Annotated in this window: 49 protein-coding genes (1 of these 49 running past the window's edge); 10 read left to right on the plus strand and 39 right to left on the minus strand. The window is 62.3% G+C overall.

All coding sequences use genetic code 11. The features are described 5' to 3' along the window. Positions 1–48: 48 nt before the first annotated feature. A complete protein-coding gene (locus tag H7B90_RS15590) occupies positions 49–897 on the plus strand; it encodes a CAP domain-containing protein (protein WP_246578397.1) in 849 nt (282 codons plus the stop codon). A 175-nt stretch (positions 898–1,072) separates the two neighbouring features. Here H7B90_RS15590 and H7B90_RS15595 read toward each other — a convergent pair whose 3' ends face one another. Both H7B90_RS15595 and H7B90_RS15600 read right to left on the minus strand, forming a co-directional pair. After that, on the minus strand, positions 1,073–1,309 hold the full coding sequence (locus H7B90_RS15595) for a hypothetical protein (RefSeq protein ID WP_185136822.1): 237 nt from the start codon (positions 1,307–1,309) through the stop codon (positions 1,073–1,075). A 284-nt stretch (positions 1,310–1,593) separates the two neighbouring features. Further along, the gene (locus H7B90_RS15600; protein ID WP_185136823.1) at positions 1,594–2,547 is read right to left on the minus strand and encodes an ATP-dependent DNA ligase; all 954 of its coding nucleotides are present in this window, start codon (positions 2,545–2,547) and stop codon (positions 1,594–1,596) included. Between the two features lie 143 nt (positions 2,548–2,690). On the opposite strand from H7B90_RS15600, the gene ligD reads away from it, so the two are divergent. Continuing rightward, positions 2,691–3,584 (plus strand): non-homologous end-joining DNA ligase, encoded by an 894-nt coding sequence (ligD, locus tag H7B90_RS15605; protein ID WP_185136824.1) that lies wholly within the window; start codon positions 2,691–2,693, stop codon positions 3,582–3,584. Between the two features lie 35 nt (positions 3,585–3,619). On the opposite strand, the gene cls is transcribed toward ligD, so the two are convergent. The 24 genes from cls to pseB form a co-directional block, all read right to left on the minus strand. Beyond that, the gene (gene cls / locus H7B90_RS15610) at positions 3,620–5,050 is read right to left on the minus strand and encodes a cardiolipin synthase (protein ID WP_185136825.1); all 1,431 of its coding nucleotides are present in this window, start codon (positions 5,048–5,050) and stop codon (positions 3,620–3,622) included. Positions 5,051–5,246: 196 nt separating this feature from the next. Beyond that, the gene (locus H7B90_RS15615; protein WP_185136826.1) at positions 5,247–5,951 is read right to left on the minus strand and encodes a sugar transferase; all 705 of its coding nucleotides are present in this window, start codon (positions 5,949–5,951) and stop codon (positions 5,247–5,249) included. Between the two features lie 314 nt (positions 5,952–6,265). Beyond that, positions 6,266–7,072, minus strand: coding sequence for an ABC transporter permease (locus tag H7B90_RS15620; protein WP_185136827.1), 807 nt, complete (start codon positions 7,070–7,072; stop codon positions 6,266–6,268). Beyond that, on the minus strand, positions 7,065–7,988 hold the full coding sequence (locus H7B90_RS15625; protein WP_185136828.1) for an ABC transporter ATP-binding protein: 924 nt from the start codon (positions 7,986–7,988) through the stop codon (positions 7,065–7,067). The genes H7B90_RS15620 and H7B90_RS15625 overlap by 8 nt, the downstream gene beginning before the upstream one ends. A gap of 258 nt (positions 7,989–8,246) precedes the next feature. Next, positions 8,247–9,809, minus strand: coding sequence for a murein biosynthesis integral membrane protein MurJ (gene murJ / locus H7B90_RS15630; RefSeq protein ID WP_185136829.1), 1,563 nt, complete (start codon positions 9,807–9,809; stop codon positions 8,247–8,249). 43 nt (positions 9,810–9,852) lie between these two features. Continuing rightward, complete coding sequence (locus H7B90_RS15635) at positions 9,853–11,043, minus strand: glycosyltransferase (RefSeq protein WP_185136830.1); 1,191 nt, start codon at positions 11,041–11,043, stop codon at positions 9,853–9,855. Between the two features lie 57 nt (positions 11,044–11,100). Beyond that, positions 11,101–12,135 carry a hypothetical protein gene (locus H7B90_RS15640; protein WP_185136831.1) on the minus strand — a complete coding sequence of 345 codons (1,035 nt, stop codon included), beginning with the start codon at positions 12,133–12,135 and terminating at the stop codon, positions 11,101–11,103. An 88-nt stretch (positions 12,136–12,223) separates the two neighbouring features. Beyond that, positions 12,224–13,264: a UDP-glucose 4-epimerase GalE gene (galE, locus tag H7B90_RS15645; protein ID WP_185136832.1), complete on the minus strand. Its 1,041-nt coding sequence runs from the start codon at positions 13,262–13,264 to the stop codon at positions 12,224–12,226. Between the two features lie 4 nt (positions 13,265–13,268). Beyond that, positions 13,269–14,990, minus strand: coding sequence for a glucosamine inositolphosphorylceramide transferase family protein (locus H7B90_RS15650; protein ID WP_185136833.1), 1,722 nt, complete (start codon positions 14,988–14,990; stop codon positions 13,269–13,271). Between the two features lie 34 nt (positions 14,991–15,024). Then, entirely contained in the window at positions 15,025–15,933 is a 909-nt protein-coding gene (locus tag H7B90_RS15655; protein WP_185136834.1) for a glycosyltransferase family 8 protein, read from the minus strand. After that, complete coding sequence (locus H7B90_RS15660; RefSeq protein WP_185136835.1) at positions 15,930–17,087, minus strand: glycosyltransferase; 1,158 nt, start codon at positions 17,085–17,087, stop codon at positions 15,930–15,932. The genes H7B90_RS15655 and H7B90_RS15660 overlap by 4 nt, the downstream gene beginning before the upstream one ends. A 180-nt stretch (positions 17,088–17,267) precedes the next feature. Continuing rightward, on the minus strand, positions 17,268–18,461 hold the full coding sequence (locus tag H7B90_RS15665) for a glycosyl hydrolase family 28-related protein (protein ID WP_185136836.1): 1,194 nt from the start codon (positions 18,459–18,461) through the stop codon (positions 17,268–17,270). A 69-nt stretch (positions 18,462–18,530) separates the two neighbouring features. Beyond that, on the minus strand, positions 18,531–19,943 hold the full coding sequence (locus H7B90_RS15670) for an O-antigen ligase family protein (protein ID WP_185136837.1): 1,413 nt from the start codon (positions 19,941–19,943) through the stop codon (positions 18,531–18,533). 25 nt (positions 19,944–19,968) lie between these two features. Then, a complete protein-coding gene (locus H7B90_RS15675) occupies positions 19,969–20,730 on the minus strand; it encodes a YveK family protein (RefSeq protein WP_185136838.1) in 762 nt (253 codons plus the stop codon). Positions 20,731–20,855: 125 nt separating this feature from the next. Next, the gene (locus H7B90_RS15680) at positions 20,856–21,992 is read right to left on the minus strand and encodes a hypothetical protein (RefSeq protein WP_185136839.1); all 1,137 of its coding nucleotides are present in this window, start codon (positions 21,990–21,992) and stop codon (positions 20,856–20,858) included. An 18-nt stretch (positions 21,993–22,010) separates the two neighbouring features. Further along, complete coding sequence (locus H7B90_RS15685; protein ID WP_185136840.1) at positions 22,011–23,222, minus strand: GNAT family N-acetyltransferase; 1,212 nt, start codon at positions 23,220–23,222, stop codon at positions 22,011–22,013. A 16-nt stretch (positions 23,223–23,238) separates the two neighbouring features. Beyond that, positions 23,239–24,636, minus strand: a complete 1,398-nt coding sequence (locus tag H7B90_RS15690; protein WP_185136841.1) for an oligosaccharide flippase family protein — start codon at positions 24,634–24,636, stop codon at positions 23,239–23,241. A 166-nt stretch (positions 24,637–24,802) separates the two neighbouring features. Continuing rightward, positions 24,803–25,912: a glycosyltransferase family 4 protein gene (locus H7B90_RS15695; RefSeq protein WP_185136842.1), complete on the minus strand. Its 1,110-nt coding sequence runs from the start codon at positions 25,910–25,912 to the stop codon at positions 24,803–24,805. Beyond that, a complete protein-coding gene (locus tag H7B90_RS15700) occupies positions 25,909–26,490 on the minus strand; it encodes a VanZ family protein (protein ID WP_185136843.1) in 582 nt (193 codons plus the stop codon). The genes H7B90_RS15695 and H7B90_RS15700 overlap by 4 nt, the downstream gene beginning before the upstream one ends. Continuing rightward, a complete protein-coding gene (gene pseI / locus H7B90_RS15705) occupies positions 26,487–27,536 on the minus strand; it encodes a pseudaminic acid synthase (RefSeq protein ID WP_185136844.1) in 1,050 nt (349 codons plus the stop codon). The genes H7B90_RS15700 and pseI overlap by 4 nt, the downstream gene beginning before the upstream one ends. Before the next feature lie 5 nt (positions 27,537–27,541). Next, complete coding sequence (locus H7B90_RS15710) at positions 27,542–28,189, minus strand: formyltransferase family protein (protein WP_185136845.1); 648 nt, start codon at positions 28,187–28,189, stop codon at positions 27,542–27,544. Beyond that, a complete protein-coding gene (gene pseG, locus H7B90_RS15715; RefSeq protein ID WP_185136846.1) occupies positions 28,183–29,235 on the minus strand; it encodes a UDP-2,4-diacetamido-2,4,6-trideoxy-beta-L-altropyranose hydrolase in 1,053 nt (350 codons plus the stop codon). The genes H7B90_RS15710 and pseG overlap by 7 nt, the downstream gene beginning before the upstream one ends. Next, positions 29,232–30,407 (minus strand): UDP-4-amino-4,6-dideoxy-N-acetyl-beta-L-altrosamine transaminase, encoded by a 1,176-nt coding sequence (gene pseC, locus H7B90_RS15720; RefSeq protein ID WP_185136847.1) that lies wholly within the window; start codon positions 30,405–30,407, stop codon positions 29,232–29,234. Before pseC ends, pseG begins: the two co-directional genes overlap by 4 nt. After that, the gene (gene pseB, locus H7B90_RS15725) at positions 30,404–31,378 is read right to left on the minus strand and encodes a UDP-N-acetylglucosamine 4,6-dehydratase (inverting) (protein WP_185136848.1); all 975 of its coding nucleotides are present in this window, start codon (positions 31,376–31,378) and stop codon (positions 30,404–30,406) included. Before pseB ends, pseC begins: the two co-directional genes overlap by 4 nt. Before the next feature lie 224 nt (positions 31,379–31,602). Here pseB and H7B90_RS15730 point away from each other — a divergent pair, with 224 nt between their 5' ends. From H7B90_RS15730 to H7B90_RS15750, 5 genes are read left to right on the plus strand one after another with little or no spacing between them, the layout of a single operon-like run. After that, positions 31,603–32,922: a DUF4910 domain-containing protein gene (locus tag H7B90_RS15730; protein ID WP_185136849.1), complete on the plus strand. Its 1,320-nt coding sequence runs from the start codon at positions 31,603–31,605 to the stop codon at positions 32,920–32,922. A gap of 27 nt (positions 32,923–32,949) precedes the next feature. Beyond that, positions 32,950–34,305 carry a hypothetical protein gene (locus H7B90_RS15735; RefSeq protein ID WP_185136850.1) on the plus strand — a complete coding sequence of 452 codons (1,356 nt, stop codon included), beginning with the start codon at positions 32,950–32,952 and terminating at the stop codon, positions 34,303–34,305. Positions 34,306–34,322: 17 nt separating this feature from the next. Continuing rightward, complete coding sequence (locus H7B90_RS15740) at positions 34,323–35,201, plus strand: aldo/keto reductase (protein ID WP_185136851.1); 879 nt, start codon at positions 34,323–34,325, stop codon at positions 35,199–35,201. Positions 35,202–35,206: 5 nt separating this feature from the next. Further along, positions 35,207–36,364 carry a Gfo/Idh/MocA family protein gene (locus H7B90_RS15745; protein WP_185136852.1) on the plus strand — a complete coding sequence of 386 codons (1,158 nt, stop codon included), beginning with the start codon at positions 35,207–35,209 and terminating at the stop codon, positions 36,362–36,364. Further along, on the plus strand, positions 36,361–37,071 hold the full coding sequence (locus H7B90_RS15750) for an acylneuraminate cytidylyltransferase family protein (protein WP_185136853.1): 711 nt from the start codon (positions 36,361–36,363) through the stop codon (positions 37,069–37,071). The genes H7B90_RS15745 and H7B90_RS15750 overlap by 4 nt, the downstream gene beginning before the upstream one ends. Positions 37,072–37,566: 495 nt before the next feature. On the opposite strand, the gene H7B90_RS15755 is transcribed toward H7B90_RS15750, so the two are convergent. The 9 genes from H7B90_RS15755 to H7B90_RS15795 all read right to left on the minus strand — a co-directional run bounded on the left by H7B90_RS15755 (position 37,567) and on the right by H7B90_RS15795 (position 46,049). Continuing rightward, positions 37,567–38,949 carry a sugar phosphate nucleotidyltransferase gene (locus H7B90_RS15755; RefSeq protein ID WP_185136854.1) on the minus strand — a complete coding sequence of 461 codons (1,383 nt, stop codon included), beginning with the start codon at positions 38,947–38,949 and terminating at the stop codon, positions 37,567–37,569. 107 nt (positions 38,950–39,056) lie between these two features. Then, entirely contained in the window at positions 39,057–40,379 is a 1,323-nt protein-coding gene (locus H7B90_RS15760; RefSeq protein WP_185136855.1) for a glycosyltransferase WbuB, read from the minus strand. Positions 40,380–40,429: 50 nt separating this feature from the next. Further along, positions 40,430–41,425: a GDP-mannose 4,6-dehydratase gene (gene gmd, locus H7B90_RS15765; RefSeq protein WP_185136856.1), complete on the minus strand. Its 996-nt coding sequence runs from the start codon at positions 41,423–41,425 to the stop codon at positions 40,430–40,432. Continuing rightward, a complete protein-coding gene (fcl, locus tag H7B90_RS15770) occupies positions 41,422–42,369 on the minus strand; it encodes a GDP-L-fucose synthase (protein ID WP_185136857.1) in 948 nt (315 codons plus the stop codon). Before fcl ends, gmd begins: the two co-directional genes overlap by 4 nt. Positions 42,370–42,469: 100 nt before the next feature. Further along, the gene (locus H7B90_RS15775; RefSeq protein WP_185136874.1) at positions 42,470–43,153 is read right to left on the minus strand and encodes a sugar transferase; all 684 of its coding nucleotides are present in this window, start codon (positions 43,151–43,153) and stop codon (positions 42,470–42,472) included. A 26-nt stretch (positions 43,154–43,179) separates the two neighbouring features. After that, entirely contained in the window at positions 43,180–44,064 is an 885-nt protein-coding gene (galU, locus tag H7B90_RS15780) for a UTP--glucose-1-phosphate uridylyltransferase GalU (RefSeq protein ID WP_185136858.1), read from the minus strand. A 26-nt stretch (positions 44,065–44,090) separates the two neighbouring features. Beyond that, positions 44,091–44,771, minus strand: coding sequence for a CpsD/CapB family tyrosine-protein kinase (locus H7B90_RS15785; RefSeq protein ID WP_185136859.1), 681 nt, complete (start codon positions 44,769–44,771; stop codon positions 44,091–44,093). A 52-nt stretch (positions 44,772–44,823) separates the two neighbouring features. Then, the gene (locus H7B90_RS15790; RefSeq protein ID WP_185136860.1) at positions 44,824–45,582 is read right to left on the minus strand and encodes a tyrosine-protein phosphatase; all 759 of its coding nucleotides are present in this window, start codon (positions 45,580–45,582) and stop codon (positions 44,824–44,826) included. Beyond that, a complete protein-coding gene (locus H7B90_RS15795) occupies positions 45,579–46,049 on the minus strand; it encodes a PilZ domain-containing protein (RefSeq protein ID WP_185136861.1) in 471 nt (156 codons plus the stop codon). The genes H7B90_RS15790 and H7B90_RS15795 overlap by 4 nt, the downstream gene beginning before the upstream one ends. 315 nt (positions 46,050–46,364) lie before the next feature. Here H7B90_RS15795 and H7B90_RS15800 point away from each other — a divergent pair, with 315 nt between their 5' ends. Beyond that, complete coding sequence (locus H7B90_RS15800) at positions 46,365–46,733, plus strand: helix-turn-helix domain-containing protein (protein ID WP_185136862.1); 369 nt, start codon at positions 46,365–46,367, stop codon at positions 46,731–46,733. Positions 46,734–46,803: 70 nt separating this feature from the next. Here the strand turns inward: H7B90_RS15800 and H7B90_RS15805 are convergent, their stop codons facing one another. Further along, positions 46,804–46,968 (minus strand): hypothetical protein, encoded by a 165-nt coding sequence (locus tag H7B90_RS15805; RefSeq protein ID WP_185136863.1) that lies wholly within the window; start codon positions 46,966–46,968, stop codon positions 46,804–46,806. A 393-nt stretch (positions 46,969–47,361) separates the two neighbouring features. Then, positions 47,362–51,966 (minus strand): glutamate synthase large subunit, encoded by a 4,605-nt coding sequence (gltB, locus tag H7B90_RS15810; RefSeq protein ID WP_185136864.1) that lies wholly within the window; start codon positions 51,964–51,966, stop codon positions 47,362–47,364. Between the two features lie 237 nt (positions 51,967–52,203). Here gltB and H7B90_RS15815 point away from each other — a divergent pair, with 237 nt between their 5' ends. Beyond that, positions 52,204–52,476 (plus strand): hypothetical protein, encoded by a 273-nt coding sequence (locus H7B90_RS15815; protein WP_185136865.1) that lies wholly within the window; start codon positions 52,204–52,206, stop codon positions 52,474–52,476. Continuing rightward, positions 52,422–53,741 carry a stalk domain-containing protein gene (locus H7B90_RS15820; RefSeq protein ID WP_185136866.1) on the plus strand — a complete coding sequence of 440 codons (1,320 nt, stop codon included), beginning with the start codon at positions 52,422–52,424 and terminating at the stop codon, positions 53,739–53,741. Before H7B90_RS15815 ends, H7B90_RS15820 begins: the two co-directional genes overlap by 55 nt. A gap of 128 nt (positions 53,742–53,869) precedes the next feature. Here H7B90_RS15820 and H7B90_RS15825 read toward each other — a convergent pair whose 3' ends face one another. Both H7B90_RS15825 and H7B90_RS33430 read right to left on the minus strand, forming a co-directional pair. After that, positions 53,870–56,116 (minus strand): Ig-like domain-containing protein, encoded by a 2,247-nt coding sequence (locus H7B90_RS15825; protein WP_185136867.1) that lies wholly within the window; start codon positions 56,114–56,116, stop codon positions 53,870–53,872. A 258-nt stretch (positions 56,117–56,374) separates the two neighbouring features. After that, positions 56,375–57,671: the 3' portion of a YhgE/Pip domain-containing protein gene (locus tag H7B90_RS33430; RefSeq protein WP_185136868.1), read on the minus strand. 842 nt of this gene lie beyond the right edge of the window; only the last 1,297 of its 2,139 coding nucleotides appear in the window; the start codon falls outside the window, past its right edge; it ends in the stop codon at positions 56,375–56,377.

Here is a 57,671-nt window from a genome sequence, read left to right on the forward strand (position 1 = left end):
CGAACCCGTCAGCTAACCTCGCAGGCCGAACAAAGGGAGGAATCTTCATTGTTCAAACGCAACCGTCTCGGCAAAGTCATTCTGTCCGGCTCTCTGGTACTGGCCTTGTCCGTACCGGCGGCGGGCGTCGCTTCCGCGGCGACGACCGGAACGTCTTCGAAGGGCAATGCCGTAACTTATACGTATAACTATCAAGCATGGGCGCCGCTGTCGAGCCAATACGTCTTCGACTGGAATTCCCTGCTGCAACAAATTCAGAAGGACCTCGCGAACGGCGGCGCGGGCTGGAACTTCGGCTCCGGCTCCAACGCGGGCTCCGGCGCGACGGGCGGCTCCGGTTCCACCGGCGGCTCCGGCACGACCGGCGGTTCCGGCTCCAACGCCGGTTCCGGTTATACGGGCGGCTCCGGCTCCGCGGGTGCCGGCACGGGTTCGACGGGCAGCAACTCCGGAGCAGGCACCGGCACCGGCTCCACTGGCGGTAAGGGATCGACCGGGACGGGCTCCGGTTCCGGCTCCAACGCGACCCAATCCGACTTCGCGTCCCAGGTCGTCACGTTGGTTAACCAGGAACGCGCCAAAGCCGGCCTGAAGGCGTTGAAGTCGGACGCGAAGCTGACGACGGTCGCCCTGGCCAAGGCCAAGGACATGTACGCGAACAACTACTTCGACCACAACTCCCCGACGTACGGCTCGCCGTTCGACATGATGAAGCAATTCGGCGTCAGCTACAGCTACGCGGGCGAGAACATCGCCAAGGGCCAGCAAAATCCGCAAGCCGTCATGACGGCCTGGATGAACAGCTCCGGCCACCGCGCCAACATCCTCAACGCGAACTACACCTCCATCGGCGTCGCCTACTACAACGGCGAGTGGGTGCAAGAGTTCACGGGCTAATTCCAAGCAAATAAGCTGTCAAAAACGGACGGGAGATTAATCTCTCGTCCGTTTTTTTACGCTGTCGAGGAACGGGCTTGGCCAGATCGCGCTCCGAGGCGGCGTTCCGGACAAACTGCTCCCTTACGATCCGGCGGCCAACAGCGGGATAGGTTTTGGACCCTTTGTTTTTCCCTTACTTCAGAAATTGCGGAAGCGCCAACAGGAGAAGGCCCGCAGCCCCGTAGAGAAAGCCGATGACGCTCCAGACGGCGGGAGAAGGCGATGGCGTGCCCGGCTTGGCGCCGATGCCGATGGACCGGAACCAACGACGGGCGAGCCGCGGATGGATGGCGGCGAACCAGGCCGAGCCGGTCCAGAAGACGAGGAACAGCGACATCAAGGAAGAAGCGGCCGATAGCGGTATGCCCATGGATTTGACGTTCCCTCCACATGAATGATGGCGAGATACCCTGCTCTTGTTATCGTATTCAGAAGCGGCCCGCTTCGACCATCCGTATGGGCATATCTTTTTTGGCGGCGATGCGATGCTCGAATCCGTCGGCTCCCGCGATTGCCGAAGCCGCGGCCACCCCACGCACGCTTGCGATTCCACCCGCACCACACCCGCTATCGCACCCGCTATAGCACCCGCACCGCACCCGCTATCGCATCTGCTACCGCACCCGCTATCGTATCGCTACCGCTCTCCGCCGGTTAACGCCCTGCCTGATCCGTCGTGCAGTCGGCCGGCGGCATCCCGTCCATAACCGCCTGAATGCTCGGCTGCCTCATCGTGCCGCCCGGCGTCCATTCCAGGTATTGGACCCGAACGACCAGCTTCGGCGTCGTCCACATCGCGTCCCGGTGCCGTTCCGGCTCGTTGACGAAAGGGCGCGTCGACGTCCGCAGCACCGCCGCGATACGCGTGAGCTCCCTCCAATCGGCGTACGTGAGCCGGCCCGTGCCCGCATGCCCGACGTAGACGAAGCGGCCGTCGGGAGCGTACAGACCGAGCAGCAACGCATTGACGACACCGTCGCGGTGCGTCACTCCCCCGACCGCCGCGTACAGGTCGCGGGTAATTTTCCTTTTGCGCCATCTCCCGTCCTTCCCGTCCGGCACGTACAGGCTGTCCAGATCCTTGTAGACGATGCCCTCCATGCCCTTCTCCTTCATCGCTCCGAACAGGGCGTCGCCATCGGGGAAGTTGCCGGTCAACTGAACGCGGCTGCCCGGCTTGACGACCTCCGCCAGCAACCGCTGCCGCTCCGAGAGCGGCTTGTCCGTCACCCACTCGCCTTCGACGTATACGATGTCGAAAATCATGTACACGACGGGGACCGTGCGCACCGCCGCTTCGATAGCCGCCGTCCGGCGCAGGCCGTCCCTTCTCATGATCTCGTGGAAGGATGGCTTGCTCTCGTCGAACGAGATCATCTCCCCGTCGAGGATGAAGGACGAAGCGGAGCAGTACGAAGCCGTATCCTGGAACTCCGGGTATTGCGCCGTCCGGTCGTTCCGCTTCCGGTTGACGAGCCTCGTCTCCCTTCCGTCATGGTAGGCGAGCATGCGGACGCCGTCCCACTTGATCTGGGCGGTCCACTGCGGACCGGACGGCCCCCGTTCGCACAGGATGGGCTCGAACGGAACGATCGGCTTCAAGTTCATGCGCAGCGTTCTCTCCTTTGGTTGGTGATAAATCCGCGTTCCGGGGAACTCTAAGGCGCGAACAAGCCAAACGGGACGACCGCGGCCGGGAACCTTACCATCGGATTCCCGCGGGCGCGGCGCCGAAGGAGGACTGTGAACCGATGGCCGCCACCCAGACCCCGACGATGCTGAAGCTTGGAGACGAGCAGCTTGCGATTACCCATCCCGACAAGCTGCTGTGGCCGGATATGGGCATCACGAAGCTCGATTACGTCCAGAAGCTGGCCGCTCTCGCTCCTTATCTTCTGCCGCACGCCGAGAACCGCTATCTGACGACGATCCGCTGGCCGGAAGGAATCGGCGGCATCTCCTTCTACCAGAAGAACTGCCCGAAGCCCGTTCCCCCCTACGTGCGAACCGCCATGGGAGGAACGATCAACTACGTCGTGCTCGACTCGCTGCCGACGCTTCTCTGGCTGGGCAGCCTGTACAGCCTGGAGTTCCACGTCTCCTGCGAGAGCCTCTCCGATCCTCTCCCGGACCGCTGGATTCTCGACATCGACCCGTCGCTCGAAGTGGAGCCCCGCATCATGGAGGCGGCTTCGGCCGTCAGCGACCTGCTCGCGACGCTCGGGCTGGACGCCGTCCCGAAGACGTCGGGAGCGACCGGCGTCCAGGTCGTCATGCCGATCGAACGTGGCCCGACCTACGACGATCTCCGAGCCTTCGGCAAGTTCGTCAGCGAATATCTGGCGGCCAAGTTCCCCCGGATGTTCACCGTCGAGCGGCTGAAGAAAAACCGGGGCACCCTTATTTATCTCGATTATCTGCAGTATTATCCCGGCCGCACGCTGGCCGCGCCGTATACGCCGCGAGCCCGTCCCGGGGCGCCGGTCTCGACCCCGCTCACGTGGGAGGAGGTCCGCCGCGACCCGAAGCCGGCCGACTATCATCTGCTCAACATCGAGGAGAGGCTGCGGCAGAGGGGCGACCTCATCTCGCGGCTTCCGAAGCAGAGGCTCGATCGGGTGCTGCAGACGATCGCTTCGCTGTAGCCGGCCCAGCGGCTGGGCGCGGAGGCTTCGGCTTTTTACAACAGGGGGGCCAGCATGCGCGCCATCGCTTCCATCGCGCGTCGGGAACGGGGACGGCCGAGGAACGTCGTCAGGTTCATCTCCCGGCTGTTCTCCAGATCCTGCAGGAAGTCTTCCTCCAGCCGCGCGATCGTCTTCGGGTGGAACAGATAGGCGTTCGTCTCGAAGTTGCTGAAGAAGCTGCGCAGGTCGACGTTGGCGGTTCCGACGGAGGCGAGCAGCTCGTCCACGATCAGCACCTTGGCGTGAATGAAGCCTTTCTCGTATTGCCAGATGCGCACGCCGGCGCTCAGCATATCTTCCACGTAGGACAAGGTCGCGGCGTGAACGAGGCGGGTGTCGGGCACGAGCGGAATGACGATCCGCACGTCCAGGCCGCCGAGCGCCGCCGTCTTGAGCGCCATCGCCACGCTAGGGCTGGGAATGAAGTAGGGAGTCGTCAGCCAGATCCGCTTCCTCGCGGCCGCCATGGCGGCGAACATCGTCTCGTGGATCGCGTCCGCCCGGCGGTTCGGCCCTCCCGCGACGATCTGCACCTGCTCGTCCCCTCCGCACCGGTGCTCGGGCAGGAACAGCGGGTCCGAAGGCCGTTCCCCGCCCGTGGCGAGCTCCCAGTCCTTCAGGAACACCTCTTGAAGGCCGTACACGGCGTCTCCTTCCAGCATAAGGTGCGTATCTCTCCAGAAGCCGAGCCGCGGGTGCCTGCCCAAGTATTCGTCGCCGACGTTGATCCCTCCGACGAATCCCTTCGTTCCGTCCACGACCAGAATTTTGCGATGGTTGCGATAGTTGATTCTTTTGTTCATAAAAGAAGGACGAAGCGGGAAGAAGCACGCGCACTGCGCTCCCGCGTCCAGAAGCGGGCGGAAGTAGCCGTCCCGCAGCTTGTAGCTGCCGATTCCGTCGTACAGAAGGCGCACTTGCACGCCTTGGCTCGCCTTGCGGACGAGCGCTTGCCGGAACGCCCTCCCCGTCTCGTCGTCCCGGACGATGTAGGACGCGAAGTGGACATGGTGCTTCGCTTCGCGGATCGCGTCCAACATCGCCTCGTAGGCGGACTCCGCGTTCGTCAGCACGCGCGAGCGGTTGCAGCCCGTGATCGGAGCCGCCCCGGACTTGCGGAACAGCCGGAACAGCCGTTCCTGGGCGGCGAACTCCGGGCTCTGCATCTCCTCGGCGCGCTCGACGACCCGGCTCCGTCCGACGATCTCGGCTCGCATCCGCTCGTCCGGGCCGGAGCGGCGTCTCGTCTTCCGTCTTCTGCGATATTCCCGGGCTAGGAAGTAATAGAGCGCGAAGCCGACGATCGGCACGACGAACAGAATGAACAGCCAAGCCACCGCATGGGCCGGCCGCCGGTGCTCCAGCGCCAGAATGGTAGCCGCCTGAAAAACGAAGATAAGCAAAAGAATAACGATCCACGACATAGAGGCACCTCGCTCGGCCGGCATCGCGGCAGGGTCCCGCTTCCGCCGTATGTAGCTTGTTCGGCGGGAGCCGCCCTCATACGCGTCGGAAGTTCTTTACCCGCGCCGGCCGCGGCCGTAACCCGCCCCGATAACGGGGAAGGCGTCCCCCCGGCCCGAAGGCCGAAGGAACGCCCGTATCCGTATGTCGGATGGATTAATACGCGCCCCTGCGGAGCAGCACGACGAGAACGGTTCGCAGCAGGATGGAGAGGTCGAACCGGAGCGACTTGCGGGAGACGTAATGCAGTTCCAGATCCGCGCGTTCCGGATAGCCGACGTTGCTCCGCCCGCTCACTTGCCAATAGCCGGTCACTCCCGGCTGGACCGACAGCAGCTCGGAAGCGCGGTCGCCGTAGTTGTCCAGCTCCTCCCGCACGACGGGCCGGGGGCCGACGAGGCTCATGGAGCCGGCCAGCACGTTGAACAGCTGGGGAATCTCGTCCAGGCTCGTCTTCCTCAGAATGCGGCCGATGGCCGTGATGCGGGGATCCTCGTCCGGGTCCAGCTTGTAATTGTTGAGGATGTACTTCGCGTGCAGCTTCGGATCCCGCTTCAGAACCTCTTCCGCGTTGTGGACCATCGAGCGGAACTTGTAGATCCGGAACGTCTTGTAATCCTTGCCGATCCGATTCTGCCGGAACAGGATCGGACCTCCGGGATCGGACAGCTTGACCGCCAGCGCGATGAGCAGGATCGCCGGGCTGAGCACGATCAAGCCGGCGAGCGCCCCGGCGACGTCGAGCAGACGTTTGCCCCACAGATCGTAGAGCCGCGGCTTCGCCCGGCTGCGGTACAATTCGCCGTAGGGACCCGCCCGGGACACGGCCGCTTCCGCTTCGTTGCCGTAAGGGGACGTCATCCGGAGACCCCCTCTCTTCCGGCGGCCCGCGTGTGAGAACGGTACGCTTCCATCTTCCTCACCTATCCTTCTCTTTTTTTGTCTCTCGACCTGGGCGTCGGGCAACCGAATAAGTGACAGATAATGCTACGAATAGGCATTAATACAACTAATTTAAGATACATTATGTATCATTGTCAAGACATTGGCCCGTTTTTGATCGCTTCGAGGTCGTGCGCTCCGTTCCTCTTCCTTGTCGAAAAAAAGAAAAAGCCCCTTCGGCGGTTAAGCCGAAGGAGCGTCCGACGGGCAGGCGGAAGGCGCCCGCAAGCGGTCTAGGCGGCCACGTCCCGCTTCCGGAACACGGTCCAGGAGACGAGGTTGAACACGATAAAATACGCGGCCAGCACGGCGAGCGAGAAGCCGAGCGTCATGCCGCGGCCCGGCAGCGGGGCGCCGCCGCTCAAATAAGAGGTCAGGTCGAGGTTCGAGAACAGGACGTACTTGACCCAAGGCTTGTCCATCGACCCCAGGATGCCGGTAATGAGGCTTCCGGACAGCAGGATGAAGATGGACAGCCCGATCGCGAGCCCCCCGCTGCGGAACGCCGCGGAGAGCATGAACGCGAACGACACGATGACGACGAGCACGATCCACTCGTACAGGTAGTACGTCAGCATGTAAGCCCAAGGCGACCCTCCCGCCATCGGCGACGTCGGCGGAATGAGCCCTCCCGGGTTCGCTTCGTACCCGAGGAGCAAGGCGTTGACTCCCCATGACACGACGAAGCAGATCGCCGAGAGCAGAAGCGCGAACAGGAGCAGCGCGAGGAACTTGGACAGCAGAATCGTCGAACGGCTCCACGGACGGATGAGCAGCAGCTTGATCGTCCCGGACGAGAATTCCCCCGCCACCGAATCCGCCGACTTCACGACGGTGAAGATCGTGATCAGGATGAACACGATCATCGTCTGCAGCTGCATCATCTCCCACATGTTGACATCGGCGCCGTCCGACAGCAGGACGAAGCCGACCGTCACCAGGATGGGGATGAAGACGACGAAGCCGAGCATGATGAGCGTGGCGGCGCGGCGGTAGATCTTCATGTTCTCGTTCTGGACGAGCTTCCAGAAGTTAGTCATTGGTCTCACTCCCCGTCACTTCGAGGAATTGGTCTTCGAGCGATTTGGTCTTGGCGCGGATGCCGTAGACGCGGATGCCGGCTTCGACGAGACGGCGGTTCGCTTCCGCGATCGCGTTCCGGTCGGCCGACAGCACGAGACGGCCGTCGGCGACGTAGCCGCTCCACTCTCCCTGCAGCGCGCCGAGCGCCGCTTCCGGGCGATCGACGTCGAACAGCGCCTCCTCCGTCTGCTGGACGGCTTCCCCGGCTTGTCCGCGAATGGAGCGGATGTCGATGATCTGCCCCTTCTGCAGGATCGCCACGCGGTCGCACATCAGCTCCATCTCCGACAGCAGGTGGCTGGAGACGAAGACCGAGATGCCCTCTTCCCGCGCCAGCTGGCGCAGGTAATCGCGAAGCTCGCGAATGCCGGCGGGATCGAGGCCGTTCGTCGGCTCGTCCAGGATGAGCAGCTTCGGACGGTGCATGACCGCCTGGGCGACCCCGAGCCGTTGGCGCATGCCGAGCGAATATTTCTTCACTTTGTCGTGGATGCGGCCGGACAGGCCGACCAGCTTGACCACTTCGTCGATCCGTTCCTTCGTGACGGACGAATTCATCCTCGCGAAGTGAACGAGGTTCTGATACCCGGTCAGGAACTTGTACATCTCCGGGTTCTCCACGATGGCGCCTACTTGCTCGGCCGCCCGCGGATACTCGGTGCGGACGCTGTGTCCGCCGATGCTGATATCGCCCGAGGTGAGCGACATCAATCCGACCATCATCCGGATGGTCGTCGTCTTGCCCGAACCGTTCGGTCCGAGGAATCCGAACACCTCTCCCGGATAGACGTCCAAGGAGACGCGGTCGATGATCGTGCGGCCGCCGATCCGCTTGGTGACGTTCTGCAGCCGCGCGACAGGAGCCTGAGACATGGGCTTCCCTCCGGTCATGTAATGGGATTACGGCTTCCATTATAGCAGTTCATGTCGCAGTTTCCGTTTTTTTAACTAAATTTAACCTCGCGCACGAACTGCATAAACCCAAGGGATATTCGATCCGGTAATAGCCCGTCCGGAACAATTGCTTCGCCCTGTCGACGACCAGCAGCTTCGAGCACTTCACGCAGTAGAACTGTCCTGGCCCGATCATCCCGCCGCCCCCCTTCGACGCCGCGGCCAGCGGCCTTAGTCTCATGCCGACGCTTCTCTTCTCTTGCCAGGGCGGAATCTGGCCGTCAGCTTGTCGTAGACGAAGGCGATCTCTTCGACCTTCATCAGCTTGGCGAGCAGGGCGTAAAGACCCATCCCCAGCGCCAGGGTCAGAATCGTCGCCACCGTATCCGGAACGTAGGCGGCCGCCCACGGCAGGCACTCCCGCCGGAAGACAAGCGCTCCGATCGCCGACAGGCCCGTCGACGCTCCCACCTTGAGCAAGAAGGAGAGGGGCACCTTGAGGGGGATGTCCCGGCCCTGCCGCCCGAACGCGATCAGAAGATAGACCAGCGAGGCGACCAACGCCGCGATGTTGGCTACGGCAATCGCTTTGTATTGAATGAGCGGCACCAGGGCGAAGCAGCCCGCCACGAACACGGCTCCGTACAGCGCCGTCGACACAATCGGCGCCCGGTTGTTGCCGCGGCTGATCAGCAGCTTGACGAAGAAGTCGCGGACCGGGAACATCGGAATCCCGATGGCCACGATCGCGAAGGCGGTTGCCGTCATCGCCGTCGCCTTCGTATCGAAGGCCCCCCTCTCCAGCATGGCCCGGATAATGTCCGGGGATAACGAGGCGCACAGCACGGCGACGGGCGCCAGCAGCAGAATCATGCTCTTGACGGTCGCGGACAGGACGCTGCCGTATTCCCTCAGCTTGTTCTCGGCTTGCATCTGCACCGCAGACGGGAACGCCGAGCTGATGATGGCCGTTCCGAACAGCGTCACCGGGAGCATGACGAGGCGGCTCGCGTAATTGATCGCCGAGGCGCTGCCCGGCTCCAGGCTCGACGCGAAGAAGCGGGAGGCGAGAACGGTGCATTGGTCGATCAGGACGAGGCCGGCGATCGGGATCGAGATTCGCGCCAGCCGGCGGACGGACTCGTCCTTGAAGCTTAGATAGAAGCGGTACTTCAGCTTGTATCTGCGCATGACGGGGAGCTGGACGGCGAACTGAAGGGCGGTTCCGAGCACGTAGCCGATCGCCGCGGAATAGATGCCGAGCGACCGATGCAGCGCGAGCATGAAGCCGATGACGACGATGTTGTTCAGGACGGTGAGCAGAGCCGGCATCGTAAAATGGTTGACGCTGTTCAGAACCATGGATTGGGCGTACGACAACGTAAAAAAAAACATGCTGGGGAGCAAAATCCACAGCAGTCGCATGATCTTGTCCTGCGCGGCGGCGTCGATCGCGAAGGCGCCGGCCAAATATTCGCTTCCCAGGTAACAGCCGGCCGTGACGACGGCCAGGAGGAGCAGCGACAGGTTGATCGAATTGCTGTAGAGCAGAGACGCCTTCTCCTCGCCGGAGTCGACCTTCTCCTTGATGTAGAGCGGGATGAAGCCCGACGAGTAGATGCCGCTCGCGAACGTGAGCAGGAACCCGGGGATCGTCAGCGCGAACAGATAGGCGTCCATGTCGATGCCCGTTCCGTAATGGGCGGCCATCAGCATCTCCCGGACGAGGCCGAGCAAGCTGCTCAGGACGTTGCCGACGAGCAGAATGAGGGCTCCCGACACGATTGCCTTGGAATTCATGTTGCCTTAGTCCCTCCTTCTTCGGAATGCGGCGCCGTCCCGTTCATCGGTCCGCGCGGGCGAGCACGGCCGGCCGGTTCGCCTTCCCGGACAGCACCTCTTCGTACAGCTTCGTCGTCTTCGCCACGTGCTCGTCCCTCGTGAACTCCCTCAGGAACAGAGCCTGCCCCGCGCGTCCCATCGACCGGTAATCCTCGCGGAACATCCGCAGGAACGCGTCCTTCAGCGCCCGCGCGTCGCGGGAAGGCACGATGATGCCGCTATCCGGCCGGACCATCTCCGGCACGCCCCCGACGTCGGTCGCGACGACCGGCAGGCCCGCGCTCATCGCTTCCAGCACGGCGGTCGGGAACGTGTCCGAGACGGACGTGAGCGCGAAGACGTCGCTCTGGCGCAGCAGGTCCGGCACGTCGCGGCGAAGTCCGAGCATGTGCACCGTGTCCTCCAGGCCGAGCCGGCGAATCCGGGCCGCCAGACTCTCTTTGTAGGCCTGCTCGTGGCCGAACGTCACGTCTCCGACGATGGCGAACTTGACGTCGGCCCGCTCGGTCTTGACGAGGGCGGCGGCGTCGATGAGGTACTCGAGCCCCTTCTCGGGAGACAGTCTCGCCACCGCGATCACGATCCGGTCCCCGTCGGACGCGCCGAGCCGCTCCCGGAGCGACGAGGCTTGGGACGACGTCTCGAAGCCCGTCGGGGCGCCGATGCCGTTGTAGATTTTGACGAGCTTGCCGGATTCCCGCCCGAACCAGCGGAACATCGGCTTGCTCCGCTCGCAGAGGACGATGATCCGGTCGTTGAACAGATGGTTCAGCCAGCCGATGAACCGGTAGCCGGCCAGGGGACGGCGGGGCAGCTCGTGCACCGTCTGGATCGTCGGGATGCCGAGCCGCTTGCCGACGATGTTCGGCCCGAGCACTTCCATCTTGTGCGTATGGATGAGGTCGATGCGGTGCTCGCGGACGATCCGGCGGATCGCCCCGAGCGACCGGACAAGCTTCGCTCCGTTGCGGAAGTAGTACCAAGGATCGGTCGGCTTGCCGAAGACAGCGACCGGGCCGAACAGCACCTTGCAGCCCAGCTTCTCGTACTTCTCCACGTATACCGTCGGAGCCGTCATCAGCACGAAGGGCCGGTACCGGGTACGGTCCAGCCCCCCGACCAGCTGCAGCAGCACCGAATCCACCCCTCCGAGATTGCTCGCGTAAGGCTGAATGAACAGGATGTTGATCATGAATCTCCCTCCGATCTCGTCGTTCCTCTAGGCGATTCGCCGTTAAGCCTGCCGGGGTCAGGTATAGAGCCGGAACATCTTCTGGAAGACCAGCTTCTGGGCGTCGAGCAGCAGCTTCGCCCCGCTGCGCCGCGGGATGCCCAGCTTGCGGGCGAGATAGGCGGCGTAGTCGGAATCGGACCGGCTCTTCCAGAAGGGCGAATCCGGACGGACGACGTGGGCGAACATGCGAGACAGCCCGAGCTTCTTCTCGGAGGGGAGATGCCAGATCGCCAGCTCCAGGTCCCGGACGCTGGCGTTGCTTATGCCGCCGAGCGGGGTCCATATTCTGCGGATGTACGGATTGGCGGTCCTCGCCGGATAGCCGAGCTTGTAATAGACGAAGCTGAGCATCTGGGCTTCTTCGTTGAACTTATCTCTCCCCTCTGCGAATCGCTTCATCGAATCCTCCCAGACGAGGTCGATCTCGCGGATGACCCGCCGGACCTCCCGGGCCGCGGCCGCGAACCACTCCCCGCCGTAGTACGGCGGAGGCTCTTCGACCCGGACGCCGAGCATCTCCTCGTAGATGCGGCCCATCTGATAGCGGCTCAGCCCGTTCATCACGTATTCGGGCTCGTCGTCGACGTCCGCGGTCATCGTCAGCAGCCCGTGCCTCTCCAGCAGCCTCTCGATCGGATCGGCGGACTTCAGCCACACGCAATCGGAATCCATGACGATGTACTTCTCGTGGTCGTCCGCGCCCGAGGCGGCGATATCCTTCAGGATGTCGAACAAGTAAAATTGGTTTTTCCAGGAACCGTAATAGCCGTTAGGGACGCGATACGTCAGCGGCAGGGTCCGCACCTCGACGTCAAGCCGGTTCCTCAGGAAGCTCTCCAGGTCGAACCCTCCGACGCTCGGAATCCGCGCGACGTTCGTGAACAGCACGTGCTTCGCGCCCGGATTCATCCGGCGGCTGGTGGCGAAGAAGGTCGTCACGCACTTCCAATAGACTTCCTGGAACTTCCTGCTCGACGACTTGTCGCCGACCTGAGGATAACGGCTCTCTTCGTGTTCTTCGTCGCAATGGATCCATGTGCTAATTAGCATGATCTCGCATCCTCTCCATCCGTTCGCTGTCTCTCGCGTCTCTCTCGGCTTCCCGGCAGCTTCGATTGGTTCAGAAGCTTCCCTTGCTTCAGGAGCTTCGCCGCCCGGCGTCCGGCTCGGCGTCGTAGCCGTTCGGGTTGGCCGCCTGCCATCTCCAGGAGTCCTCGCACATCTCCTCGATGCCGCGGGCCGCCTCCCAGCCGAGCTCCCTCTTCGCTTTGGAAGGATCGGCGTAGCATTCGGCCACGTCTCCCGGCCGGCGGCGGGTCACGACGAAGGGAACGGGCCGGCCGGAGGCTTGCTCGAACGCCCGGATGATCTCAAAGACGCTGTAGCCCTTGCCCGTGCCCAGATTGTACGCCTCGGCGCCGGCGGCCGACCGGATTCGGTCCAGCGCCTTCAAGTGGCCGGCGGCCAGGTCCTCCACGTGCAGGTAATCCCGAACGCCCGTGCCGTCGCGGGTCTCGTAATCGCCGCCGTACACCATCAGCTGCGGCAGCTTCCCGACGGCCACCTGGGCGATATACGGGATGAGGTTGTTCGGGATGCCGTTCGGATCTTCGCCGATCCGTCCGCTCTTGTGGGCTCCGATCGGGTTGAAGTAGCGCAGCAGCGCGATGCTCCATTCCGGGTCGGATGCGGCCAGGTCCCGAAGAATCTCCTCGATCATCAGCTTCGACCGGCCGTACGGGTTGGTAGCCGAGAGCGGGAACGTCTCGTCGATCGGGCAGCTCCGGGGCAGCCCGTAGACGGTCGCCGAAGAGCTGAACACGAGCTTCTTGACGCCGAACCGCCTCATCGTGTCGAACAACACGAGCGAGCCGTACACATTGTTGAAGTAATAGTCAAGCGGAGCCCGCACCGACTCTCCCACCGACTTGGAGCCGGCGAAGTGGATGACCGCGTCGAACGCATGGTCCGCGAACGTCCGCTCGAGAACGGCCCGGTCCTTCAGATCGGCTTGAAGGAAGCGAAGCGGCTTCCCGGCCAGTTCCTCGACCCGCTTGATCGTCTCCCTCTTGCTGTTGGACAGATCGTCGAGCACGACGACGTCATGCCCGGCCTCCAGCAGCTGCACGCACGTATGGCTGCCGATGTACCCGGCGCCTCCCGTAACCAAGATTTCCATGCTCTCACCCCGCGTCTATTCGTAGCTTTCCTTTTAATATAGATACGACACGTATCATGAAAACTTTAAAATAAATCGATTCCCGTTTGGAATCGATTAACGTGAGGCCGCCGGCCGCGGAGAGAGTGTGCAGCCCGTCCCGGTAAGGTCCCCGCGGATCGGGCGCGAGCCGCCTGACCGGCTCTTCGGCGAACTCCCTGGGCGTGAGCGTCCGGATCCGGTTCAGCACGACCGCCCCGCCATAGGTTCGGGAGCAGTCCTGCGCCGGCCGGAACAGCTCTCCCCGGCTATAGAACGGGGTGCCCGCGGGACGGGCGGAACGCACGTCCATTTTCACCGGATTCATCTCGTGCGGCCGCCAAGGCCCGAGCAGATCGTCCGCGTGCCAGATATAGAGATGGCTGTTCCAGCCCGTCTGCTCGTCCGTACACAGGAGCCACCAGCGGCCATCGTGCCGGAACGGCGTCGCGTCCACCGCCTGGAAGCCCTCGATCAGCGTCGCGGCCTTCTCCCATTCGTTCGGGAATCGAATCGCCTTGTAGAGGGCGACTTCCTTCGCCTGGTACGTCTCCGGGATGCAGTAGATCTCTCCTTCATGCCGGAGCAAGTAAGGATACGACATATGGAAGGGTAGGTTCAGGACGGTCCGCTCCGGGCCGAAGACCGGCTCGTCCCCGCGCCGGATCGAGGAGATGACTCCTTTGCCGCTCGCGTAGTCGTATTCCTCCACGAGAAGATGGAGCCTCCCGTCGATCTGAACGCCGAACGGGTCGGCCATGAATTGCGGGCGCTTGGGCAGCCAGTCGACTTCCGGCATTCCGGATTCGGAGCCGGGTTCGTCCAGGAAGCTCTCGATCGGACGGTCGACGATTCCCACGTTCCAATGCTCGGCGACGAACCAGCGCGTCAGGAATCGCTTCGCCTTGTCCCGCGCCAGAAGGACGAGCGCCCGGACGACGGCGGCTCCTCCGGCGGCATGGACAGACGAGGAAGCACGGCCGGGCTTAGGGGTCATGCTCGGCACCGGATCGGTTCGTCCGTCCTCGACGATCTCCGCGGACGCCTGGTCCAGATAGACGGCGTTGCCGCGGACGATATCCCGGCAGGCGTATGCCGGCCATTCGCTGGCGAAGCGGTGAATCTGGTCCATCCGGCTCGCGAAGGAATGCTGGCTCGCCGCGAAGGTGCCCTGCTTGAGGACGACGTCCGCTTGTTGGCCGCGCCGGGCCCGGATCAGCCTGATCGTCGCGGTCTCCCGCTTCCGCAGCAACCCGGCCAACAGCATCTCGAAGCCCGTCCGGAATCCTCCTTCCGGGCCGTAGTCGAACCGCCATATCCCGTAACGGAGCTCCGGGAGGGAAGCCTCTCCGAGGAAGTCCGGCGCGAGATTCAAGAGAACGTCCGGTTTGCGGTCCGCGATGAACCTCTTGGCGGCTTCGCCGTCGCCTCGGGTCTCCGGGACGGGAACCCCGGGCGCGGCCTCGGCGACGTCCGTCCGTCGCATTGCCGGGCAGCGGCGGCTTATTCTCCGCTCGAGCCAGCGATACCCGAATGGCCCGCTCTTGCCCTTGCTCTTGCCCCCGCCCTTGCCGTCGCCGGCTTCGGCGCTCTCTCCGGCGATGAGGACGCCAGCCAGTTCCACACCGTCTTGCAGCTTGAGCTTGCGGACGCAATCGGCGATCCACTGTTGTACGAAGCGGTTCTCGACCGCTATCGCCACGCGCATCTCCCGTCCCCTCCTTATCCGCCCCCGCCCATGATCATAACGACCGGAGCGAATTGGACGCTTTGGCCAGCATCGTTTGAACCGGCACCGGCAAGTGAGTCTTGATCCACCTTTTGACGAGCCTTCTCGCGTTGGCGGCGGGAGAGAAGCCCGTCCACTCCGTCATGGCCAAATATTCGTAATACTTGTCCTTGAACGGATGATCGTTGTCGTACTCCCAAGGCTTGGAGGAGCCCGTGAAGTGGATGACGCGGGGAAGCGGAAGCTCCGCCGGTCGCTTCCGCGGAAGCATGTTCGTCTGGAAGTTCCACTCGGGGTCCAGCTTCAACCAATCCTGGTGCAGCACCGCGTTCAACCCGTCCTGGTCGTGGAACTTGAGGCGCTCGGGATGCTTGGATACGTACTCCAGCACCCGGGACGAGAGCCGCTCCTCCCGCCATATCGGCAGATTAAGCACGAGAACTCCGGCGTTGAAGTAGTTCTCTTCCCGCGGAATGCCAAGCTCCTTGCACCTGCGGCTCCCTCCCGGGTCTTGAACGGCGGCCAGCGGATGGTCTCCGAGACTTTGTTCCCATAACCGGCTTAGGTCTCCGGTGACGACGGTGTCGCAGTCGAGATAGATCGCTTTGTCGATCGGCACGTCCTTCATCGCTTCCGGAATAAGGAGTTTGTAATAGACGGCCCGCGTAATATGTCGGCTCGTATAGACGTCGCCGCAAAGGGAGCCGTCCACATTCAGGAACCGGACGGCGGCGCCGAACTTCCCGACCGTTCTGGCGAGCTTCGCCCGGTTGCCTTCGGACAAGCCGTCTCCGACGACATACAGACGCGCCCTGGCCGCCTTCGACAGGTTCGCGAGTGCCGAAGCGAAGGCGACGGCGAGGTGCTGGACGTAATGGTTGTCGGCGACCGACACGATATGGACGACCGTATGGACGCTCATAGACCGGCCTCCAACCGCGCGGCTTCGCCGCCGGCGTAACTCAATCTCATATAATCGTTCGCTACTCTCTCCAGCGACAGGTGGGCGTTCAACCGGGGAACGGCGGAAGGACCGGGCGCTGCGGCAACTGGCGTGCTTAGCAGCCGCTCGATCGTGCGGGCCCAGCTCTCCGGGTTCCGTTCGAGAATATGACTCTCGCGGCTGAATTCCGCCAGCCTGCGATTCGCGGGGATATTCGAGCAGACGACCGGCAGATCGGCGCAGATCGCTTCAAGCAGCGCAAGCGGGGAAGCTTCGAATTCGGAGGGGAACAGGAACGCGTCCGATATTTGCAGCAATCCGTGGACGTCGCTTCGGCTGCCGAGGAGAGCGACTTCGGTCTCCAGCCGGCACTCGACGATTCTCCTGCGCAGCTCCCGTTCGTAAGAGACGTCCTGCCCGTTGCCGACGAGCAGAAGCCGGAATTCCGTTCCGCCGGCCTTCAAGGAAGCGGCCGTCTCGATCAGGAAGCGTTGGTTCTTGATCGGATCGATGCGGGCGACGTTGATGAGCACCGGAGTGCGAGGCCCGATGCCCAAGCTCTCCCGAAGAGCCCTCTTCTCCTCCGGGCTCAGCGGCTTAAACGTCGTCGGGTCGATTCCGTTCTCGATGACGACCAGCTTTTTGCCGGCCTGGTAAAAACGGTTCCGATAAACGCTCGCTACGTGCTCCGCGACGCTGACGATCTTGTCGGCTCCCCGGATGGCGAGCCTCTCGAGCAGGTTGTCTTTGGCGCCTCTCCAGTCGTCAGCTCCGCTGTGCAGGGTCAGCACCGTGCGGATTCGGCGATAGAGCAGGTTTCTCAGTCCGGCATACATATTCGGGATGCCTCCGTGCGAGTGGACGACGTCCGGCCGCTGCCGGTCGACGGCCTGCTGGAACAGCCGGAGCGTGCGCATCGAGCTATGGCCCGGCAGCTTGTCCAGCTCGATCGTCTCAACGCCCATCGCCTTCAATTCGCTTAGCATCCGCTCTCTGCCGAGCGGGTCGGCGGACCGGTAGATGGCGATCAGAGAACATTCGATGTTCCCGCCGCGGTATTGCTTGATCAGATCGAAAGCCACCTTCTCGGAACCCGCCAATTGCAGCGATTGAATCACGAAGGCGATTTTCACCGGAGATCCCCCTCTTGACACACTTTGTATCAATCACTCTCTCAATATATGATACTAACTGTATCGTGTCAAGCAAAATCCGACAACTACGCTCCGGCTATCTCGCACGGCACGGACCTAACCCTCACCGACCGACGCAAAAAACGGAACCGACTCGCGTCGGCTCCGCTACGTCGCAAACTATAGAACTTTCCAAGCATAGCTCCCGTCCGCTCCTTTGAGACATATATACAGAACGTCGCTACCGCCGTTGCTGCGTTTGTAGAACATTCGTCCGCGGTAAGCCGCTCCGGCCGGAGGAAGCGATGCTCCGTCCTCGATGTAGGGAGGCAAACCGTCGATCGAATAAAAGTTCCATCCGTTATTGGTATACGTCGCGTAATCGCTCACCTTGGACGCTTCCGTCGATCCGCTTCGCAAAAGCCCGGACGCGACGACCTTGCCGAAGGTGCCGATGGCGCTTATGTTGCCGCTCCCGACTCCTTGCTCCGGATTGATATAGATATTGCGGGCGTTCAACACCGATTTGCCGTCGCCTTGAAGCACCGTGTGGACGCTGTTCGTCCAGGACTTGATCGAGACGCTGACGCCGCTGACGTCGTAGGCGCCGTTCTCCAGAACGAACATCAGCGAATAATTGACCGTAATCCGATGATGCTCGACGTGAACGTAACGGATGATGCAGTTGAACGCGCTGTCGTTCTTGAGGATCGTATTCGCCCAGTTCTCGCAGTTCAGGCTGTCCAGCGAGAACTCCGTCTGCATGTCGAAGGCGCTTGAGGCGACGACCGACGGGTCTTGGAAAATTTTGATGTTGCTAAACATGTTCATCGGCCTTCCGATGGCCGAGCTCGACCGGATATAGAAGCAAGTCGTGCCGACGGTCCAGAACATAATGTCCTCCCACTTGCAGCCCCAGACCGGAAGCTGCCCGGAGGACGTCGTTTTGAAGCCGTAGCCCGCGTTCACGACCCTCAGCTTCCGATAGACGTGATGGTACAAGCCGTTGGAATTGCTCGTCTCGTTCGTATATTCGACCGCGATGCCGTTCGGATTCCGGTCCTTCGTCTGCAGCCGGGTAAACGTAAGCTCCAGTTCCTCCATCGTCACGCTGTGCGTGTCCATGGAAGTGAACCGGAAGATCGGCCTGTTGTCGACGTCCATCTTGATCGACGCGGCGGTCCAATTCTCGCCGACGATCGACAGCCCCGGGAATCTCCCGATCGCGATGGTGTTCGTAATCCGGTACGACCCTTTCGGAAAATAGACCTTGCCGAAGGCTCCTGCCGCGTTGATGGCGTTTTGAATCGCTTTCGTATCGTCGGTTCTGCCATCGCCCGCCGCGTTATAAGGCGCATCCTTGACGTTGATCATGTTCACCCACCTCCTCTTAACCATCCTATGAAGCGGTCGGAAGAGGGTGTGGACGATTAACGGGGACGTTCAACCCAAATGCAACGCGGGACGGGCCGCGGGCAGACGCTCTATGGCCGGATCCGGAACGGCATACCGATAGGCGGACAGCGAGAGGATAAAGACGATGTAATAGTTGCCGATAATGTTGACGGTCGTATAGCTCTGCAGCATCATGACGGCGAAGCTGACGATGAAGAACGGGTACAGGAACCCGTATTCGGTGCCCCGCAGGCTTCTTATGTTTTTCCGAATGGACAGAATGGCATAGCCGAGCAGAAGAAGCCCGACGAGGCCGAACGAGGAGATATAAGTAGGCAGGAAGGCTCCCGAACCGGGCCATCCCGATTCGCCGTAATAAAGGGCGATCGATTCGTAAGAGCGGAAGCCCCAGTCGGGGAAATACTTCATGTAATAGAAGCCTTGAATGCCGTTGCCTACCCCCAGAATCGGATAATCGACGAGCGCCCGCATGTTCGTATAGATGGAAGTCGTCCGATGCAGGGTCGACAAGCTGTTATCGATGCTCGCCACCTTCAGGACCGTGTTCTCGAACAGCTCGCTCTTCTGGAATTGGGGCCAGAACAGAAGAGCGCCGAGAATGACCGACAGGACGACGTAGACGCGAATGTGCATGACGATCCGCGGCTTCTTGTACTTGAGCAGGAACAGGAAGCACAGCGCGCACCCGGCGATGCCGATATACCCGCTGGAGCTGTTGTTGAAGGCGAGAATCGGAAGAAGCGAGAGAATGAGGACGATCCCGAGCTTCCGGTTGATCTTGTTGTGAATCGTCAGCAGCAAGAGCAGCGGCAGAAGGAAGATGGACAGCTGGGCTCCGGCGAACGAAGCCTCCATCGTGACCAGATTCAGCTTCTGGGCGCGCTCGACGTACACTTCCTTGAAGGCGAACAGCTGGACGATCGCTTTCTCGATCGCCAGCGCCGCGCCGCTCTTCGTCGCCAAATAGAACACCTGCAGGTACCCGATCAGAATGATCGAGGCGAAGGAGGCGACGACGACCCGGATGATTTTCTTGAACTCGATCTGGGACAAGATGTAGTCGTTGTATAAAATCATGAGGATCAGCTGGAAGTAATACAGCAGATGCGGGGTTGCCGCCGTAATCGTGTTCCGTCCGAGCAGGGTGCCGAGCTCGCGATACTGAACAAGCGCCATCACGAGGCTCATCAAGTTCAGCAGCAGAATAATCGCGGCAAGCTTCCTGGCGACGGGCGAGACGCGGTATTCCCGCTTCTTCGCCGCGAGCAGGAAGAACATCAGAACCAGCCCGGGAATATGCAGGAAGAACGATACCGATCCGGACATGCTATGGAGGCTGTCCGTCATCCACTCGCATCCATAGGGAAGAAGGAACAGATAGAGATATATGACCGTCTTCTCGATCTTGCCGACTCGGTTCAAGGCCAGAACTCCTTCCATGCGCCTAACGCTTCCTCGCAAACGGCTACGCTTGATGATTGACGCCGACGGATACGGAATCGCCGGGCGATCTCTTCTTCGACCTCCGGTGATCCTTCTTGATCTCCGCCCGCTTCATCTGCCGGATGACGACGAGGGTAGGCTGGCGCAGATGCTTGGCGATGTCCTCTTCCGACTTGATCGTATCGTCGAGGTATTCCCACAGGAAGACGGCGCCGATCGAGATCATCAGCGACAGGACGAACGCGATCGCCATCTTGTAGACGATTCCCTTGGAGACGGGGGCCGAGAACTCTTCCGGCTGCGCCTCGCTCAGGATCGTGACGTTGTTGACGTTCATGATCTTGGAGATCTCCTGCTTGAACACTTCGGCGACGGCGTTCGCGAGCCGGGAGGCTTCCTCGGGGGAATAGTCGGTCGCGGACAGGGTGACGACCTGCGACTTCGCGGAGGTGCTGACGTCGACCTGCTCCGTCAACTGCTTGGCGGTCTTGCCGAATTCGGGATGCAGGGCGGCCACCTTGCCCATGATCGCGGGGGTACCGATGATTTCTTTATACGTCTCCAGGTAGAGAAGACTGAGATTCACTTGGTTGAAGTCCGCCGACCTGTCTTCGTTGGTCCTGTCGATATTGTTGACGATAAGCTTCGTGCTCGCCTGATAGACCGGCTTGCTGTACATGACGTGGTACGCGGCCGCCGCTCCGCAGAACAGAATCGCCATTAAAGCAATGAACCACGATCTGCGCAGCAGAACTTTAAAGTACTCCCTCATATCGGACTCCATGTTGAACCTCCTCAAAGGTATACCCGTTGACACGTATCGTATCAATCACTCCTCTAATATATGATACGATCTGTAACGTGTCAAGCGAAACCTGTCTCCTCTCCCAGTCTCCGGCTTCCGCGCCGTCACAAGGATTGGAACCGAATCTCGTATCTCTCGGCCAATTCGCAGAACCGGGAGGCGATCATCTTCACTTCCTCCCGCATGGTCATGCTCTCGAAGATAAAGATATCCAGATTGCCGTCGTTGCGGCAGAGGTCGTACAGGTTAAGGATCGCCGTGCTGCCGAACGAGAACAGGTTCAGCTTGCGGATGTCGTGCTTGAGCACGACCAGGTACAGAAGCTCGATCGGCCATCCCTTGGGCAGCAAGGAGACTTGGCCGGAGAACGATTCGAGAGGGCTTAGCTCCCCCGGATGCTGCTTGAAGAAGACCGGCTCGGACGGGTCCCGATCCCGAAGCGTATCGTTCACCCGCCGCAAAATCTCGTCCAGGTATTCCTGGCGCTTCTCGATGTTGTCGATGAACGGTTCGGTCAGCACGACCGTCATCTCGTCCCGCCCCGCCACCAGCCGGTCGATCTCGCGAAGCTCCGGATAGATCCAGTAGAGCTCCTCGGCGATCTGCGGCGTCCGCAGGAACTCCTTGAGCGTCATCGGCAGCGGGCGCGCCTTGTTCTTCAAGGAGCGGCTGCCGTCGGTCACGAAGAGCTGGGGCCGCTGCAGCCAGATCGATTCGATCCACTTCACGCTGCCGAAGACGCCGCCCGGCAGACCGAGCTTCGGCGCCATCCGCTTCAGAAGCTTCATGTACCACCGGGTGTGCGTGCTGTTGTCGATATAATTGCCGAAGCCCTCTTCGTAGAGGCGCACTCGCTTGCCCTCGCTGTCGAACTTCCTCATGATCGCGTATTCGATCGCGACGAAGTCGTGGGCGATGAACGCTTCCGAGTAATCCGAGATGTTCGCGAACAAGGAAGGAAGGCTCTGACCCCATCGATGGTAGAAAAAATATTTGCGGATCGGCCCCAAGCCCAGCTTGTAGCGATCCCGCGTTCCGTCGTCGTCGATATAGATGACTTGCTCCCACGCATGCGTCTCCCTGACCTTGCGGCAGAAATCGGCCGCTCCGTAGAAGTGGTTCAGCACGACGATGTCGCACCGCTCGAAGCCGCACCCGAGCTTGATCAGCCGGGCGATCATGTATTGGAACGGCTTCGTGCATACGAACAGTATTTTAGGTGGGCGCTTGTCGCTGTTCATGCTTCCGAGCTCCTCTCGCTATTTCGCCGTCAGCTTCCCGCCGAATCCCCCCGGGGACCGCGAAGGGAGTCCGTCCTCCGCCTCTTCGCCGCGGTTCTCTCCTGCGCTCCGTCTCCGCAGCGTCGCCCGCTTCTTCCATTCTCCGAAGCGGATCTGCCAATGCCGGAACGTTCCGCTCTGCCTGGCGAAGATCCCCGCCCACACGCACAGGCACACATACGCTTTCTTGCGGTTGCTGTTGGCTACGTAATGATTGAAGTTGCGGCGCAGCGTGTCCGTCCAATAGAACTTGTAGTCCTGCGTGCCGCCTTCGAAGTCGTATTCCTCCATGCCCCGGTCGCGGTAGTGCTCCAGCAGGCGGGCCAGAAGGACGAGCCCGATCCCCTTCTTCGCGAATTCGGGCGAATAATTCATCATTTTCCCGTATACCTTGCGGTTCATATAATGGCAGACGTTCACGGCGGCCAGCCGGCCGTCGATCTCGATGTAGGACATGCCCAGATGCCCTTGTTCGCTAAGCTTCGCGTAAAGCTTCCTGCAAAAATGGCGGTAGACCGGATCCTGCAGCCGGCTGTCGGGCCACTTCGACAAGTGCCACTCCAGCGCCCGGTTCCAGATCTCGGGATCGAACGGCCGATCGAGCTCCACTCTGACGTCGTGCTCCCGCATCAGCTTCCGCTGCCTTCTCTCGATGTCCTTCAGCTCCTTGGCGTTCCATTTCCCGGGCCGACTCTTCCCATAGTTCAGATAAGGAACGAAGTCCGCCTCTTCCGTATATACCTTGTAGGAGCTGCCGAATACCTTCCGGGCCAGGAAAGTCGCGTTGTTCTTGGAGTTCATGAACCCGAGCGTCATCAGGTCCCACTCGGACGAACGCTCCTGAAGGGCGTCCTTGATGTGCTTCAGGAGGACGGATTCGTTGTAGTCCTTGTGCAGGCAGAAGCCGCTGTACATCGCCGTGCCGTATGCGATCCAATGCAGCGAACGGACAGGCATTCCGCCGACCTTCGTCCGAAGCCGGTGAAGGGGAGCGGCGGCTACGCACGTATCCCCGTCGTAGACGACAACCAGGAACAGGTCGGCGTCCCGTCCGTGATAATCGGTCAGGCAGGCGGAGATCCAATCCCACGTATCGTACAGATCGGGGCTCTCCATATGGGAGACGAGCTCCGTCCAATCGTCCTTCATTCGCTCGAATTGGCCATAGCTTCTCAGCACCTCGGCGCGCATAGCGGCGACCGCCCTTCTAACGGAATTTGAATGCTTGCATGCCCATCCGCAGCAGTTCCCTTCTCGGCGAAGGCGCCGTTACCAACAGAAGAAGCGGCGCGAACAGCAGAGCTCCCCACGGCAGCGGCAGGTAGGAGCTAAACAGGCACGGCACGCAAGCCGCCGCGAACAGGAAGGCGTTCGCGTAACGCATCCGGTACAGCCGGCTGACCGGGGTGTGAACGGCTGCGTACGAGAGAAGCGACGCCAGCTCGGCCGCGGCGTACCCCATAAGCCCGGCGATCGGCACGAGAGCGGCCGCGGTTCCGGCGAACAGGGCGATATGGAGCAAGTGGAAGCGGATGACCGCCGCGTTCCGGCCCAGCGCGTACAGAATATTCACGTGCACGCTGAAGATGCTCGCCGCGAAGCAGACGATCGTCATGTACGGATAGAGGCGGAGCACGTCCGTCCAGTCCGAACCGAAAAAGACGGAGATCGCCCACGGAGCGACGGCCGAGAAGCCGGCGAAGAAGGGCGCGATCGCCAACACCTGTGCGAGCAGAGCCTGGTTCATCGCGCTCTCCACGCGTGCCGGCTCCTGGCGGATCTTCGCCAGGACGGCGAACGTGATCCGCTGGATCGCCGCCCCCGCGAAGCCGAGCGATTCGACGAGCCGCACGCCCAAGGCTACGAAGGCGACGCCTTCGGGACCCACGAAGCGGCCGACGAGCAGGGGAGCGACGAGCGAGCGAAGGCCCATGATTCGCGAAGACACCGTGTGGCCGAAGCCGTAGCGGAACATTCTCGCGAACAGGGCGGCGTCCCAATGGAAGGCGGGGCGGTACTTCGAGTGGAACAAGCCCAGCGCCGTCGTCGCCGCGCCCTGCGCGAGACAGCCCGCGACGGGGGCCCAGACGCCGAAGCCCGAGGCGGCGAGACCGAGGGCGACCCCGTAATAGAGGAGCTGGGCGTTCATCTCGATGAGGGCGATTTGCCGGAACCGGAGCTCCCTCTCCAGCACGGCCATCGCCGGAATCTGGAGGGCGTTCAGCGGCAGCGCGGCGAGCATGGCGGCGAAGGGCCAGACCAGGTCCGGATTGCGCAGCCAATCGCCGATCAGGGGGGACAAGGCCGCCCCCAGCGCCGCCGCTGCGCCGCTCGCCGCCAGGATGGACGTGAAGGCGAGATCGAGCGGTTTGCGTCCGCCGCTCTCTCCTTCCCGGATCAAGCAGGCGTTCATCCCGTTGATGCACAGATCCGAGACGTAGATCCAGATGCCCGAGATCGTCGCGAACGTGCCGTATTGATGCGCTCCGATCCATCTCGTCAGAAGCAGCATCCCTCCTAGGCTGACGGCGATGCCGATCGCCTTGCGGACCGCCAGGAAGGCTCCTCCTTCGAGGATCCGGCTGCGCAATCCTTCGTCGCTCACGTCGATTCCCCCGTTAGTTGTCTTTGCTCCTCAATCGCGTCTCCCGCCGCCGCGGCTCTGTAACCTCCATTTTGGCGGTTACAGCTCCTCCATCCCGCCGCCGCGACCCTGTAACCTCCATTTTGGCGGTTACAGCTCCTCCATCTCCCCGCCGCGGCCCGCGCCCTCAATGCCCGGAAGCGAAGCTTCCGATAATGCGCAGATGGCTGTCCACCATCCGCTCCATCGTATAGCCCCGGGCGATCTCTCTGCTTTTCGCCCCGAACGTCTGCCTCAGCTCCGGATCGACCGCGAGCCTCTCGCACCGCTCCCCCAGCAGCGCGGCATCCTCCGGCGGAACCAGGAAGCCGTTCTCCCCTTCCCGCACCAGGTCGTGGGCGGCCCCCGCCATCGTGGTGGAGACGACGGGAAGCCCGAACGCCAGCGCCTCGTTCAGGACGAGCCCCCAGATATCGAAGCGCGTCGGCATCGCGAACACGTCCGCCAGCTTCCAGTAAACGAGCAGCTCCCGCTTCTGCATGAAGTCCTTGATGACGACGTTCGGAATGCGCTCGTCCCGAATCCGGGCTTCGTACGCCTCCCGCTCCGGCCCGCCTCCGATCAGGAGCAGGCTGGCGTTCGCGTTGCGCATCCGGGCGAACGCGTCCAGCAAAACGTCCATCCCTTTGCGATGGATGAATTGACCGACGGAGAGGATGACCGTTCCTTTCAAGCCTTCCCGCCTCTTGAGCTCCTCCTTCTCCCCCTCGGGCAAGGGCCTCGTATCCCCCTCGCTCAGGGCCACCGAAGAGAACGGGTATTCCCGGATCCGCCTCCCGTCCGCCCCGTAATGGCTCAAATACCGGGTGCAGTTGGAGCCGGACGAGAGCCACAGGTCGGCGCTGGAGATCAGGCTCGTCTTCAGCTTCCGGAGCAGCCACTTGTCTTCGGACACGAAGCCGCCGTCGGAGTTGAGGATGAACCTCTTCTTCTTGAACTTCAGCCACCTTATCGCCATCATCTCCGTCGGCGAGCTGTAGCAGCCGAGGATGTAGACGTCGAACGGCTCCGCGTTCAGCTCCCGGATGACCGAGAAGTTGACGTGCTTGTCGAGGCCGAGCGTGAAGCCGGGCAGGAACTTGTAGCGGAACGACGCGCCCAGCCCTTCGATCGCCCACTCCCGGTTCGACTCGTTCTTCGCTTCGAACCAGACCGTCAGATCGCAATGCTTGCCCAATTCGTTGAAGAAGTCGATCCGGTAGGGGGCGGGGATATTCGTCAAAAACAACACCTTCATCGGATTCGTCCCTCCGATCGCCCGTAGGCTCGCGCCCCTTGCTCTCTTTGCTCCCTTTGCTCCCCTTGCGCCCTTCGAGCCCTTCTCCTTCTGCGAGCCGCCCCGAATCGCGCCGCCAGCTGACACGCCAGCAGGCCGAAGCAAGCTCCGGTCGTATCCAGCAGAACGTCCTGCGGGAGCGGCGTCCGCCCGGCCACGCCGGCCTGATGGAATTCGTCCGTCACCGCGAACAGCAGGCAGAGAACGGCGACGACCGGCAGCAGGACTACCGCCTTCCGAACGCGAAGCCGCAGCGTCAGGTAGAGCAGGCTGGCGAGTACGGCGTACTCGGCGAAGTGGGACGCCTTGCGGATGAAGAATTCGGCGAAGCCCGCCGGGCCGAGCGACTGGAGGCTGACCGTCAGCTCTCCGTATTCGAACCGGACGCCGCCGAACCATCGTTCCATGTCGATCTTCGCGACCTGGCGGGCCAGCCACGGCTTCATGTCCTGCTTGGACAGCGGCTGGGAGGAGAACGCGAAGATGACGAGCATCCAGCCGGCGAGGCCGATCGCGTAAACGGCCATCAACGCCTTCACAGCAAATCCCACGTGACCGGGGTGCCCGCCTTGACCGCCTTCGGCAGCCTGCGGCCGAGGACGAGGTCGAGGTACTTGGGCTCGAGCCCGTAGCCCGGACGAATGACTCTCACGTTGTCGGGACTGAGCTCCTCCCCGTCCGCCACGTCCCGGCTAATATAGAGCGACCGGCGGAACTTCATCGAGCTCCGCTCCTTCTCCCCGATGCCGTAATGCACGCGCCCGAGCGCCTGCCACGCTCTCTCCGTCTCGGCCACGAGCTGCCTCATCTCGTCCGGCTCCAAGGAGAACGCCGCGTCGACGCCGCCCTCCGCCCGGGACAAGGTGAAGTGCTTCTCGATGACCGACGCCCCGAGAGCCGTCGCCGCCACCGCCGCCCCGATCCCCTGCGTATGGTCCGAGAGCCCGACCTCGCAGCCGAACAGGCTGCGCATGTGGGGAATCGTGAGCAGGTTGCTGTCGGCGGGCGAAGCCGGATACGTGCTCGTGCATTTGAGCAGGACGACGTTCGGGCAGCCGGCTTCCCGGGCGGCGTTCACCGCTTCCTCCAGCTGGGCGAGCGTCGCCATGCCCGTCGAGACGATCATCGGCTTGCCCTTGGAAGCCGTGTAACGGATCAGAGGCAGGTCGTTGTTTTCGAACGAAGCGATTTTGTAGAAGGGGACGTCCAGCTCCTCCAGGAAGTCGACCGCCTTCGGATGGAACGGGGTGCTGAACGGAATCATCCCCCGTTCGCGGCACCGCTCGAAGATCGGCCGGTGCCATTCCCACGGGGTGTAGGCCTGCTCGTACAGCTTGTAGAGCGACTGCCCCTTCCACAGGCTGTTCGGGTCGTCGATGTAGAAGTCCCCGTCGCTTCGCTCGAGGGTCATCAGATCCGCCGTGTACGTCTGGATTTTCAACGCGTGGGCTCCGGCGTCCGCGGCGGCGTCGACGATCCGCAGCGCCTTCTCGAGCGACTGGTTATGGTTGCCCGACATCTCCGCGATAATGAACGGGGCCGCCCCAGGTCCGACAGGACGGCCGCCCAGTACGATCTCCTCCATCTCCATCACCTTCTCTTCTCTACTTTGATGACGAACGTCTCGCCGTCCAGCTCGAAGTAGCACGGGTACCGTTCGTTGTCCGCGACCCGAAGCAGCTGGAACTGCTCCCTTAAGCTCCGGTCGGGGTTGATCCGGCTGTCCGCCGGCGTCCTTCGCGGGTAGAACGTCTCCTCGCCCTGCTGGCGGACCCCGAAGTGGACGATGCCGGGGTACCCTTCCAGGAATTCCTCGCACAGCTCGAACGTCGTCCGGGCGAGCGCGTTCCGCAGCTCCCCGATCAGCTCGAGTCCGCCGAACCGCATCGTCCGCCGGCAGTAGATCGGGCCGGCGTCCACCTTCTCCGCCGCTTCGAAGAGGACGACCGGAATCTCGTTTTTCCCCTCGAGAATTTGCCAGGTGAGCGGCGACCAGCCCTTGCCCTTCGGCAAGTCGCTGGCGTGCACGACCAGGTTGTTGCGGTTGCGCGACAGCAGGTCGGACCCGACGATCTGCTCGCACCCGAGGAAGAAGGCGACGTCTCCCTCCGGCAGGTCGTTCGCGTCGTGGATCCAGTAGATGTCGCCCGCGTACTTCTTCAGCGACGGCAGCCAGACCGGCAAGTATTGGTTGATCCAATTGTTAGGGTCCGACAGCACGGTCAATCTCGTTACCATCCCAGCATCTCCTTCGCCACGATCTTGGCGCCGCGCCCGTCCGTCAGCTTCATCGCGTTCTCGGACATTCGCGACAGCTCCGAGGGTCGATCCATGAGTTGAAGCACCGCCTCGCGCAGAACCCTCTCGTCGACCGATTCCGCCGTCCCGAGGCAGCGGACGGCTCCGGCCGCCTCCGCCTGCTCCGTCAACTCGCGCTGATTGTCGGCGATCGTCACGATCAGGCTCGGCAGCCCGAGGCAGCATCGCTCCCAGGTCGTCGCGCCGCCCGCCCCGATCGCCAGGTCCGCCTCCGCCATCAGCTCGGCCATGCGGTCCGCATGCCGGATGAAGCGGGCGTTCGGCACCTCGCGGCAGGCGAGCTCGATCGCCTCCGCGTCCCGGTTCAGCTTCCCCGCGACGACGGTCAGCCCGAGCCCTTCCGCCGCCAGCGGGGCCAACGCCCGAAGCGCCGTAAGCGTCACGCCTCCGGGGTCGGTTCCCCCGAAGGAGACGAGCGCGCGGCGAACGGCGCCGGCGCGGCGGACCCGGCTTCTCGCTTCCGCGAATTCCGGCCTCAGCAGGGCGTACCTCGGGCCGAGGAGAAGAGAGCAATCGTCCGGAACCAGTCCGACGTATCGGGCCCGAGGGGCTTCATAGTAGTTCTGATCCAGCAGCAGATCGCACCGGTGCGGGCGATTCGCCAGGTCGTCGACGACCATGATCCGGCGGGCCCGCGTTCCGACGATAAGCTCGTAACGGCGGTCGAGCGAATAATGGTCCACGACGAGCCAATCCGCCGGCGCGCCCTCCGAGGCCGCTTCGTCCAGCAGCTCCAGGGTCCGCTTGGCGTCGACCAGCCAGGAATCCGCGGACGGCAGCTCGCCGATCGTTCGCGCGGGATAGCCCCGTTCTCGAATGTAGGAGATCAGGTTGCCTTCCAGCTCGCGGCACAGGAACGCGACCTTCGCTCCCCGTTCGCGCAGCTCGTCGGCCAGCGACAGGCAGCGCATCACGTGGCCCGTGCCGATGCGGACGGACGCGTCCGCGCGAATGTAGACGTTCATGTTCCAGTCGCCTTCTGTACGGCGCGGACGACGTCCTCCGCGTCCTTGTCGGTCATGGCCGGGTAGAGAGGCAGGGAGAGGATGCGTCCGTACATTCGCTCGGCCGCCGGGCACAAGCCTTCCGGGTATCCGAGACGCCGGTAGTAGGGATGCAGGTAGACGGGGATGTAATGCAGCTGGACGCCGATGTTCTCCTCGAGCAGACGGCGGAACACCTCGTCGCGCCCGATCTCGAGCCGATCGAGCCGCAGCCGGATGACGTACAGGTGCCAGCTCGATTCCGCCCCATCCTCCTGCCGGGGGATGACGACCGTCTCGGAATGGCGGAAGGCTTCGTCGTACCGGGCCGCGATCTCCTTGCGCCGCTTCACGAACAGCTCCAGCTTGTCGAGCTGGCTTAGGCCGAGGGCGGCCTGGAAGTCGGTCAGCCGGTAATTGTAGCCGAGCGACTGCATCTCGTAGTACCAAGGGGCCGGCGGCTCCTTCTCCAGCCGGGACGGGTCGCGCACGATGCCGTGGTTGCGGAAGTCGAGCAGCTTCCGGTAATAGTCCTCCCGGTTCGTGGCGATGATCCCGCCTTCGCCGGTCGTGATATGCTTGACGGGGTGCAGGCTGAACATCGTCATGTCCCCGTCGGAGCCGATCCGCCGCCCCTTGTAGACGGCGCCGAGCGCGTGGGCCGCGTCCTCGATGACGACGAGCCCGCGCGCCTTCGCGAGCTCGCGCAGCTCGTCGAGCCGGGCCGGCTGGCCGGCATAATGGACGGGAAGGATCGTCTTGGTCCGCTCCGTGATCCGCTCGGCGACCGAGGCGGGGTCCAGGTTGCCCGTCTCTTCGTCGACGTCGGCGAACACCGGCTTGCCCCGCTGGTAGAGCACGCAGTTGGCGCTCGCGGCGAACGTCATCGGGGACGTGATCACCTCGTCGCCCTCCCCGATTCCCGCTGCGTGGCAGGCCCCGTGCAGCGCCGCCGTTCCGTTCGAGAACGCGACGGCGTACTCGGCGCCGACCGCGCGGGCGAACTTCGATTCGAACTCGGCGATCAGCGGTCCGGTCGTCAAGTAGTCGCCGCGCAGAACGGCTTCGACCGCTTCGATGTCCCTGTCGTCGATCCATTGGCGGCCGTAGGGCAGCAGCGTCTTCCGGCGGGCGGGCGCTGGAACCCGGTTCATGCGTACTCTCCCAGATACTGCCGGATCTCCTCGTCCGTCAGCCAATGGCTGTTCGTATGGCTGCAGTAGCTGAACCGTTCGTGAAGGGGCACGCCTCCGTAGGTCTCCCCTTCGCTCAGCCAGCCCGGCTGCTCGGGCTTGATGATGAAGTAATCGTCGAACTCGACCGTCTTGCGCGCGTCGTCCTCGGTGATCATCGCTTCGTGCAGCTTCTCTCCCGGCCGGATGCCGACGAATTGGAGCTGGCAGTCCGGAGCGATGACGCGGGCCAGATCGACGACCTTGACGCTCGGGATCTTCGGAACGAAGATCTCTCCGCCCTTCATCCGCTGCAGCGAGTCGAGCACGAACTGCACGCCCTGGTCGAGAGTGATCCAGAACCGGGTCATCCGCTTGTCGGTGATCGGCAAGCTGCCGGTGCTTCTCATTTTATGGAAAAAAGGAATGACGCTGCCGCGGCTGCCCGCCACGTTGCCGTAGCGGACGACGGAGAACCTTGTCGGCTTGTCTCCGACGTAGGCGTTGGCCGCGACGAACAATTTGTCCGAAGCCAGCTTCGTCGCCCCGTACAGGTTGATCGGGTTGGCCGCCTTGTCGGTGCTCAGAGCCACCACCCGGCGCACCCCCCGGTCGATCGCGGCGTCGATGACGTTCTGAGCTCCGATGATGTTCGTGCGAACCGCCTCGAACGGGTTGTATTCGCACGCGGTCACGTGCTTCAGGGCGGCGGCGTGCACGACGACGTCGACGCCGTCGAATGCGCGGTACAGCCGTCCCGTATCGCGAACGTCCCCGATGAAGAAGCGGATTCTCGGGTCGTTAAACTCCTGGCTCATCTCGTACTGCTTGAGTTCGTCCCGGCTGAAGACGATGACCTTTCGGGCGTCCAGCTCGAGCGCTTTTCTAATGAATTTTTTGCCGAAGGAGCCCGTCCCTCCCGTAACCAGAACCACTTGTCCCGCTACGTTCATCCTTGATTCCCTTCCTTTCAACAAATTCCATCTCGTTACCATTCGTATACTTACCCCTAATTTATGATACATTTAGTAGCATGTCAAGCGTTTTTGTGGGTTGACAGCCCTTCGATTACCCATTACATTAAAGTCATAAAGGTTACTAATTGTAGCATTAATCCAAACAATCAATACATATAGTATCGAATCTTTTCTTATTTTAGCGCGTGGAGGCTTGTCTCATGATCATGGAATGCTTCAACCGGCTCTTCCCGATCAACCGGAGCTTGACGGGCGACGGCGTTCGCGAATCTCTGCGCATTCTCGGGGAGATCGTCCCGATTCGGCAGTCGGAGTACCCGAGCGGCATGGACTGCTTCGATTGGACGGTCCCCAAGGAGTGGAACGTCAGATCCGCCTGGGTCAAGGGCCGCGACGGCCGCACGCTCATCGACTTCCGGGACCACAACCTGCATCTCGTCGGCTACAGCGTGCCCGTGCGGGCGACGGTCTCGAGGGAGGAGCTGCTCGCCCGGCTGCACACGAGGCCGGATCTTCCCGACGCCATCCCCTACGTCACTTCCTACTATAAAGAATACTGGGGATTCTGCGTTCAGCATCGACGCCTGGCGGAATTCACGGACGACGAATACGAGGTCGTCATCGACGCCACGCTGGAGGACGGCCACCTGACGATCGGCGAAGGGTTCATCCAGGGCGAGACCGACCGCGAGATTCTGTTCTCGACGTATCTTTGCCACCCGTCCATGGCGATCAACGAGCTGTCCGGTCCTCTCGTTCAGACTTTCGTTTACAAGGAACTGCTGGAATTGAAGAAAAGAAGAGGGTTGAAGTACAGCTACCGGTTCCTGTACGTTCCCGAGACGATCGGCTCGATCCTCTATCTCAGCCAGCATGGCGAAGAGCTCAAGGCCAAGGTCGACGCCGGCTACGTCGTCACCTGCGCCGGTCACGGTCCTTCCTACACGTATAAGAAAAGCCGAAGAGGCGATTCGCTCGCCGACAAAGCCGCCCTGCACGTGCTCTCCCGCTCCGGCCGTCCTTACCGGACCGTCGAATGGAGCCCCGTCGGCAGCGACGAACGCCAATACGGGAGCCAAGCGTTCAACCTTCCGGTCGGCAGCCTTATGCGCACCCCCTATCTCGAATATAAGGAGTATCATACGTCGATGGACAACGAATCCCTGATCTCGGAAGAAGCGCTGCAAGAGACGGTCCGCACGTATCTGGATATCGTCGAGACGCTGGAAGCGAACGAGATTTACGTCAGCAATCATACGCACGGGGAGCCGAAGCTGGACAAGCACGGCGTCTATCCGACGATCGGAGGACAGCGCACGGAGGAGCAGAGGCGCCGGCTGTTCATGATCTCCTACCTGCTCGCCTTCAGCGACGGGAAGCACGATCTGATGGACGTCGCCGACAAGCTGGGCGTCGTCGGCAAGGATCTGTGGGAGACGGCCAAGCTGCTGGAGGATAAGGGGTTGCTGCGCAAAGCGAACGGGACGGAGCCGGCTGCCGCCGCCGGCACGTTCAATTAACGAAGGAAACGGAGAGGACAAGAGGACATGGCCAATTCAACGGTATACGTCGTCCATTGCATCGACACGGAAGGTCCGCTGCACGAATCGCTGCAAGCGACGTTCGAGAGGATACGCCACATCGTCGGCATCGAGATCGAGCCGACGGCGGCTAACCTGAAGAAGCTGCAGAACCGGGAGATCGATCTGAACGGCCAAGAGGAGCTGGTCAGCCAGATCGTCGCCCCTCACGTGATCGAATACAAGGATACGTGGGACAAGATCGACGCGATGATGGAAGAGATCATGAGCCCCGCCTACCGCCAGAAGTACGCCGATCCTTCCGGACAAGGGTGGATCTACAACTGGTTCGCTGTAGACCACGTCGGCTTCGACGTCAATCCCCGGCGTCGGGATATGGGGTACCATAACATTTTCGACCATTACCGCCATCTCCTCCAAGCGACCGGCTCGACCCAAGACGAGATCCACTGGCACTTCCACCCGATGTCTACCTATAAAGAAGCTCATATCTGCGCCACCTCCTTCCTGAACTCTCCCCACCTTCTGGAGACACTCGCCCGGCGCGTCATCGAGCGCTCGTGGTTCCCGACGTGCTTCCGGCCCGGCTTCCACGCGGAGCGTCCGGACAGCCACTGGTTCCTGGAGCAGTGGATCCCGTTCGACTTCGCGAACCAATCGATGTCCCGCGACCGCAGCGAGAGCCGCCAGAAGGACGTCGACGACGGCCGTCTCGGCGACTGGCGCCGCGCCGTCTGGGATTGGTCGCATTACCGGCCGGCCCACGACGATTATCAGCGGGAAGGCTCGTGCAACCGCACCATTTTCAAATGTCTCAACGTCGGAAGCCGCTTCCGCCTGCTGAACCAGAGCGAAGTAGATCTCGCCTTCCGCCGGGCGGACGAAGGGTTGCCCACCGTGCTCGCCTTCACGAACCACGATTACCGGGACATGCGTCCGGACATCGCAAACGTGCACGCCATGCTGACGGAGGCCGCGAAGAAGTATCCGAACGTCCGCTGGGAGCACTCCGGCGCCCTGAAGGCCGCGCGGCAGACGCTCGGGCTTCGGGATGCGCAGCCGCTCGACCTGGACGTCCGCTTCGAGCGGGAAGATGGCGTCCTTCGCCTTCGCGTCCGTTCGAACAAGGACACGTTCGGGCCTCAGCCGTTCCTCGCCGTGCAGACGAAGGACCAGCGGTTCCTGCACGACAACTTCGACCTCCAGACCCCGAGGCGGGAGTGGAGCTACGTGTTCGACCGCAATTCCGTCCGGCCGGAGTCGATCGAGAGAATCGGCATCGCGGGCAGCGACGCCTGCGGCAACGTCTGCGTCGCCTTGTTCGACGGCGCCGGCTCGCCCGTCGGCAAAACTTCTTTTTGACCATGGGAGGAACGGGAATGAGATTGGCCATCGGGTCGGTTCAGTTCGGCATGGAATACGGCGTAGGAGGCAAAGGCAAGGTTCCCTTCCAGGAGGTCGCCGCGATCGTGTCCTACGCCCGGCAGGCGGGCATCGACATGATCGACACGGCCCCCCGTTACGGAGACAGCGAGACGATACTCGGGCAGATCAAGGACGGCTTCGTCTTCCCCCGGATCGTGACGAAGACCCCTCATTTCCCCGGGGAGTGGATCGGCCCCGAGCAGATCGGGTTCATGGAGACGACGTTCCGGCAATCGCTCAGGAACCTGCGCCGCAACCCGGTATACGCCGTTCTCGTGCACCTGGCCGAGGACCTGCTGAAGCCCGGCTCCGAGCGGATCTACGAGAGGATGCAGGCGTGGAAGGAGGAAGGGCTGACCGAGAAAATCGGCTTCTCCGTCTACACCGGGGAGGAGATCGACCGGGTGCTCGACCGCTTCCCCGGCTTCGAAGTCGTCCAGCTGCCGATCAACGTGCTGGACCAGCGCCTCGTCGCCAGCGGCCATCTCGTCGAGCTGAAGGACGCGGGCATCGAGATCCAGGCCCGGTCCGTATTCCTCCAGGGGCTGCTGCTCATGGATCCCGCCCGGCTGCCCGACGGCCTCTCCCGCTTCCGCCCGGCTCTGGAAGAGCTGCGGCGCCGCTGGGAGAAGCTCGGCCTGACGCCGGTCGCCGGAGCCATGGCGTTCATTCGGAGCCTTCCGGAGATCGACGACGCGATCGTCGGCGTGCACAGCCTGCAGCAGCTGCGGGAGGTCCATCGCGCGTTCGCCGACAAGCCGGCCGTTCACGTTCCATTCGAGGAATACTCGCTGAACCGGGAGACGGATCTGCTCGATCCGAGAAGGTGGTGACGATAATGGACAAGATTCGATTCGGCATGATCGGCTTAAGTCCCGGCAACGGGCATCCCTATTCCTGGTCCGCCATCTGCAACGGCTACGATCCCGAAGCGATGGAGACGTGCCCCTTCCCCGTCATCCCCCGTTACTTGGCCAAGCGGAAGTTCCCGGAGGATGGCCTTCAGGAAGCGCAGGTGACGCACATCTGGACGCAGAGCCGCGCCCTGTCGGAGCATATCGCGCTCGCTTCCCGCATTCCGAACGTCGTCGACCGGCCCGAGGACCTCATCGGACAGGTGGACGCCGTTCTGCTCGCGAGAGACGATTACGAGCTGCACGAGGAGATGAGCCGGCCGTTCCTGGCTGCCGGACTTCCGGTATTCGTCGACAAGCCGCTGGCCGTCGACCGCAAGACCGCGGACCGCATCTGGAAGCTGCAGACGTACGAGGGCCAGCTGTTTACGGGCACCTCGTTCCGGTACGCCAGAGAGTTTTCGCTGACGGACGCGGAACGGGAGGCGCTCGGGGAGCTGGTCTACGTCGATGCATGCGTGATGAAAAGCTGGGACAAATACGGCATCCACATCGTCGAGCCCGTATTGAGCCTGATCGGGGATCAAGGCCCGATCCGGGACGTCCGCTCCGCCTCCGCGGGCGACGCGACAATCGTGCAGGCGGAGTGGGGCTCGGGGCTGCTGGCGACGTTCACCTCCCTCGGCTCCATTCCCGCTCCCGTCGCCATCCGTCTCTTCGGGACGAAGGGCTTCAAGGAGATGAAGCTGGAGGACACCTACTCCGCGTTCAAAGCTTCGCTGCAAGCGTTCGTCGACGTCATCCGCGGCCGGACGGCTCCGGTCCGCTACGACGAAGTGATGCGCATCATGGAGCTGATCGAGTGCGGACTCCGGCCGTCGGCCGCGGGCCGCGACGCGGTCAAGTCGGAGGAGGCGGATGCCGGTATGGATAAAGTCAAGGTCAGCAAGGTTGAGGTTGTCCAGGCGGTTAAGGGCCCGTTGTCTGCCGATGCGGTCGAGGCCGCTTTGGCTCGAGCGGATACGGCCGGTTCGGGGGCAGCCGATGCGGATGCTTCGCGCTCCGTAACCGTTCGCCTCGAGTGGGAGCGCAAGAATGCGGACCTGGAAGCGAGCCGCGACAAGGAGGAGATGGCCGAATGAACCGTTCCGTCGTCGCGATCATTCCGGCCCGCGGCGGGTCGACCCGGATCAAGAACAAGAATATCGCCGACTTCAACGGCCTGCCCATGATCGCATGGACCCTTAGCGCCGCTCGGGAATCCGGGCTGTTCGCGCGAATCGTCGTCAGCACCGACAGCGAGGAGATCGCGGAAGTGTCCCGGGCTTACGGCGCCGACGTTCCCTTTCTCCGTGAGAAGCATGCCGACGCCCACTCTCCGGTCAGCGAAGCGACGATTCACGCGCTCGAACAATTGGAGGAGCGCCTCGGCGAGTCGTACGACGACGTCGTGCAGCTGTTCGCCTGCTGCCCGCTGCGGAGAGCGGAACACATCCGCGACGCGTACGGGCTGTTCGTACGCGAGAACGCCGACTTCCTGATCAGCGCATCCAATCCCAAAGGCTTCAATCCGTGGTGGTCGGTCAAGCTCGACTCTTCCTCCCGCCCGACGCGGCTGTTCCCCGAAGCCTATCATACGCGCTCGCAGGACCTCGAGCCGCTGTACATCCCTTCGGGCGCCATCTGGATCGCCCGTTGTGATCGGCTTCGCGAGGCGGGCACCTTCTACGGCCCCTCGCACCTCTACTATCCGATCGACTGGAGAGCCGCCGTCGATATCGACGAAGAAGAGGACCTGGTTTTCGCCGAAGCGCTGGCCCGCATGGAGGGGATCCGCGCCCGCGCGTAGCTCCCTTTTTGCTCCGACGTGCCATTATCCCCTCGGATCAGGCTCGCATCTCGCTGATGCGGGCCTTGTGCCGCTATCCCATCCGCTCAGGCGGCCCGCTTCCCGAGTTATCGGGGCTGTACCACTATCCCCTCGGATCAGTACACGGTCGCAGGCTATGAGTCCTGCAGGAATAATTCGCGCTTTCCCTATTAGGCCGCAATGGGGAGTCATCCAGTTACTCTCTTTTTGCTACAAAGTCCCTTCGGCGATCATGTGAGTCATCCAGTTACACACTTTTTGCTACAGAGTCCCTTCGGCGGCGATGTGCGGCACCCTGTTACTCGCGCTTCGCTCTATTGCGCCTTATCTGTCGCAAGAGAAGTAACCATATCGCTGCATGAGTTCAGGACGAGGCAATTCGGCGCAAGGGGCGCAATCGCGACGCGATCCCAAAGGGAAATCGGCAAAGAGACGGCCCCTACCGGGCCGCCCCTCTCTCACGCATCTTGCCTATTAAGCGCTGCCGATCCGGCAGTGGTGCTTGATCTCGTCCCACTCCGTGAACAGCTGAATGTAATCGTCCTCGTCGAGCACGCTGCCGAGCTGGTACTCGATCCACTCCAGGTCGGTGTGGGCCCGCACGCTGTGCAGCGTACCCGCCGGCACGCGCACGACGGATCCCGGAGCGAGCTGGATGAACTCGTTGTTCAGCACGAACTCGCCGCTGCCTCCGACGACCGTCCACACTTCCTCCCGATTCAGATGAAGATGATAGCTCAAGCTTTGGCCGGCGTCCATCTTGGCGATTTTCGTCAGCGTCTGCTTGCCGCCGTCCAACTGCTTCTTGTCGACGACCCGGTAGCTCCCCCACAGGCGCTCCACGGACATGGAGGCGGGTTCGAGCCCCTTGATGATCTCCTTCAGACGCGGGCTGGCCGCCTTGTCGGTGACGAGGATGCCGTCCGGGCTGGCCGCGACGACGATGTCGGACAATCCGATGACGACGACGTTCGTGTTCAGCTCGTTAATGATGTGCGTGTTGACCGACTGGTCGCAGACGATGCCTTGGCCGACCTGGCGGATGCCCATCTCCTCGGTGAGCGTGTTCCACGTCCCGAGATCCTTCCACTTGCCGTTGTAGCGGGCGACCGCGATTTTGCCGGCCTTCTCCACGACCTCGTAGTCGAAGCTGATCTCCGGCATGAGATCGTACTGCCGCACCATCTCTTCGTATTCGACCGGCAGCCCCCGCTCCCGGAGCAGGTCGATCATGTAGCCGAGACGGAACCCGAACACCCCGCAGTTCCACAAGGCGCCGAGCTTCAGCAAGTGCTCCGCCTGCTCCTCCGTCGGCTTCTCCTTGAAGCTGGCGACGGGCAGCGAGTCCTCGTCGGGCCAATTCTCGTCTTCTCTGGGAATGATATACCCGTATTTGGAAGAAGGATAGGTCGGTTCGACCCCGATAAGCGCCAGCTCGGCCCCGGTCTTCCGGATGACGCCCGGAAGCGCCTGGATCGCTTGGAAGAAGTGCTCCTCCACGTACGGGTCGACAGGCAGGACGGCGACGACTTCGTCGGGATCGACGCAGGCGATGGAGTGCAGATAGGCGGCCACGAGCGACACGGCGGGAAAAGTATCCCGGCGGGAAGGCTCGAGAATCAGATTCGCCTCGGGGCCGAGCTGCTTCCGGATGATGTCCGTCTGCTTCTCCCCGACGGCCACGAACGTATCGGCCGACAAGCCGGCCGCGCCGATCTGTCTCCACACGCGCTGCACCATCGACTCGATCCCGCCTTCGGAATCGGCGAGCAGCCGCAGGAATTGCTTCGGCCGGGCATCGTTGGAGAGCGGCCACAGTCTTTTGCCGGATCCGCCGGACAAGAGCACCATCTTCATAAAACCACATCCTTCTATACGAATGAATTCGGCGGCGAATCGCGCTCGAGCGATCGCGGTCATCCCGTTAAGAATCATTGTCTTCGAATCGGGAAGGCCCCCGAGAATTACTCTCCCGTTCTTGAATCGGGGAGTCCCCCGGGAACGGCCTCCAGGTCTTGGGCCCGAAGCTCTCTCTTTCCCTTCGATCCCTTCAACGTCTGAACGCTCTGCATAAATCGGCCCAGAATCGAATCCATCCCGAGATGGTCGACGGCGAACCGCCTGCCGTTGCGGCCGAACGCCGCGCGATCGTTCCCCGCCCAGAACAGCTTGAGCACGGCGTCGGCCAGCGGAACGGGCTCCTCCGGAGGCACGACGATGCCGGACCGCGATTCGTTCATGACCCGATGCACCGCCGAGTTCTCCGCGGCCGTGGCGACGATCGGACGCCCGCTAGCGAGCATTCCCGTCAGCTTGGAGGGCATGACGAGATCGGACGCGTGCGACTTCTGAACGAGCAGATGCAGATCGGCCATGTTCAGCAGGTCGTTCAGCTTCTCGACCGGCTGCAGCGGCAGGAAGCGGACGTTATCGAGCCCGCGAGCCTCGGCCTCCCGCATGAGCTTGGCCTTCGCGGAGCCTTCCCCGCACAGCACGAAGCGGATGGCGTCGAACGGCTTCAGCAGCTCGGCGGCTTCGAGGACGAGCTCCAGCCCCTGCTTTTCCCCCATGTTGCCGGAATAGAGGGCGACGAAGTCGTCCGGCCGCAAGCCGAACGGCTCGCGGAAGCTCGAATTCCTAGAGGGCAGCGGGAACACCTGCGACGTGTCGACCCAGTTCGGGAACAGCCGGATGCGCTCCTCCGGCACGCCCTTGGCGCGAAGCTTGGCGACCATCGGCTCCGAGATCGAGGAGACGACGGAGAACCGCTTCATCAGCCGCTTCTCCACCCCGAGCACCGCCTTCTTCAGCTTCGGCTTGTCGGGAAGGATGCCGAGCTCGAACGCCGCGTCCACCTCGAAATCCTGCACGTGCAGCCAAGCCTTCACGCCGAACAGGCGGGTGAGCAGAACCGCGAACGGGGAGATGGCCAGCGGCGGCTCGATCACGACGCAGACGTCCGGCTTCCACCACATCTGGCGGAACAGGACGGGCAGGCTCGACAGCGCGAACGAAGCGAGATGGAAGAGCCGCTTGAGTCCCGTCACCCGGCCCGGCACCCAGACCGGGCAGCGGTACACTCGGATTCCCTTCCAGTTCTCCTTCCGGTAAGCATAAGAAGAATAGCCTTCCGCCACCTTCCATGCCGGGTAATAGGGAGGAGCCGAGATGACCCGCACCTCGTAGCCTTGCCGGGCGAGCCACTCCGCCATCTCCCCGTTGTATTTGCCGATGCCCGTCAGCTCCGGAGCGAAGTTGAGCGAGTAGATCAACAGTTTGTTGGGCATGGACGTTCACTGTCTCCATCCGTTATGGAATCGACGTCACCCCCGGCCGTCTAGTGAACCGCCAGCGGTCTCGGTCTCTTCTTGATCTCCCATTCCACCTTGCGCAGATCCGAGTCGACCATCATCCGGATCATCTCCTCGAAGCTGACCTCCGGCTTCCAGCCGAGCTTGGTCTTCGCCTTATGGCAGTCCCCGAGCAGCAGGTCGACCTCGGCGGGCCGGAACAGCTTCGGATCGATCGTCACGTAATCCTCGTAATTCAAGCCGACGTAGTGAAAAGCGATCTGCAGCAGCTCCCGCACGGTGCGGGTCTCTCCGGTCGCGATGACGTAATCCTCGGCCGCCTCCTGCTGGAGCATCAGCCACATCGCCTTGACGTAATCGCCCGCGAAGCCCCAATCCCGCTTCGCTTCGAGATTCCCCATCCGCAGCTTGTCTTGGACGCCCAGCTTGATGCGGGCGACCGCGTCCGTCACCTTGCGGGTGACGAATTCGATGCCGCGGCGCGGCGACTCGTGGTTGAACAGAATGCCGGAGCAGGCGAACATGTCGAAGCTCTCGCGGTAGTTGACGGTGATCCAATGGCCGTACACCTTGGAGGCCCCGTAGGGGCTGCGGGGATAGAAGGGGGTGGTCTCCTTCTGGGGCGTCTCGACGACCTTGCCGAACATCTCGCTGCTGGAGGCTTGATAGAATCGGGCCGTCGGCTGGACGATCCGAACCGCCTCCAGGAGGTTGGTGACGCCGAGCGCCGTGATCTGGCCGGTCAGCAGCGGCTGCGGCCACGACGTCTCGACGAACGATTGGGCGGCCAGATTATACACTTCATGCGGTTCGGACAGGTGAACGGCGCCGATAAGCGACGCGAGATCCGTCAAGTCTCCCGACAGCCATTCGATGTCGTCCTTCACCGCTTCGAGATTCTCGTAGTTCGGGGTGCTCGTTCTTCTCCGAAGCCCGTAAACCTTGTAGCCCTTCGACAACAGAAACTCCGCCAGATAGGAACCGTCCTGCCCGGTAATCCCCGTAATAAGCGCTCTTCTCATCGTACGCCTCCTGCTTGATAGGTTTGCTCAAGATACCATTCGTAAGTGCTTCGAAGTCCTTCGTCGAGCGGGATCCGGGCGGTCCACCCGAGCGCTTCGAGCTTGGATACGTCGACGAGCTTGCGCGGGGTTCCGTCTGGCTTGGTCCGGTCGAAGACGATCCGGCCTTCATAGCCGACCAGGCGGCGGATTCTCTCCGCCAGCTCGGAGATCGTCAAATCTTCTCCGACGCCGACGTTCACGATGTCGCCGCCTTCGTACCGGTTCATCAGGAAGAGGCAAGCGTCCGCCAGATCGTCCGCGTGAAGGAATTCCCTCCGCGGCGTTCCCGATCCCCAGAGCTCCACCGCTTCGGCTCCGGCCAGCTTCGCCTCGTGGAACTTCCGGATGAGGGCGGGCAGCACGTGGGAGCTGCGCAGGTCGAAGTTGTCGTTCGGCCCGTACAGGTTGGTCGGCATGACCGACAGGAACTTCGTTCCGTATTGCTTGTTGTATGCCTGGCACATAGCGATGCCGGCGATCTTCGCGATCGCGTACGCTTCGTTGGTCGGCTCCAGCTTGCCGCTCAGCAGATCCTCCTCGCGCATGGGCTGGGGAGCGTGCTTCGGGTAGATGCAGGTGCTGCCGAGAAAAAGAAGCTTGCGGACCCCGAAGCGGTAAGCGGCGTCGATCACGTGGGTCTGGATGAGGAGGTTGTCGCGAATGAAGTCCGCCGAATATTCGTCGTTGGCGACGATTCCCCCGACCTTGGCCGCGGCCAGGAACACGTACTCCGGCCTCTGCTCCTCGAACCAGGCCGATACTCTCGCATGATCCCGCAGATCGAGCTCGGAGGAGCTCCGATAGACGAGATTCGTATAGCCTTCCTGCTGCAGCTTGCGCAAGATCGCGGAGCCGACCAGCCCGCGATGCCCGGCCACGTATATTTTGGCGGACTTGTTCATCGCTTCTACCACTCCCGGGTCGCTTGAATTCGTAATTGCGTTATGGGCGGTCGCCGGCGCCGATCGGTTCGAGAGAGTCGCCCTGCCTTGCGATAGGCGTTCAATAGGCGTCCTTCGATCCGAATACGAGCTTGACCGTTCGCAGAATAATCTTGATATCGAGCCACAAGCCCCGGTTCTGGATATACTTCAGATCCAGCTCCACCATCTGCTCGAAGCCGATGCTGCTTCTGCCGCTAACCTGCCACAGCCCGGTGCAGCCCGGGGTGACCGACAGGCGGCGCATCTCGTACTCGCCGTACAACGCGACTTCCCGAGGAAGCGGAGGCCGCGGGCCGACCAGGCTCATCTCGCCCTTCAGCACGTTCCACAGCTGGGGAAGCTCGTCGAGGCTCGTTCGGCGCAGCACCCGGCCGATCCTCGTGACGCGGGGGTCGCGCTTCATCTTGAACATGGCTCCGCTCGCTTCGTTCCGGGACGCCAGCTTCTCGAGCAGCGCTTCGGCGTTCGGAACCATCGAGCGGAATTTGTACATCTTAAACGGCACCCCATCCTTGCCGATCCGCACCTGCTTGAACAAGATCGGCGCCCTCGGGTTCTCCAGCTTGATCAGAAGCGCGATTGCGAGCAGTACGGGCAACGCGGCGAGCAGCCCGATCGCAGCCAGCAGGACGTCGAGGCCGCGCTTGCCGGGGACGGCGTCCGGCGGCGCCGGCCTGGCTAACCGAAGACCCCCGTACCGGGGCTCCGAACGGTTCTGCAGCACCGTCTCCGTGTCGTTCATCACTTCCATTCCCCCCCTCGCTACCGTCAGACGTACCGGTGAACGTCCGACACGATCGATTCCATCTTCCGCAGGATCGGATGGCGCAGCTCCTCGCTCTGAAGAGCGAATTCCAGCGAAGTCAGAATGAAGCCGAGCTTCTCGCCCACGTCGTACCGGGTGCCTTCGAAGTGATAGCCGTACACGCCCTCGGTCTCGCACAAGCGGCCGATCGCGTCCGTCAGTTGAATCTCCCCGCCCGCCCCCGGCTCCGCGTTCTCCAGCATGTCGAAGATGGCCGGGGTCAATATGTACCTGCCCATGATGGCCAGATTGGAGGGCGCTTCCGCCGCGTTCGGCTTCTCCACCATCCGCCCCACCTTGTACAGCCGGTCGGCGCCGTAATCGGGATCGATGATGCCGTAGCGGCTGATTTCCTCCTGCTCCACCTTCTGGACGCCGACGATGGAGCATTGCGTCCGCTCGAATTGATCCATCAGCTGTCCGATGCACGGCGTCGGCGCCGTGACGATGTCGTCGCCGAGGAGTACCGCGAACGGCTCGTCGCCGATGAACTTGCGGGCGCACCAGACCGCGTGCCCCAGTCCCCGCGGCTCCTTCTGCCGGATATAATGGATGTCCACCATGTTGTGGGAATGCTGCACCTTGCGAAGCAGGTCGAGCTTGCCCTTGCCGAGCAAGGTGTGCTCGAGCTCGAACGAGGAATCGAAGTGGTCCTCGATCGCCCGCTTGCCCTTCCCCGTCACGATCAGAATGTCCTCGATGCCCGCCGCGACCGCCTCTTCGACGATGTACTGAATGGTCGGCTTGTCGACGATCGGCAGCATCTCCTTCGGCATCGCCTTCGTCGCCGGAAGGAACCGGGTACCCATACCCGCCGCCGGGATGATCGCTTTTCTTACTTTTCTCATCTCCATCACCTATCCCTTACTTGTATTCAGTGCCCGTAAGCGTAAAGATAACCGGAGGCTCGGCCGCTCTTCTTGTTGTTGAGCACCGTCCCCAGCACCTTCGCTTTGGCGAATTCCAATTGGTTCAGCATCTTGCGGGCGGCCCCGAGCTTCGTCTTGCCGGACTTGACGACCAGCACGACGCCGTCGCTGAGAGACGAGAGGATCAGCCCGTCCGTGACCGCGAGCAAGGGAGGAGAATCGAACAGAATGACGTCGTAATGCTCCCTCCACTGGGCGACGAGCTCCTGCATCCGCTGGGAGGAGAGAATCTCGTTCGGATTGGGGGGGACGCTGCCGCTCGTCATCAGGTCCAATCCCGGCACGTCCGTCTCCTGTACGATCTCCTGCCAGGCGTTATCCTTGAACAGGGCGTTCGTCAAGCCGGCCCGGTTCGACTTCATGAACATATAGTGCAGGGAAGGCTTGCGAAGGTCGCCGTCCACGACGAGCGTCCGCTTGCCCTCATGGGCGTAAGTGACCGCGAGATTCGCGATCGTCGTCGTCTTCCCGTCTCCCGGATTGGGCGACGTCACCACGATCGTCTGGACGGGCTTGTCGATGGACGAGAACAGGATATTCGTACGAAGAGTCCGATAGGCTTCGGACAGCGGAGAAGCCGGATTCGTCTTCGTGACCAGCTTGGATTCCAGCGAGATTCTGGACATGCTTGTTCACCTGCCGTTGTTCGAATGGTCGTGCCCCGCGCGCCGCGCGCGATTAGATGAACCAGGCCTTGCGCTGCTTCTTCAGGTGCCGCGCGGCGCCGAGCGGTTCGTTCCTCAGCGCCTTCCGGCTGTTCTCGCGAAGCGTCTGGGCGAACTCGCTTCCGACTTCGCGTTCGATCGTCCGGTAAGCGGCGTCCATCTCGTAGCCGCGGATGCGGGGGCGGTGGGCGTCGGAGGAGAGCAGATGAATCATCCCTTCGCGGCACATATGAAGGGCGCATCTGCGGATCGCGTTCCCGTACTTGCCAAGCAGCGAGTGGGAAGTCACTTGGCCGATCGCCCCGAACTCCACGAATTCGGCCATCAGGGAGGAATTGCGAACCAGGGTCAAATGCCGTTCGGGGTGGGCGATCACGGGAACGTAGCCCATCAGCTTCAGCTCGTAGAACAGATCCATCAATGCGGACAAGCTCCATTCGTCGGGCAGCTCGAGCAGCAGATAACGGGATTCCCCCAACGGAAGCAGCTTGCCTTGCTCGAGATCGTCCAACAGGTTCGGGTAGATTCGGATCTCCTGGCCCGGGTACACGGTCAGCGGGATGCGATTCTCCAGCAAGGCGCGATTGAGGCGGCCGACGCTCTCCTTGACCTCGGCGGAGGGGTTGTCGTATCGGCCGTTCGCGTGGTGGGGAGTCGCGACGATCGCTCGGACGCCCTGCTTGGCCGCGGTCCGGGCCATCTCCAGCGACTCTTCCCAAGTGAGAGGACCATCGTCCAAGCCGGGGAGAAGGTGGCAATGGAGATCGATCATGATGGCGCCTCCTCGTTTTTCATCTGATAGGGGACGGACGTCATTTGACGGTACAGGGCGTGTATTCGGGATTGGCCGGGACACAGGCTCAGCAGGACGGCGTTCAGATGGCCGATCAGGTTCGACCGCTGCAGCGGAGTCATGACGAACTGAACGCCGTAGCGGTATCCGCCCTCTTCCTGCTCCCGCCAGACGATCTTGCCGGCCAAGGCGATCGTGCGGTCCTCGAAGGTCCATCTCATCTCCATAAGGACGCGGGGATGCACCGGGAAGCGCAGATCGCTGCCGCAGCAACAGCCTCCTTCGCTAACGTTCAGAAGTCTTACGAAGCCTGGAGGACTGGTCAAGTCGACCTGGCCGATGGCGATGATCCGGATCTCGGCCCGCTGGTCCGCGGGAAGGCGCAGACGGACGTGTCGTCGCCGCGAGTAGGGATGCTCGGCTTCCATGACTTCCATGGGATTCATGAACGCGCCTCCAGTTGGCATTCGAAGCTTCGAACGGATATTTTCGGATCTTCCTGGGTATACTACTTCTAGATACAAATTGTATCGTTTCTGAATCGACTATATGACACAATTTGTATCGTGTCAAGTGGTTTTTCGCGGGGAATAGGACTGAAGAAATGTACGCGGTTTCAGAAAAAGCCTTATTTTCCAATGGTTCCGGGGATTTCGATAAAATCGTGGCGGAATTAATTGCGACGTTTCGTCGCAAGCGATGCAAACAAATCGTAAACATATTATGATGGAAACAAACCGATTGCACTGGAGGGAATTCGGATGAACATAGGAAGCCGCATCTCTCAACTTCGCGAGAAGCGCGGTTGGACGCAAGAAGAACTGTCCTCTTCCCTCGGTATCTCGCGGGCGGCCCTGTCACACTACGAGAAGAACAGAAGGGAGCCCGACTCGGAGACGCTGACGAAGGTCGCCGATCTGTTCAACGTATCTATCGATTATTTGGTCGGCCGGACCGACAACCCCCATATAACGTTAGACGAGGGCGTCCGAAGCTTCACGGACCAGCTGGAGCTGTCCGAGGTCGAACTGCTGGACAAATTCTCCCTTACGATCGACGGGCGCAAGCTGACCCCGGAGGAAGCCCGCCGGTTCATCGCGTTCATTCGCGCCGAGCGCGCCATGAATTAACGAATAAACCTCAATGGATGCGGACGGCTGCCGGCCGGGGGCATTCATTGAGGTTTATCCGTTTGATTCGTTATGTAGGATTGCCTGAGCTTTGCTCTACCTTCTCGCGGCCGAACCACTCATCCGGCCACCTCTCCTTCTCGATGCCGAGCTGTTCTAGAATGCTTCGGATGTCTAATACTACAGTCTTCTGCTCTTCATTGCCATTCATGGGCAGATCCAACTCCTTATCCACATCCAAACCCTCTCTCTAGAACGAGATTCGTACATGTAGATCATTATACAAGATTTGAGGCGCGGAGACTGTCGGAGATTGTTTGGATTAACTAAAATTTAACAGCGCTTTTTGTCGAATGCTCGGAGCTGTACGCGAATGGTAATCCCCTGCTCTATTGGATGCGTTTACGTATATTTTCGAAGATGACATCATTTGGAATGTTCTACCCAAGATTACCCGATTATCGACAAGAAGTCGATGGGCATCGCGTCCTATCCCAGATGGCACAAAAAAGCCCAAGAACGGGGCTTCCTCCGGGAAGTCCGTCTCGGGCTCGATTCGTTCGTTGCGTTGCTTCGGATAGCTTCGAATTGCTTCAGATTGCTTCGAATTGCTTCAGATTGCTTCGGTTTAGTTGCCGCCTACGCGGGACAGGTCGCGCATGTTGGCTTCGAATGCCGCCAAGAGCGCCTTCTCGCCGCTGAGGCCTTGGGCTTCGACCTTGGCGATCTGCTCGAGCATCCGCTTGTAGTCCTTCGGGATGACCTTCACGAAGCGAGGCAGGAACTCCTCCCACTGCTCCAGGATGCGGCGGCCCAATTCGCTGCCCGTGTACTGGGCGTGCTTCTCAATCATACCGCGCACTTCGGAGATCTCCTTCTCTTCTTCGAGCCGCTCCAGCGAGACCATCTCGAGGTTGCAGCGATTCACGAAGTCGCCGTTCCAGTCGACGACGTAGGCGATGCCGCCCGACATGCCGGCCGCGAAGTTGCGTCCCGTCCGGCCGAGGATGACGACGCGTCCGCCGGTCATGTATTCGCAGCCGTGGTCGCCGACGCCTTCGACGACGACGTTCGCTCCGCTGTTCCGGACCGCGAACCGTTCGCCGGCGATGCCGCGCACGTACGCTTCGCCGCCCGTGGCGCCGTAGAACGCCGTGTTGCCGGCGATGATGTTCTCCTCCGCCTTGAACGTCGCCTTCGGCGACGGATAGACGATGATCTTGCCGCCGGACAGTCCCTTGCCGATGTAGTCGTTGGCGTCGCCTTCGAGCGAGAGCGTCATGCCCTTCGGCACGAACGCGCCGAAGCTCATGCCGGACGTGCCGACGAAGTGGAAGTTGATCGTGTCTTCCGGCAGGCCGTCCTTGCCGTAGCGGTTCGTCACCTCGTGGCCGACGATCGTGCCGACGACCCGGTTCGTGTTCTTGATCGGGAACGTGCCGCGCACGCGCTCCCCGCTCTCCAGGGCCGGAGCCGCCGCCGCCAGCAGCTGCTGCAGGTCGAGCGATTCTTCCAGGCCGTGGTTCTGCGTCTTCACGTTGTAGCGGGCCGAGCCTTCCGGCAGCTGTGGCATATGCAGAAGATCGGTCAGGTCGACGCCTTGCGCCTTGAAGTGGCTGATCGCCTTCTTCGTGTCCAGGCGGTCGGTGCGTCCGACCATCTCGTCGATCGTACGGAAGCCGAGCTGCGCCATGATCTCGCGCAATTCCTGAGCCAGGAAGCGCATGTAGTTGACGACGTATTCCGGATCGCCCATGAACTTCTTGCGAAGCTCGGGGTTCTGCGTCGCGACGCCGACCGGGCACGTGTCGAGCTGGCAGACGCGCATCATGATGCAGCCGAGCACGACGAGCGGCGCGGTCGAGAAGCCGTATTCTTCGGCGCCGAGCAGCGCGGCGATCGCGATGTCGCGGCCGGTCATCATCTTGCCGTCGGTCTCGACGACGACGCGGTCGCGCAGGTTGTTCAGAATCAGCGTCTGATGCGTCTCGGCGAGGCCGAGCTCCCACGGCAAGCCCGCGTGGCGGATCGAGCCGATCGGAGACGCGCCGGTGCCGCCGTCGTAGCCGCTGACGAGGATAACGTCGGCGCGGGCCTTCGCGACGCCGGCCGCGATCGTGCCGACGCCCACCTCGGAGACGAGCTTGACGTTGATCCGCGCGTGGCGGTTCGCGTTCTTCAGATCGTGGATCAGCTCCGCCAAGTCCTCGATCGAATAGATGTCATGGTGCGGAGGCGGCGAGATCAGGCCGACGCCCGGCGTCGTGCCGCGGACTTCCGCGACCCACGGGTATACCTTGCGTCCCATGAGCTGGCCGCCTTCGCCCGGCTTCGCCCCTTGCGCCATCTTGATCTGAATCTCTTCCGCGTTCGCCAGGTAGTAGCTCGTCACGCCGAAGCGTCCCGACGCGACCTGCTTGATCGCGCTGCGGCGCAAGTCGCCGTTCGCGTCCGGCTTGAAGCGCGCCGGATCCTCGCCGCCTTCGCCGGAGTTCGACTTGCCGCCGATCCGGTTCATCGCGATGGCGAGCGCCTCGTGCGCTTCCTTGCTGATCGAGCCGAACGACATCGCGCCCGTCTTGAACCGCTTGAAGATCGATTCGACCGATTCGACCTCTTCGATCGGCACCGGAGGCTGGTCGAACTTGAAGTCGAGCAGCGAACGGAGCGTGCGAATCTCCTCGTATTCGCCTTGAACGAGCGAAGAGAACTTCTTGTACAGGCCGTAATCGTTCGAGCGGGTCGCCATCTGCAGCGTATGAATCGTCTTCGGGTTGAAGAGATGGTCTTCCCCGTCCTTGCGCCACTGGTAGTCGCCGCCGGAGTCCAGCTCGCGGACGGCGCCTTCCTGCTTCTCGAACGCCCGGTTATGCGACTTCAGCGTCTCTTCCGCAATAACGTCGAGGCCTACGCCTCCGATTCTCGACGGCGTCCACGTGAAGTATTGCTCGATCAGGTCGGTCTTCAGGCCGATCGCTTCGAAGATCTGCGCGCCGCGGTACGACTGGATCGTCGAGATGCCCATCTTGGACAGCACCTTGACGACGCCCTTGTTCGCGGCCTTCAGGTAGTTCTTGACGGCCTTCTCGTGCGAGATGTTCCGCAGCATGCCTTGGCGGATCAGGTCGTCGAGCGTCTCGAACGCCAGGTACGGGTTCACCGCGCTGACGCCGTAGCCGAGCAGCAGGGCGAAGTGATGCACTTCGCGCGGCTCGCCGGATTCGAGCAGGATGCTGACCTTCGTCCGGGTGCCTTGGCGGATCAGGTGATGGTGCAGGCCCGAGACCGCCAGCAGCGACGGAATCGCGGCGTTGTCGCCGTCGATGCCGCGGTCGGACAGAATCAGAATGTTATGGCCGCGCGAGATGACTCGGTCGGCCGCTTCGCACAGCGTGTTCATCGCTTCGCGCAAGCCTTCTTCGCCCTTGGCGGCCTCGAAGAAGATCGGCAGCGTGATCGACTTGAAGCCCGGACGGTGAACGTGGCGCAGCTTCGCGAAGTCCTCGTTCGAGAGAATCGGCGACTGCAGCCGGATATGACGGCAGCTCTCCGGCTCGGGATGAAGCAGGTTGCGCTCCGGGCCGACCGTCGTGTACGTCGACGTGATGATCTCCTCGCGGATCGCATCGATCGGCGGATTCGTCACCTGGGCGAACAGCTGCTTGAAGTAGTTGAACAAGCGCTGCGGGCGGGCGGACAGCACCGCCAGCGGAGCGTCGTAACCCATCGAAGCGAGCGGTTCGACGCCGCTGGACGCCATCGGCTCGATGATCTTGCGGATATCCTCGAACGTGTAGCCGAACGCCTGCTGGCGCTGCTGGACGGTCGCGTGATCCGGCTCCGGAAGCTCCGGAGCGTCCGGAAGGTCGGACAGGTCGACCAGATGGTCGTTCAGCCACTCCCGGTACGGATGCTCGGTGACGATCGCCTTCTTCAGCTCCTCGTCGGAGACGATGCGGCCTTCCTTCGTGTCCACGAGCAGCATGCGGCCCGGGCGCAGGCGGTCCTTCAGCACGATGTCCTCCGGCGGAAGCTCGATAACGCCGGCTTCGGAAGCCATGATGATCAGGTCGTCCTTCGTCACGTAGTAGCGGGCCGGACGCAAGCCGTTGCGGTCCAGAATCGCGCCGATCTGCGTGCCGTCGGTGAAGCCCATGGCGGCCGGGCCGTCCCAAGGCTCCATCAGCGTGCTGTGATATTCGTAGAAGGCCTTCTTGTCGTCGTCCATATGCTCGTCGTTCTGCCAAGGCTCCGGAACCATCATCATGGCGACGTGGGCGAGCGAACGGCCGGACAGGTACATGAACTCGAACGTGTTGTCGAACTTGCCGGTATCGGAGCCGTCATGGTTGATGATCGGCTTGACCTTCTCCAGGTCGTCCCCGAACAGCTCGGATTCGAACAGCGTCTGACGGGCGTGCATCCAGTTCTCGTTGCCGCGCAGCGTGTTGATCTCGCCGTTGTGGATCATATAATGGAACGGATGCGCGCGCTCCCAGCTCGGGAACGTGTTCGTCGAGAAGCGGGAGTGGACGAGGGCGATGGCCGTCACGAGCTTCGGATCGTGCAGCTCGACGTAGAACTGGCCGACTTGCTCGGTCGTGAGCATCCCCTTGTAAATGATCTTCTTGCTCGACAGGCTGGTGAAGTAGAACGTCTCGCCGCCTTCGATGCCGGAGTAGCGGATCGCCTTCTCGGCGCGCTTGCGGACGACGTACAGCTTGCGCTCGTACGCCAAGTCGTCGGCCAGGGCGGCCGGACGGGAGATGAACGCCTGGCGGACGAACGGCTTGACGCGCTTGGCCGAGATGCCGAGCATGTCGTCGCGGGTCGGAACGGTACGCCAGCCGAGGAGAGACAGGCCTTCCTCCTCGACGATGGACGCGAACATCTCTTCATGCTTGGCCCGTTCCTTCTCGTTCTGGGTCAGGAACACCATGCCGACGGCGTACTGCCCTTCGGCCGGCAGCGAGAAGCCGAGCTTCGAAGCCTCGTCCGCGAAGAAGGCGTGCGGGATCTGCAGCAGGATGCCGGCGCCGTCCCCGGAGTTGGGCTCGCTGCCTTGGCCGCCGCGATGCTCCATGTTGATCAGCAGCGAGAGCGCCTGCTCGACGATCTCGTGCGACTTGCGGCCTTTGATATGGGCGACGAAGCCCATGCCGCAGGCATCCTTCTCATATTGCGGATCGTACAACCCCTGCTTCGGGGGCAATCCGTTCACAAGCTCATTCATATAAACGCAACCTTTCTTAGGAAGAGTTTGAAGGGGGAGGCCTTGGGACGGTGACGGCCAGGCGACGTTAGACATTCCGGGAAGGTTCGAGCGCGGCAACTTCCTACTGCTATCTGAACCGTGGAGATAAGCCCTCAGTCGGTGCGAACGACCCGCGAACGGATAAGCCCGACGGCCCATCCGTTCCGAATCGTCCGAATAAAATCGCGCAACTTATCGGCCGGCGAATCTGATACAATGAACGAGGAACGGGGCCCGGTCGGCATCGGCAACGGCGCGTCGTTCGACGAATTTCGGCGGATGAAGCGGCCGTTCCGCGTGCGTTTTTATATTTATTCATTTTGTAGTTATATTATTTTAACACCAGAGCGCGAAGGATGGCAATTTAATATTTTTATGAAGCCGATAAGCGATTATTTCCTGTCCGCATTCGGCATGATGAAGGAGAGGATACCATGTTCGAGAAAATTCGACAAGCAGGCGCCGCCGTTCTGGCGGGCGCGATTCTAATCGGGGCGGCCGGGACGTTCGGCCCGGCGCGGCCGGTCGCGGCCGCCGAAGCCGAAGCCGCGGCCGCGCAGCCGCAGACGTACCGGATCGTCATCCTCGGCGATTCCGTCAGCGTCGGCTACGAGCCGGGCGCCGCTTCCCAGGCCGACGTCTACGGGTACGCCGACAGGCTGCTCGAGCAAGCGCTGCTCCGCGGCCGCGCCGAGGAGAGCAACTACGCCGTCCTGGGACTCACCTCGTCCGGGTTGACGAATCTGCTTCAGGGCGCCAAGGACAAGAAGCCTCTTACGGGCTCGCAATTGCAGGACTTCGCCAAGTACGGCGACGCCCGCATCGCCGAGGAAGCGAACAAGACCGCGGCCAGGACGGCGGAACTGAACGCCGCGCTCGCCCAAGCGGACCTGGTCGCCCTGACGATCGGAGGCAACGACTTCCTGGATTACATACGGGGGCTGGCGGAGCTGGAGACGAAGGACGCGCTCGAAGCTATCGATCGGGACATCGACACGAGACTGAATAATTATACAGAACAAGTGACGCAAGCGATCCGTCTGATCGGCGAGCTGGCGCCCGGCGCTTCCATCAAGCTGTCCGATCAATATTTGCCGATACCGAAGCCGTTCAACGCCGATCTCTACGACCGCTTCGTCAAGGTGACCGACGATCTCGCGGAACGGCTGGACCGGATGGCCGAGCAGCTCCGGGCCGAAGGCATCGACATCGGCATCGTTCACGTCCGGGACGCCTTCCTCGGCAAGGAGATGGCCTACACGCACATTTTCTACGAGAAGGACGTCCATCCGAACCAGGCCGGCTACCTCGAGATGGCCAAGCGCTTCTCGATGGCGGTATGGAACGAGTACACGCCGATTCCGACGGCTTCGAAGGGAACGCCCGCCTCGCCTGCGGCGCCCGCCATCTACATCGACGGCCGGCCGCTGACGACGGCGAACAAGCCCACGCTGAAGAACGGAACGACCTACCTCGCCTTGAGCGACGTGGCCGCGGCCACGGGAGCCCGGCTGACGTGGGACAACAAGACGAGGACCGCTACGTTCCGCAAGAACGGCGGCGAAGTCTCGATTACGATCGGCGCCAAGACGATGAAGGTGAACGGAGCTTCCCGCGAGCTGGCGGCTTCGGCTTACCTGGAGAAGGTCGGCGGCGTCCAGAAGACGTACGTGCCGCTCGCCGCCGTCGCGACGGGGCTGCAATACCAGGTCGTCTACCGCGCCAAACTGAATACCGCATTCATTCATTCTTAAGCAACGCGCGCGTTCGCCGGTTCGTTCCGGTTAGTATGTCCAGCCAAAGGCGGCAAGCGACACAAAAAAAAGGTTGAGCCGGGATTCTCCCGCTCAACCTTTTTTGGATTCGTTTAGGATGTCGCCCTTTACTTGGACACCTTGACCCGAATCGAGACCGTCTTGCCCTCGAAGGTGGCTTTGACGGTCGTGCTTCCTTTGGCGACGGCCGTAATCGTGCCGCCCGCCACCTTCGCGACCTTCGCGCTGGTCGCCTTCCACTGAGCTCCGGCGGTCGCGTCGACCGTCTTGCCGTTCTCGTAGACGGCCGTGATTCTCACGGTAGCGGTCCCGCCCGAAGTCAGCTCGACCGTCGGGCTGGATGCCGTCAGCTTGGTCAGCTTCGGCTTGACGGAGAACGGAACGGTCAGCTTCTTGCCCTGGAACGTGGCCGTCAGGCTGCCGTTGCCCTCCGCCAGCGCCTTCGCGCTCGCCCCGTTCACGGTCAGGATCGATTCGTCCGACGAGGTCCACTCGATCCGAGATCCGAGCGACACCTTCTTGCCTGCCTTCGTCTTGCCCGTGACCTTGATCGACTTGGACTTCTTGATCGTCAGCTCGATCGCGGAAGGCTCGATCGTATACGTAATGTATTCGTCCTCCACGACCGCCTGCAATTTGATCGTCGCGTTCAGGTACGTGCCGGTCATCGTCGCCTTGGACGCGACCAAGCCCTTCCACGTCAACGCCGAGTCCTTCACGAGCACGTTGGCCGAGGAAGACTTCCAGGTTACCTTGTCCTGGATATCCTCTTCTTCCCCGTTCTCGTAGATGACGTGGATCGTCGGGTAAGGGACTTCCTGGCCGGTAATGATGCTCACGCTGCTCGAATCCGCCACGAGCAGGTGGACCTTCTTGTTCACGTTAACCGTCAAGGTGACGGCGAACGGCTGGCCCGCCGCGTTCTTGCTGTTCGGCAGCGTGGCCGTCAGCTTGGCGACCCCCGTCTTGAGCGCCTTCCACTTGCCGTCTTCGATCGCGACGATCTCGTCGTTATCGGACGTCCAGACGACCGCGTCCGAGACCGCGACCGTGTCGCCGGACAGCGCTTCGCCGGTTACGGCCGGGAAGGAGCCCGTCTCGCCCGCGTACGTATCGATGGTCTCCTTCTCCAGCTTGAGGGAGGTGACCGTCGGGTAGACCGTCACCGTAATCTGGCGGGTCAGCCCCTTGTAGGAAGCCTTGATCGTCGTCGTGCCCGCGCTCTTCGGCGTCACGTACGTCTTGCCGTCGGCGCCTTTGGCTACCGTCGCCACGACCAGATCGGAAGAGGTCCAGGTCGCCTCGTCCGTTACGACCTCGCTCTTGGTCGCGTCCTTCATGACGTAAGCCGTCACTTCCGCCGGCTCGTCCTGAAGCGACAGCTTCATCGTCTTCTCGGGAGTCGTGCGCAGCGCTTCGTACGGAGTGCGGACGACGAACGTCACCGATCCGGACACGCCCAGATAAGTAGCCGTTACGCTCGCCGTGCCGACGCCGACGAAGGACACTTCGCCGTCTTCGCTGACCTTGACGACGCTCGCGTTGGAGGTCGTCCAGGTCGCCTTGTCGGTGACGACCTCGTCGGAGCCGCCCGTCTTCAGCTGGGCGGATGCCTTAAGCTGCAGCTCGTCGTCGTCCACCAGCTTCTCGACCGGTCCCGCCGGGTCCACCGTCAGGCTCTTGTACGGAGACGCGATGGTCAGGACGACCGAGTCGGTGCGGCCGAGGTAGCTGACGGTGATCGTGGCCGTGCCCGAAGCGACCAGAGTCACTTCGCCGTCGTCCACCGTCGCGACGCTCGAGTTCGACGTCGACCACGACGCGTCGTCGGTGACGACCTTCGAATCGTTGCTGTCCGTCCCCTTGCCGTATGCCGTCAGAATGAGCGGGTCGCCCAACTGCACGTTCATCTTGGCGTCGACGGCCACGCCGTCCTTCTGAATCTCGATGGAACTGTACCTATATAAAGACTTCATCGCAATCGTCGCCGTGTATCCGCCGTACTTGCCGGTGATGACGACGTTGGTCGCGTTGGACTTCGCCGTGACGACTCCCCCGCTGACGCTGACCGCCGAATTCGACGACGTCCACGTCGCGCTCGAGGTGACGTCCTTCTTCGAAGACGAACCGCTAATCGACGCAATCAGCGACAGCGCGATCGAATCTTCGCCGACGTATACCGTGGTCGTAGGAGCCGACAGCTCCACGCCCGTCACCGTGTCTTCCGCGGAGGCGATTCCGCCCGCTTGTCCCCAGACCAGGGCGATCAGCAGCAGCGCCGCCACGAACCGATAAACGAACGGCTGTCCGCGGCCGGGCTTCGCCCCCGTCTTCTCCATCTGGTTGCTTCTCATCGTGTGGCTTATCCTCCTAGGGCAAAAAATTCCATACACCCTTTATAACGGCGGATCTTCCCTCAAAATGAACCGATATGAACAAAAACGGGACGTTAGTCTCAAATTCGGCGAATCGGCAACGAGGAATCGCGGCGGCCGCGGACTTCGCTTCCGGCGGCATTCCTATCCGCCGCGCCAAAAAGCCGCTCCGCATAGAAGCGGAACGGCTGTTGATGAACATCTTCGCTTGGGTCTGCCTGCCTTGGTCCGCGCGGCTCACGCGTTCGCGGAAGCGCCGCCGTTCAAGGCGCCGGCTTCCGGCGCGAGGTAACGGTCCGCATGCCGGCCGCGTACGGCGAACAGAACGAGAGTCAGCGCGATGAACGCGACGGCATAGATGGCCAGCGTCCACAGGTTCGCGGCGATCTCCGAGCCGTCCCCTCCGGCGAGCGTCAGCCGCATCGCGCGGATCGCGTACGTCATCGGCATCCAGTCGCCGATCGTCTGCAGCCAGCCCGGCAGCAGCTCGCTCGGGTACGTGCCGGCGCTGGAAGCCAGCTGCAGCGTCAGCAGCACGACGGCGATGAAGCGCCCGACCGTGTCGGCGAGCGTCACGAAAAATTGGACGATCGTCATGAACGTCAATCCGATCGCGACGCTGACCCCGTAGAAGAGCGGAACGTTCGGCACGTCGAGCCCGATGCCCGCGATCAGCACCGTGTCCACCAGCACGGCTTGCAGCAGCACGAGAGGTGCGAACAGGAGCAGCTTGGAGAGATACCACCGGAAGCCGCTTCTCACTTCGCCGGCCGCGTCGCGAAGCGGAATGATGATCGTCGACATCAGCACGCCCACGTACAGGCCGAGCGAGAGGAAGTAAGGCGTCATGCCGGTTCCGTAGTTCGGAATGTCGGCCAGCTTGTGCTCCTCGACCGCGATCGGATCGGAGAACATCTCGCTCTGCTTGTCGGTGCCCTTCACTTCGGACGCTTGCCGCGACGCGTCGCCCAGCTTATCCGACAGCTCCTTCGAGCCGTCCTGCAGCTTGTTCAGGCCGCCCTCCAGCGTCTTCGAGCCGTCCGTCAGCTTCGCCGAGCCGTCCGTCACCTGCAGCAGCCCGCTGCCCGCCGCGCCCAGCCCGGCGCGGAGCGATTCGGCCCCCGCCGCGAGCTCCCCGGCTCCCGTCGCGAGCTTGGACGCGCCTCCGGAAGCCTCCGCCAGCTTGCCGCTGAGCGTCGCCAGCCCGGTCTCGAGCTTCGAGACCCCGGCCGGCAGCGCGGACGCGCCTTGCGCCAGCTCCTTCTGGCCCGCGGCCAGCCGTCCGGCGCCGTCGGCCACCGCGGCCGTCCCGTCCTTCACCTGCGCCGCGCCGGAAGCGACCGACTCCGCCGCCGCCAGCAGCTGCTGGAACGCGGCGTCGTCCGCCATGCCTCCGTGCGCTTCCGCATACTGCTTCAGCCCGGCGGCGAGCTTATTCGCCCCGTCGGACAGGCTCGCGCCGCCCGCCTTGGCCGATTCGGCTCCCGCCGCCAGCGTCTCGCCGCTCGCCGCGAGCTTGCCCGCTCCCGCCGAC

This window comes from Cohnella xylanilytica (assembly GCF_014212175.1).
In the GTDB taxonomy this organism is placed as follows: Bacteria; Bacillota; Bacilli; order Paenibacillales; family Paenibacillaceae; genus Cohnella; species Cohnella xylanilytica.

Bases quoted from the DNA above. Each gene is read 5' to 3' on its own strand.
- H7B90_RS15795 (WP_185136861.1), bottom strand. From the start codon at position 46,049: ATGAATCCCATGGAAGTCATGGAAGCCGAGCATCCCTACTCGCGGCGA.
- gltB (WP_185136864.1), bottom strand. From the start codon at position 51,966: ATGAATGAGCTTGTGAACGGATTGCCCCCGAAGCAGGGGTTGTACGAT.
- H7B90_RS15745 (WP_185136852.1), top strand. From the start codon at position 35,207: ATGGACAAGATTCGATTCGGCATGATCGGCTTAAGTCCCGGCAACGGG.
- H7B90_RS15730 (WP_185136849.1), top strand. From the start codon at position 31,603: ATGATCATGGAATGCTTCAACCGGCTCTTCCCGATCAACCGGAGCTTG.
- H7B90_RS15635 (WP_185136830.1), bottom strand. From the start codon at position 11,043: ATGATCAACATCCTGTTCATTCAGCCTTACGCGAGCAATCTCGGAGGG.
- H7B90_RS15820 (WP_185136866.1), top strand. From the start codon at position 52,422: ATGTTCGAGAAAATTCGACAAGCAGGCGCCGCCGTTCTGGCGGGCGCG.
- H7B90_RS15685 (WP_185136840.1), bottom strand. From the start codon at position 23,222: ATGCGCGCCGAGGTGCTGAGAAGCTATGGCCAATTCGAGCGAATGAAG.
- ligD (WP_185136824.1), top strand. From the start codon at position 2,691: ATGGCCGCCACCCAGACCCCGACGATGCTGAAGCTTGGAGACGAGCAG.
- H7B90_RS15775 (WP_185136874.1), bottom strand. From the start codon at position 43,153: ATGAACGACACGGAGACGGTGCTGCAGAACCGTTCGGAGCCCCGGTAC.
- gmd (WP_185136856.1), bottom strand. From the start codon at position 41,425: ATGAGAAGAGCGCTTATTACGGGGATTACCGGGCAGGACGGTTCCTAT.
- H7B90_RS15755 (WP_185136854.1), bottom strand. From the start codon at position 38,949: ATGAAGATGGTGCTCTTGTCCGGCGGATCCGGCAAAAGACTGTGGCCG.
- H7B90_RS15620 (WP_185136827.1), bottom strand. From the start codon at position 7,072: ATGACTAACTTCTGGAAGCTCGTCCAGAACGAGAACATGAAGATCTAC.
- cls (WP_185136825.1), bottom strand. From the start codon at position 5,050: ATGTCGTGGATCGTTATTCTTTTGCTTATCTTCGTTTTTCAGGCGGCT.
- H7B90_RS15625 (WP_185136828.1), bottom strand. From the start codon at position 7,988: ATGTCTCAGGCTCCTGTCGCGCGGCTGCAGAACGTCACCAAGCGGATC.
- H7B90_RS15640 (WP_185136831.1), bottom strand. From the start codon at position 12,135: ATGCTAATTAGCACATGGATCCATTGCGACGAAGAACACGAAGAGAGC.
- H7B90_RS15790 (WP_185136860.1), bottom strand. From the start codon at position 45,582: ATGATCGATCTCCATTGCCACCTTCTCCCCGGCTTGGACGATGGTCCT.
- H7B90_RS15665 (WP_185136836.1), bottom strand. From the start codon at position 18,461: ATGATCAACGTCAAGGATGCGCCTTATAACGCGGCGGGCGATGGCAGA.
- pseC (WP_185136847.1), bottom strand. From the start codon at position 30,407: ATGAACCGGGTTCCAGCGCCCGCCCGCCGGAAGACGCTGCTGCCCTAC.
- pseB (WP_185136848.1), bottom strand. From the start codon at position 31,378: ATGAACGTAGCGGGACAAGTGGTTCTGGTTACGGGAGGGACGGGCTCC.
- H7B90_RS15695 (WP_185136842.1), bottom strand. From the start codon at position 25,912: ATGAAGGTGTTGTTTTTGACGAATATCCCCGCCCCCTACCGGATCGAC.
- H7B90_RS15675 (WP_185136838.1), bottom strand. From the start codon at position 20,730: ATGGAGTCCGATATGAGGGAGTACTTTAAAGTTCTGCTGCGCAGATCG.
- H7B90_RS15825 (WP_185136867.1), bottom strand. From the start codon at position 56,116: ATGAGAAGCAACCAGATGGAGAAGACGGGGGCGAAGCCCGGCCGCGGA.
- H7B90_RS15760 (WP_185136855.1), bottom strand. From the start codon at position 40,379: ATGCCCAACAAACTGTTGATCTACTCGCTCAACTTCGCTCCGGAGCTG.
- H7B90_RS15670 (WP_185136837.1), bottom strand. From the start codon at position 19,943: ATGGAAGGAGTTCTGGCCTTGAACCGAGTCGGCAAGATCGAGAAGACG.
- H7B90_RS15600 (WP_185136823.1), bottom strand. From the start codon at position 2,547: ATGAACTTGAAGCCGATCGTTCCGTTCGAGCCCATCCTGTGCGAACGG.
- galU (WP_185136858.1), bottom strand. From the start codon at position 44,064: ATGAGAAAAGTAAGAAAAGCGATCATCCCGGCGGCGGGTATGGGTACC.
- H7B90_RS15615 (WP_185136826.1), bottom strand. From the start codon at position 5,951: ATGACGTCCCCTTACGGCAACGAAGCGGAAGCGGCCGTGTCCCGGGCG.
- H7B90_RS15740 (WP_185136851.1), top strand. From the start codon at position 34,323: ATGAGATTGGCCATCGGGTCGGTTCAGTTCGGCATGGAATACGGCGTA.
- murJ (WP_185136829.1), bottom strand. From the start codon at position 9,809: ATGAATTCCAAGGCAATCGTGTCGGGAGCCCTCATTCTGCTCGTCGGC.
- H7B90_RS15595 (WP_185136822.1), bottom strand. From the start codon at position 1,309: ATGGGCATACCGCTATCGGCCGCTTCTTCCTTGATGTCGCTGTTCCTC.
- H7B90_RS15800 (WP_185136862.1), top strand. From the start codon at position 46,365: ATGAACATAGGAAGCCGCATCTCTCAACTTCGCGAGAAGCGCGGTTGG.
- H7B90_RS15650 (WP_185136833.1), bottom strand. From the start codon at position 14,990: ATGCGCGTGGCGATAGCGGTCGAGAACCGCTTCGTACAACAGTGGATC.
- H7B90_RS15655 (WP_185136834.1), bottom strand. From the start codon at position 15,933: ATGAGCGTCCATACGGTCGTCCATATCGTGTCGGTCGCCGACAACCAT.
- galE (WP_185136832.1), bottom strand. From the start codon at position 13,264: ATGGAAATCTTGGTTACGGGAGGCGCCGGGTACATCGGCAGCCATACG.
- H7B90_RS15785 (WP_185136859.1), bottom strand. From the start codon at position 44,771: ATGTCCAGAATCTCGCTGGAATCCAAGCTGGTCACGAAGACGAATCCG.
- H7B90_RS15710 (WP_185136845.1), bottom strand. From the start codon at position 28,189: ATGGTAACGAGATTGACCGTGCTGTCGGACCCTAACAATTGGATCAAC.
- H7B90_RS15680 (WP_185136839.1), bottom strand. From the start codon at position 21,992: ATGAACAGCGACAAGCGCCCACCTAAAATACTGTTCGTATGCACGAAG.
- pseG (WP_185136846.1), bottom strand. From the start codon at position 29,235: ATGAACGTCTACATTCGCGCGGACGCGTCCGTCCGCATCGGCACGGGC.
- H7B90_RS15750 (WP_185136853.1), top strand. From the start codon at position 36,361: ATGAACCGTTCCGTCGTCGCGATCATTCCGGCCCGCGGCGGGTCGACC.
- H7B90_RS15735 (WP_185136850.1), top strand. From the start codon at position 32,950: ATGGCCAATTCAACGGTATACGTCGTCCATTGCATCGACACGGAAGGT.
- H7B90_RS15815 (WP_185136865.1), top strand. From the start codon at position 52,204: ATGAACGAGGAACGGGGCCCGGTCGGCATCGGCAACGGCGCGTCGTTC.
- pseI (WP_185136844.1), bottom strand. From the start codon at position 27,536: ATGGAGGAGATCGTACTGGGCGGCCGTCCTGTCGGACCTGGGGCGGCC.
- fcl (WP_185136857.1), bottom strand. From the start codon at position 42,369: ATGAACAAGTCCGCCAAAATATACGTGGCCGGGCATCGCGGGCTGGTC.